The organism is Rhizobacter sp. P2_D12 (assembly GCF_056404395.1).
This window is the reverse complement of sequence record NZ_JBFUEB010000049.1, coordinates 1-45181: the sequence shown is the minus strand read 5'-3', so window position 1 is coordinate 45181 and position 45181 is coordinate 1. Positions and strand designations below refer to the sequence as shown.

Genomic DNA, 45181 nt, shown 5'->3' with positions numbered 1-45181 from the left:
GGGCTACCCAGTGTTCGTAGCCCGGATGCCAATCCGGGGCCCGGCTGCCGGCCCGTGCAGGGTCGTCAGTCGCGGCCCCGCCCCAACAGCTGCAACACTGCCACCTTGGCCACCTGCTTGGCGGCCAGCATCGACGGCACGTAGCGCCACGACTCGACGGCCCGCGCCCGCGCTTCCGGCAGCCGCCGGGCCACCGTCAGGTCGAGTGCGTAGCTGTACGCCGCCGTCGCCCTCGCGATGCGCAGCTCGGCCGCATGGCGCGCCGCCAGCGCCGGGTGCAGCTTCTCGAACTTGTCGAACACGCGCAGCCGGTTGCCGGTGTTGATGCGCCCGCTCAGCGAATCGGGCGTCTTGGTGACCAGGATCAGCGGTTCGGCGACCAGGCGCACGCCGGCGACCGCCGCCACGCGCAAGGTCATGTCCACGTCTTCGCCGGTTGCCAGGGACTCGTCGTAGCCGCCCACCACGTCGATCACCTTGCGCCGGATGCACAGGTTCGGGCCGAGGTAGTGGGTGAACAGCACGGGCAGCGGCAGCAGCCCGCCGGAGGCCACCGCCTGCATGTTGGAGACGCCGAGCCGCCGCCCGGCCGGATCGACGCTGCGGCGCTCGGCCGTGACCGCACCACAGGCCGGATCGTCGGCCAGCGCCCGCACCGCCCGCTCGAGCCACTCGGGCTCCCACTGGTCATCGGAGTCGAGCAGCGCGACGACCTCGCCGCGCGCCTCGCGCAAGCCGAGGTTGCGCGCACTGGAGACGCCGCCATTGGGCTTGCGCAGGTAGCGAACCGGTGCCGGCAGGGCCTGCACCACCTCGGCCGTGTTGTCGGTGGACCCATCGTCCACGACCAGGATCTCAAACGCGGGCAGCGTCTGCGCCAACACGCTGCCGACGGCGCGCAGCACGTCGGCCGAGCGGTTGTAGGTCGGGATGACGACGGACACGGTCAAGCGGCCGGTGCGGGGATCTTCTTGCATGGTGTGTCCGCGCGATCGCGCTGCTGCCCTGGGAAATCGATTCTGGTCGTTGCCGGCCCGCCGTCCCATCCCATGCTTCGGGGGGCTACGGACACGGCGCCCGCGCGCCCACCACCGGCCGCGGCGGGCAGCCGGCCCGCGCCGGTTCGGCCACCAGCCGCAGGTCCCATGCCGCGCCACCGGGCTTCGGCACCAGCGACGCGGTGTCGACGAACAAGCCCTCGGCCGACGGCAGCACCACGCTGTGCCGGTCCAGGCCCGTCGCCTCGCGCCAGCGCTCCAGCCCGACGTTCTCGACCCGCTTGTCGTGCCATGCGAACAGGCCCGGCGCCGCGCTGCGCATCGCATACACGTTGCGGTCGATCACCAGCGTGCGCGGATCGCTCATCGCGTCCGACGTGATGCGGATGAACGGCAGCTTCGATCCGCCGACGATCAGGTTGTTGGTGATCGCCACGTCGGTCCCGCCCTGGTGGATCTCCGACTCGTTCGACACCAGCACCGACCCGTGCGTCAGCAGCCCGGTGTTCCAGCAGGTGTTGTTGTGGATGCGCGCCCGCCACGACGACGACGTCGCCAGGCACGCCCACCCCACCTCGCTGATCACGTTGTCGCGGATCACGCCGTCGTAGGTCTCGTAGGGCCCGTCCACCAGCCGGTCCTCATCGGTCTCCTGCCCCAGCATGATCGCGTTCGACCAGGTGCGCTCGACGCGGTTGAACTCGAACACCGTGTTCCTCGCGTTGCCCTTCGCATAGAGGCCGATCGACGGGATGTCGTGCACGTGGTTGAAAGCCACCCGCGTGCGGTCCGCGCCGACGATGTCGACGCCTTGCGCGTTGTCGCCGATCTTCGCGTTCGGATGGTGGATGCGGTTGTGCAGGATCTCGACGTCGTCCGCCGTGCGCACCAGCTTCACCACGTCGACACGCGAGCAGCACAGGTCGTTGTTGACCAGGCGCACGCGCGGCGTGTCGATCTTGACCGCATAGCCGTCTTCCTGCCCCTCGGCGCTGCCGCGCACCTCCAGCCCCTGCACCTCCCAGTACATCGCCTGGCACAGCGTACCCTTCGGCGCGTCTTCGTCGCAGGTGCGGTGGTAGAAGTAGATCGCCGGGCCGCGGCCCGTGCCCTGGATCACCGCATGCTCCTTCGCGTACGGACGCAGCGTGATCCATGCGTCGGCGCTGCCCGGGTTGCGGATGATCGCGCCGTCGTAGGTGCCGGCCCGCAGCTCGATGACGTCGCCGGGTTTCACGCGCTGCACCGCGGCGTCCAGTGTGCGCAGCGGCGCCTGCAGCGTGCCGACCGCGCGGTCGGTGCCGTCGGGCGACACGACGAAGCTGCGCGGCTGCCCCTGCGCCTGCACGACCGCCGCGCCGGCGACCAGCGCGCTACAACCAACCGCGAAGCGAATACATCGCCAGGCCGAGCCACTCATGCAGCACCTCCTCGAGCGCACCGGGCGCCTCGTTGCTGGGCACGAAATGCTGCCACTTCAGCGCCGTGTCGGCGCGGAAATCGCAGGGATACGGCAGCACGTCCAACCCGACGCCGCGCGCCGCGGCCACCGAACGCGGCATGTGGATGGCGCTCGTCAACAGCAGCACCCGGCCCTGCGCACGCAGGCCGAACTGGCGCTCGCTGAACAGCATGTTCTCGTGGGTGTTGACCGATCCCGCCTCGACGCCGATGCGCTCGGCCGGCACGCCCAGCCGCCGCGCCGCCGAGGCCATGTGCTGCGCCACCGAGTCCGATCCGTCCGGCAAGGGTGCCCCGGTGAACATCAGCCGCCCGCCGAAGCGCTGGAACAGCTCGACGGCAGTCTCGGTGCGCTCCCAGCTCGGTGCGCCCATCACCACGGTGTAGCCGCTTCCGGTCTTGCGGAACCAGCCGGCCGTCAGCACCAGCATGCGCGGCCCGTCCGCGCCCGGCAAGGCCTTGATCTGCGCGTCGGTCGGCACCGGCCACCAGGCCTCCAACCGCGCGAGCAATGCGTTGGCGGTGGCCGGGATCGACACCAGGTAGACGCCGACGAACAGGACCGCGAGCGCATGCCGCCAGCGGTGCAGGCGCCCTTCGCGTGCGCGGTACGCCCGCACGCCGGCCCAGGCCAGCCCGACCAGCACATACAGCGGCATCGCCAGCAGCAGATGCACCAGATCGGTCAGGACGGAACGCATCGCATCCTTCGTAGCCCGGATGCCAATCCGGGTTCGTGCCTCAGCGCGAGATGTTGAACACGCGATCCATCCGCCCCCAGCGGAAATCCCCCAGCAACCGTGCCAGCCGGTCCTCGGTGCGGTGCAGGTTCACGTAGTGCCGGAAGCGCGTCTTCAGGCCCGGCCCCGGCACGCGCGGCTGCTGCGGGTCGATTTCCCACGGGTGCATGTAGAAGATCGCCGGCGCCTGCTCGTCGCGGTTGAAGCGGTCGATGGCCCAGCGCGACACGCCGTACGGCGCGAAGCGGAAGTACCCGCCCCCGCCCGCCGGCAGGTTGCGCCCGAGCGCGCGCACCGTCGTGATCGGCAGCTCGGTCAGCCCGTCGCGCACCGCGTACGGGAAACGCGGCGCGTCCGGCATCCCGTAGTGGTCGTGCTGCACCGGGTAGACGCTGGAGCTGTAGGCATAGCCCGCTTCCTTCAGCACGTCGAAGGCCCACAGGTTGTCCTTGCCGATCGAGAAGCTCGGCGCCCGGTAGCCGATCACCGGCAGGCCGGCGATGTCTTCCAGGATCTTCTTCGCGCTGACCACGTCGTGCGAGAACGCCTCGCGCGACAGCTCGCTCGCGCGCTGGTGCCCGTAGCCGTGGCTCGCCAGCTCGTGCCCCGCGTCGACGATGCGGCGCACCACCTGCGGGTGGCGCTCGGCGATCCAGCCGAGCGTGAAGAACGTGGCCTTCGCGCCGCTGTCGGCGAAGCGCTGCAGCAGCCGGTCGACATTCGCCTCGACGCGGCAGGGGATCGAATCCCAGCGGTCGCGCGCGATGAAGGGCGCCAGCGCCGAGACCTGGAAGTAGTCCTCGACGTCGACGGTCAGGGCGTTGGTGATGGTCTTGGGGTCAGGGGTCATGGCTTCAGCGCACCGATTCGGCGGCGCGCGCGGTGGACACGCGCATCGACGCCGGCAGCCAGCTGCGCAGGTGCTTGGCGATGCGGCTGGCGGTGCCGCCGTCCCAGTACTCGGGCACGTCGACGCGTGCCGAATCGGTCAGCAGGATCTCGCGCACCGCCTTCAGCGCCTGCTCGACGCTGCGGCCGACGACGATGCTCGACGCATCGGCCGTCGGCGCGATGCTCTGGTCGTTGCCGAGCGTGATGCTGCGCACGCCCAGCGTGACGGCCTCCTCGACCAGCTCGCCCTCGCTGCCGGCGATCAGGCAGCGCGCCTGCTGCAACAGCCCGATCTCTTCCAGGTAGCCCTGGGCCGGCATCACGACCACGCCCGAATCGGCCAGCCGCGCTTCCTGCCCGGTGGACTTCAGCGCCACCAGCGCGTCCTCGCGCAGCGGCCACACCAGCGGCAGCTCGCGGCCCAGCGTGCACAGCATCGGCAGCAGCTCGTCCAGCGCCTTCGGCTGCAGCGCGAGGCTCACCAACCCGAAGCCGCGCGGGTCGTTCAGCACCACCGGCGACAGCTTGGCGCGCGCAAAGGATTCGAGCGGCGGCACCGCGTGCGGCAGCCCGAAATGCAGCAGGTTGGCGGCCAGGCTGCCCACGCAGTGCACCCGGTCCGACGGGATGCCCTCGCGGTACAGCGTGTAGTAGGTCAGCAGCTTGTTCGTGTACAGCGCATCGGCCACGCGGTCGATCAGCACGCCGTTCATCTCGGCGCTGGGGCTGCCGCCGCCGTTGCGCTGGCCGGCGTCGAGCCGCAGGACCGGCACGCCGCGCTTGTGCGCGAGCAGCGTGCACATCAGCACCGCATCCGACTTGCCGACCGCCAGCACCGCGCTCGGCATGAACTCGGCCAGCACCTCGTCGAAGCGCGTCAGCGCCGCGGCCGAGCCGTGTGCCACGCTGACCGCACCGTTCGTTCCGATCCCCAGGTGGATCTCCATCTTCGGCAGCGGCAGCACCGCGGCACCGGCCGGGCCGATCGCCAGGCCTTCTTCGGTGCCGGGCTGCACCGCCATCACCGGCGGCAGGTCGCCGTACTCTTCGAGCACGCGCGACAGCGCGCCCACCTTCAGGAAATCGGTGCGCGTGTCGACCACGCACAGCAGCGGGCGCTGCAGCTTGCCGCCGCTGCGCGAGCGCTGCACCACGCCCATGCCGCCCAGGCCGACCTCGGCGCCGATGTCCAGCACCGGCACGTTCGGGTTGGGCGGGATGCTCACGTCCGGCCGCGCGCCGGCGCCGGGCTGCGCCACCGCCGACACCAGCATCGGCACGTCGGCCAGCTCGCCGATCTCGCTGCGCAGCTCGCCGGCGGTCTGCTCCACCGTCTCGGCCGCGATCGCATCCTTGCCCGACAGGAAGGCCGCCAGGAAGAGGCGGTTGCACAAGCGGTTGATGCGGCGCGGCACGCCGCCGGTCCAGCGGTGGATCGCGTCGAACGAATCGTCGCTGAACGACGGCGAATCCTGCCAGCCCACGCGGTGCAGCCGGTGCTCGATGTAGGCGCGCGTCTCGGTCTGGTCGAGCGGGCCCAGGTGGCACGACGCGATCACGCGCTGGCGCAGCTGCTCCATCGACTTCGATTGCAGCAGCGTGCGCAGCTCGGGCTGGCCGATCAGGAAGCTCTGCAGCAGGGCATGGTTGCCGAGCTGGAAGTTCGACAGCATGCGCAGCTCTTCGACCGCCTCGTGCTTCAGGTTCTGCGCCTCGTCGACGATCAGCAGCGCGCGCCGGCCCTTGGCCGCCAGCGCGGTCAGGAAGCCTTCCAGGCTCGCGATCAGGTGCGCCTTCGACGCGCCGCCGGTCGGCACGCCGTAGGCGGTCAGGATGGCGCGCAGCAGGTCGCCCGATTCGAGCTGGGTGCTGACCACCTGCGCGGCCACCACCTTCTCGGCATCCAGCCCTTCGAGCAGCGTGCGCACGAGCGTGGTCTTGCCGGCACCGATCTCGCCGGTGACGACGATGAAGCCCTCGCCCTGGTGCACGCCGAACTTGAGGTAAGCCAGCGCATTGCTGTGGCCGCGGCTGTCGAAATAGAACGCCGGGTCCGGGTTCAGCTGGAAGGGCGGGCCACTGAGGCCGAAGTGCGACTCGTACATGATCAGAATTTGTAGCGCAGGCCGGCGTAGATCGCCGTCTCGCCTTCGAGGTCGATCGACGTCAGCGTGGTGCTGTTGGATTTGACGGTCAGCCGGCGCGCGCCGATGGTGGCCGTGGTGTGCGGCGACAGCGTGCGCGAGCCCTCGACGCGCAGCGAATACTGCGTGGTGTAGCGGCCCAGGTTGGCGCCGCCCAGGCCTTCGATGCGCGAGCCGTCACCGATGAGGCTCAGCATGGTCAGCGGTCCCAGCCGGTAGTCCCAGCCCAGCGAGGCTGACTTCTGCTGCGTGTCGTAGGCCGGGTCGGGCGGGATGGCCTGGCCGTCCATCTGCAGCGCCTGCTGCTTCAGGTAGCCGAGCTGCATGTAGATGCGGTTGCGCCGGCCCTGCAGCGCGGCCTGGAAGCCCACGCTCTCGCGCAACTGCGCCACCACCGAGTACAGCGCTGCCGGATTGATGCCGCCGCCCACCGGCACCGGCGAGGCACTGCCGGGCGGCAGCGCGCCGTTGTTGTCGGGAATGCCCTGGCTCGAGACCGTGCGGCTGGCCTGCAGCCCGATCGTCGTGACCGCCGAACTGTGGGCATAGACCACGTCCCAGCCGGTGCCGAAATAGCGGTGCTCCACCGTCACGCGCAGGTTGGTCCGCTCGTCGGGCCGCCAGGTCACGCGCCCGCCGTACAGCGTTTCGGTCGGCGTGTCGGCCAGCAGCGAGGTCTGCTCGCCGCCACCTTCCACGCCCAGCACCACCTGCGGGTCGGGCTGCCAGTTCAGCCACAGCCGCGCTTCGCGCGTGCTCAGCGTCTGGCCTTCGATGAGGTCGTCGCTCTCGTCGTGCGCCCGCACCTCCAGCTGCATCCCCAGGCTGCGCGGCTGCCGCTCGAACGTCAGCACCTTGTCCAGGCCCTTGGTGGTGTGCTTCTGCTTGGTCAGGTAGTCGGTGATGCGCGCCTCGGTGTAGTCGACCCGGGCCAGCATCGAATCGAGCTCTTTGAAGCGGTGCAGGATGTAGGGGCTCAGCCCGAAGCGGCGGCGCGGCTCCAGCTTGTACGAGGTGGCCGCTTCCGGCCGCGTGGCGTACGGGTCGTCGAAGGTCGGATCGACCCGGTACCAGGCGTCGAAGTAGGCCCAGTTCTCGACCACCTTCGAGGCCATGTCGACGCGGGCCCGCGGCAGCAGGCGCGACGCCTGGCTGTTCTCCAGGTAGGCCAGGCCGCTGACGGACGCATTGCCGCTCAGCGTGATGCGCGGGCCGCGGCGCTCGAAGAGGATCGACGGCTGCACCTCGAGCACGGTATCGCTCTGCTTGATGCCGAGGTCGGGCGTCGCGTTGTTGGTGTGCACCAGGCGCGAATCGACGGCCAGCTGGATGCGGGTGGCCGGCGGCGGACCGAGCGGGGCCGACGCGGCGGCGGCGGCCGGCGGCGCCGAGATGCTGCCGAAGGGACCGGTGCCGGCGGGCGCCGGCATGCCGGCCGGCGGCGGTGCGGTGTACTGTGCAAAGGCGCTGGCGACCAGGCAGCCGAGCATCGGCATGGCAAGCAGCGCCCGTGCCGGGCCGCTGTGGCGAAGGGTCCGTCGGCTGGCGTGCACGTCGTTCAGGTCCGGCGGTATTGCGGGTAGCGCTCGTAGCCGGCCGTAGCGCGCTGGCCGGCCGCCTTGTTCAGCACGCACCACACGGTCTCGCAGGCCTCGATGTCGGCGAAGGCGCGCGCCACCGAGCTCTGCGCGGTCTTCTGCGCCTGCACCACCATCAGCACCTGGCCCATGCGGGCGGCCAGCACGCGCGATTCGCTGGTGGCCAGCAGCGGCGGGCCGTCGAAGATCACGATGCGGTCGGGATAGCGCTCGGCCAGGTCGGCCAGCAGCCGTTCCATCGCGGCACTGGCCAGCAGCTCGGTCGACTTGTCGGTCGGCCGGCCGGCCGGCAGCAGCGACAGCTTCGGCACGTTGGTGCGCATCAGCACCTCGGACAGGTCGAGCGACGGCTTGGTCAGCACGTCCAGCATGCCCAGTTCGGCCTCGACGCCCAGGCGCGACATCACCGACGGCCGCACCACGTCGGCGTCGACCAGCAGCACCGAGTGGTCGACCTCCATCGCGATGCTCATCGCCAGGTTGATCGCGTTGTAGGTCTTGCCTTCGCCCGGCAGCGCGCTGGTCACGAAGATCAGGTTGCCGCCGGTCTTGCCGGCCTCGCGCGCGGCCTGCGCATGCTCGATGATCGGGCGCTTGACGGCGCGCAGTTCCTCGGCCAGGCCCATGCGCGGGTCGATCGGCGACAGGTAGCCTTCGGACGCGAGGCGCACCAGGTCGATCTGCACCTCGCGCGAACGCTGGTGGCTCGGCGCGCGCGGCGCCTTCGGCGGCGCGACGGTGCGCGGTGCGAGCTCGATGCCCTCGGGCGTGGCGGGTGCCGGCGTCGCCGGGCCGACCGGCATGCGGCCCAGCGGCAGCGTGGCGCCGCCCAGTGCGGCGTCGCTGCCCGGCGCGGGGTTCCAGCCCGGCACGTCGATGCCGGCGCGTCGCAGTTCCTCGAGGCGGCGGGTGGCTTGTTCGATGATGCTCATGGTGGGGCTGCGGCCTGCTTGTTCAGTGGGGTTGGATGCCGCCGGCCAGCAACGCGATCCAGGTCGCGTTGATCGCCAGGAAGACCGCCATCGCGCCGGTGAGCCGCATCAGGTCGAAGYGTTGCGCGCGCTCGGCGGCGCGCGACAGGTGACGCGACACGCTGCCCAGCACCGGGCGCTTGGCGAAGGCCTGCAGCGCTTCCTGCGTGTCGAAGGTCGGGTAGAGCTTGCCCATGGCGAAGGCGGCGGCGCCGCCGGCGGCCAGCGCCGCGAGCATCGCGACGATGGCCAGCGCGGTGCGGTCCGGGAAGGCGGCCCGGCCGGGCACGCGCGGCGGCTCGACCAGGCGGTACTCGGCCATGCTCTTCGACTGGTCGATCTTCAGGCCCAGCGACGCGGCTTCGCGGCGCGAGACCAGCATGTCGTACTGCTTGCGCATGATGTCGTAGTCGCGGTTCAGCTGGGCCAGCTCGGCCTCGGTCTGCGGCACGCGGCTGGCGGTGGACTTGATCTGGTCCAGGCGCTCCTGCTGGCCGCCGAGCTGGCTGCGCAGCGACGCCACGTTGGCCTCGGCCTCGGCCAGCGCGATGCGCAGGCGCTGGTACACCGGGTTGGTGGACGACGTCACGCGGCCGCCGCTCTTGGCCGCGGCCTTCGCGCGCTCGGCCTCCTGCTGGCGCTTCTGGCCTTCCAGCTGGGCGATCATGCGGCGCGCCGCGACCACGTCGGGGTGCTCGTCGGTGTAGCGGCGCAGCAGGTCGTCGAGCGAGCGGCGCTGCGCATCCAGGCGCGAATCGATCTCGGTCTGCATCGCCATCGGCACCGCCGGCGCCGGGGCGTCGGCGGCAATGTTGGGTTCTTCGCTCGACAGCTCGCGCTTCAGCGCGTCGCGCGACTGCTCGGCCGCGGCCAGCGACATGCGCAGCTTGCCGACCTCGTCGCTCAGCACCGACATGCGGGCGAAGTAGTCCTGGCCCGACACGCCGGAGACGCCGAAGTTGCGCAGCTTGAAGTCCTTGACGCGGTTCTCGGCCTCGACCAGCTTGACCTCGTAGCCCTTGATCTGCTCGTCGATGAAGCGGCTCGCATCCTGCGAATCGCGCTGCTTGGAGTCGTTGCCGGAGTCGATGAACAGGTTCACCAGCCCGTCGACGACGGCCTTGGCGCGGTTCGGGTCGCCGTCGCGGTAGCTGATCAGGTAGAGGTTGCCGCCGCTGTGCTCGATCTTGATGCGCGAGCTCAGGCGGTCGATGGCCTGCTCGCGCTTGACGTCGGTCAGCGTGCCCAGGCCGACGCCGGGGTCGCCCATCAGGCGCTCGATGTTGGGGCGCGACAGCAGGGTCTTGGCGAGCATGCGCACCTGCTGGTCGAGGTCGGGCTGGAAAGCCAGGCCGGCCATCAGCGGCTTCAGCACCGACTGGGTGTCGACGAACAGCTTGGCGGTGGCTTCGTAGCGATTGGGGATCACCCACACCATCAGCGCCAGCACGACGGCGGTGGCCCAGGCGACGGCCACGGCCAACCAGCGGCGCTGCCAGATCGTGCGCAGCACGATCGAGATCTGACGGGTCAACTCATTCATCTTGAAGCTTCTGGATGGGTCGACGCCTACAGGTCGACCGGCTCAACAGGGACCGCCGCCTCGCCACATCACTGCATCGCGTGGGGTCGGCGGCAGCGGGCTGGCACCGGGTTCAGAACCAGCTCTGCGGAACGATGATCACGTCGCCGGGCTTGACGTCGACGTTGGCCGAGATGTCGCCGCGCTTGATCAGGTCCTTCAGCCGCACGCTGTACTGCTTGCCCTGCTCGGTGCCGCGCACCAGCACGGCGGCATTGCCGTCGGCGAACTCGGTCAGGCCGCCGGCCTGGATCATCACGTCCAGCAGCGTCATGTTCTGGCGGTACGGCACCGACTGCGGGCGGGTGGCCTCGCCGATGATGCGGATCTGCTCGGAGAACGAACCCTGGAAGTTGTTGACGACCACGGTGACGACCGGATCGCGGATGTACTTGCCGAGCTTGGCCTCGATGTCGCGTGCCAGGTCGGCCGGGCTGCGGCCGGCGGCCAGCACGTCCTCGACCAGCGGGGTCGAGATGCGGCCGTCCGGGCGCACGGTGACGGTGGACGACAGGTCGGCATTGCGCCAGACGACGATGTTGACGGTGTCCAGCGCACCGATCAGGTAGCGGTGGTCCGGCGTCTCGGCGACCTTCGGGGCCGGCGGCAGGCCGCTCAGGCTGCCGCAGGCCGACACAACGAGGGCCGTCACGACCGGCCCGATCCATCCCAACACACGCTTGACGTTCATTCTGGATTTCCCTTTTGTTTGGACAGGCCGCAAGCTCAGTGTGCGCCTTCGCGGAAGAGCACGACGCTGACGGTCTCGATGAGGACCAGCATGTCCAGCATCAGCGAGTTGTTCTTGACGTAGTACAGGTCGAACTGGTGCTTGCGGCGCGCGTCGTCGACCGAGGCGCCGTAGCTGTAGCGCACCTGGGCCCAGCCGGTGACGCCCGGCTTGATGCTGTGGCGCACGTCGTAGAACGGAATCTGTTCCTTCAGCTGCTTGACGAAGCTCGGGCGCTCGGGGCGCGGGCCGACCATGCTCATCTCGCCGCGCAGCACCGACAGCAGCTGCGGCAGCTCGTCGATGCGGGTCTTGCGCATGAAGGCGCCGACGCGGGTGACGCGCGAGTCGTTCTTGGTGGCCCAGACGGCCACGCCGTCCTTCTCGGCATCGGTGCGCATGCTGCGGAACTTCATGCACATGAAGATCTTGCCGCCCAGGCCGACGCGTTCCTGCTTGTAGATGATCGGGCCGCGGCCTTCGAGGCGGATGGCCAGCACGGCCAGCAGCATCACCGGCGAGGCGATCAGCAGCAGGAAGGCGGAGCTCGCGACGTCGAACGCGCGCTTGAGCACCTTGCGAACGCGGCCTTGCACGAAGCCCTGGCCATAGACCAGCCAGCTGGCCTTCAGGCTGTCGATCGGCACCTCGGACTTGGCGCGCTCGTAGAAGCCGGCCAGGTCGACGATGGGCACGCCGCGGATGCGGCAGGCGAGCAGCTGGTCCATCGGGACGCTGCCGCCGCGCTGTTCGCGCACGGCGACGATGACTTCGTCGATGTGGTGGTCGCGCACGATGTCCTCGATGGACAGGTCGCGCGAGAAGACGCGGTGGCCCCGCAGGCTCTCAGCCTGTGCGGAATCCGCCTCGGTCGGGAAGAAGCCGACCACGTTGCGCTGCAGGCGCTTCATCGTCAGCAGGTCGCTCGCGACGCCCTGGGCATCGGCGCCGTTGCCGACGATCAGCACCTTGGGCACGGTGGCCATGCGGCTCATCAGGTACATGGCGCTGCGCACCAGCACCAGGCCGACCACCAGGTACAGCACGGCCGAGGTCATGATCTGCACGGCATAGCCGCCGTTGGCGATGCTGTCGAGGACCAGGTAGGTGACGTAGGCGCCGACGGCCAGCACGCACAGCGTGCGGCGCAGCATCGCGGCGAAGCCGATCGGGGTCGGGCGGTACAGGCCGGCGAAGGCGTACAGCAGCGACATCACGCCGGCGAAGCCGCTGGCGAACAGGAACAGGTGCGGCACCGTCAGGCCGGCCTGGGTGCCCGAGGTGCCGGGCAGGATGTGGACCGACGAGGCGGCCAGCACGATGGCGAAGAAGCACAGCAGACCGTCCGCGATCATCCCGAAGAGGGTTGCCACGGAAACATGTAACTGGAACACCTTCAGCATGTTGCTCATCCTTCAGAACTGCATCCCGGAAAGGCCGCCGATCGCTTCGGCGTGCTGCGTCGGGACATCAGCAGATGGCGCGGATTGTTAATTTTTGTCGTCGTCTCCCCCATCCTCTAAACGGGGGCCTACCCCCGTGGTTGAGGGGGTGGATGTGATCCGGGCACCGGGGGCGCGCGCAAMGGCGCGKGCGGGSAGGCTGGGGCGCGCCGGATGGGRCGGTCGCCGCGCCGGGGGCGCGTCGAYTSCCCTGCGCTGGCTGCTTTCAGGGCCCGTCGCCGAAACTCCCGCCGCTCGCTGCGCTCGCTGTGGTCAAACAGTCGGCGACAAGTCAGTCCACGAAGCGTGCTGGCGCACGCGGTCCCTGAAATCAGCCAGCTCCGGCGCCCCATCCTGATCGGCGCACCCCAGCCTCCCCGCCCACGCCGTTGCCGAACCGGCGGTGCCCTGCGGAAAGCTTCGTAGCCCGGATGCCAATCCGGGATTCCATGGCCTGTTCTCCGGGACAGTCCCCGGATTGGCATCCGGGCTACGGCTCCCCGGCGCTGTCGATGAGATCTGCGGCGAGGCCCCAACCGCGCGGATACACGCCGCGATCGACGTAGCGCGGGAACGACGAGTGGGCCCAGTCGGCGGCCTGCTGGACCAGCCCGTGCTTCACCGGGTTGAAGTGGATGTAGTCGATGTGCCGTGCAACGTCACCGTCATCGCGCAGCGTGTGTTCCCAGTAGCGTGGTTGCCACAGTGCGCAATTGCCCCTTGCATCCCGGGCCACTGGTTCCCCGGCGTGTCGCACCGCCCGGCTGAACCGCGCCTTGATCGCCTGCCATCGCGCGGGGTACCCGGCATCGTCTGCCGGCAAGGTCCAGATGCAATGCAGGTGCTCGGGCAGGACGACGATGGCGTCGATCGTGAACGGGCGCTCGCGGCGCACCTGGCGCAGCGCGTTCTTGAGCAGGTCGATGTGGCGGACGAGGGCGTCCGAGCGGCGATCGCGCAGCGTCAGGGTGAAGAAGTAGCTGGCACCCGGGACCCGGTTGCGGCGGTAAAGAACCATGGCGTGTGTTCGATCCCGGATTGGCATCCGGGCTACGCATGAGTAGCCCGGATGCCAATCCGGGTTCCACCGCCACTTCAATCCGCGGACAGCTTGCGCTCCTTGATCAAGGCATGCCAGAACTTCGTCTCCTGCTGCACGAAGCTCGCCAGCGCCGGGCCGTCCGTCGGCGCCACATCCAGCCCGAACTCCTCCAGCCGCGCCTTCACCTCCGGCGTCGTGATCGCCTTGTGCATCTCCTGCGTCAGCCGCGCCACGATCTCCGGCGGCGTGCCGTGCGGCACGAACAGCCCCTGCCACGCGGTGACCTCGAAGCCCTTGATCCCCAGCTCGTCCAGCGTCGGCACGTCCGGCAGCGACGCGATGCGCTTCTTCGACATCACCGCCAGCGCGCGCACCTTGCCGCCGCGGATCTGCGGCAGCCCGGCCGCCGTGTCCAGCACCATCATCGGCACCTGGCCCGAAATGACGTCCTGCACCGCCAGCGCCGTGCCGCGGTAGGGCACGTGCACGACGAAGCTGCCGGTGCGGTCCTTCAGCAGCTCCATCGCCAGGTGGTGCGGGCTGCCGATGCCGGGCGACGCGTAGCTGTACTTGCCGGGGCTCTTCTTGACGGTGTCCAGCAACTGCTGCGCGCTCGTGAAGCCCGACGCCGGGTTCACCGCCAGGATCAGCGGGAAGCGCGCCATGAAGCCCACCGGCGCCAGGTCCTTCGGGTCGTACGGTACCTTCTTGTACATCGCCGAGTTGAAGACCATCGCGCCGTTGTCGCCGGTGACGATGGTGTAGCCGTCGGGCGGCGACTTGGCCGCGTTGTCGGTGCCGATCATCCCGGCCGCGCCCGGGCGGTTGTCGATGATGATGGTCTGCCCCAGCTGCTTGCCCAGCTGCGGCGCCAGCTGCCGGGCCAGGAAATCCGAGCCGCCGCCGGCCGGGTAGGCCACCACCCAGCGGATCGGCTTCGAAGGCCAGGTCTCGGCGCGGGCCGGGCCGAAGGCGGCAAGGGCGCCGGCGGCAAGTGCAAGGTTGACGTGGCGGCGCGTGGGGTGGCGGGTCATGGCGGCAAGTCCTGTGCGGATGAAGCCGCCGATGTTATCGACGCCGCCGATAATGCGCGGATGCCCCTGGCCTTCCACCCCCCCGAGATCCCCGTCCCCGGCTGCGAGCTGTGCCGCGAGGCCGGCGGCACGCTGGTCTGGCAGGACGCGGCCTGGCGCGTGATCCGCGTCGCCGACGCCGCCTTTCCGGGTTTCTACCGGGTCGTCTCGCGCCGGCACGTGGCCGAACTGTCCGACCTCGACGACGCCGCCCGGGCCCGCGCGATGACCCTGGTCGCCGGCGTCGAGCGCGTGCTGCGCGATGCGCTGGCACCCACCAAGATCAACCTCGCGGCGCTCGGCAACATGGTGCCGCACCTGCACTGGCACGTGATCGCCCGCTTCGACTGGGACAGCCACTTCCCGCAGCCGATCTGGGGCACGCGCCAGCGCGACGTGCATCCGGCACCGGCCGAGCGCCTGGCCGCCGGCCTGGCCGGGCTCGACGAACGCGTCGCGGCCGCGTTGTCGCGCCTCGGCTGAACCCCTCTGACACACGGAAACCCCATGGCCGGCCTCACTGCCCAGACCCCGCAACCCACCGCGATCACGGTGCACCAGCAATCGCGCATGCTCGAGATCGCATTCGCCGATGGCCGCGAGTTCCGCATCCCGTTCGAGCTGATGCGCATCTACTCGCCATCGGCCGAGGTGCAGGGCCATGGCCCCGGCCAGGAGATCCTGCAGACCGGCAAGCGCGAGGTCGAGCTGACCGCGCTCGAGCCGGTCGGCAACTATGCCGTCAAGCCCACCTTCTCCGACGGCCACGACACCGGGCTGTTCTCGTGGGACTACCTCTACTTCCTCGGTTCGCAGCAGGCCCAGCTGTGGCAGCAGTACGAAGAGCGCCTGAAGGCTGCCGGCATCGAGCGCGATGCGCCGATGCAAGCCCCCGGCGGATCCGCCTGCGGCCACACCCACCATTGACGGAGACGACCTCCCCATGAGCAACACCCATTTCGGCTTCGAGACCGTCGATGAAACCCAGAAGGCGCAGCGCGTGCGCGGCGTGTTCGATTCGGTCGCCGGCAAGTACGACCTGATGAACGACCTGATGTCGATGGGCCTGCACCGGGCGTGGAAGGCTTACGCGGTGGCGGTGGCCAACCTGCGCGACGGCGACAAGGTGCTCGACATCGCCGGCGGCACCGGCGACCTGGCCGGCGCCTTCGCGAAGAAGGTCGGCGAGCGCGGCATGGTGGTGCACACCGACATCAACGAGGCCATGCTGCGCCAGGGCCGCGACCGCATGCTCGACCACGGGCTGGTGCTGCCGACGGCGATCTGCGATGCCGAATCGCTGCCCTTCCCGAGCGAGCGCTTCGACCTCGTCAGCGTCGCGTTCGGGCTGCGCAACATGACCCACAAGGACCGCGCGCTGGCCGAGATGTGCCGCGTGCTGCGCCCGGGCGGGCGGCTGCTGGTGCTCGAGTTCTCCAAGGTCGCCAAGCCGCTGGAGAAGGTCTACGACTGGTATTCGTTCAAGGCGCTGCCGCGCATCGGGCAGCTGGTGGCGGGGGATGCGGACAGCTACCGCTACCTCGCCGAATCGATCCGCATGCACCCGGACCAGCAGACGCTGAAGTCGATGATGAAGACGGCGGGGTTCGGGCACGTGGACGTGCACAACCTGAGCGCGGGCGTGGTCGCGCTGCACGTCGGGATCAAGTGCTGAAGTGATCGACGATCCCCGGATTGGCATCCGGGCTACATGCTTCGTAGCCCGGATGAAGCGCAGCGGAATCCGGGACCGTCAGACGAGCACCCGCTCGATCCCGCCGTCGTTCGCCCGCTCCACGTACTCGGGCATCCAGTCCGCCCCGAGGATCTTGTTGGCCATCTCGACCACGATGTAGTCGGCCTCCAGCAGCCCGTTGTCCAGGTCATTGCCGTAGCGCGACAGCCCCTGCAGGCAGCTCGGGCACGACGTCAGGATCTTCACCGGCCCCTCGGCCGCGACCGAACCCGTGGCCCGCAGCTTGGCCTCGTCGCGCCGCAGCTCCTCTTCCTTGCGGAAGCGCACCTGCGTCGAGATGTCCGGCCGCGTCACGCCCAGCGTGCCGCTCTCGCCGCAGCAGCGTTCGCTCTTCAGCACGTTGGCCCCCACCAGCGCCTTCACCGTCTTCATCGGCTCCTGCAGCTTCATCGGCGTGTGGCACGGGTCGTGGTACAGGTACCCGGCCCCCTGCGTCGCATCGAGCGTGATGCCCTTCTCGAGCAGGTACTCGTGGATGTCGATGATCCGGCAGCCCGGGAAGATCTTGTCGAACTGGTAGCCCTGCAGCTGGTCGTAGCAGGTGCCGCAGCTCACCACCACCGTCTTGATGTCGAGGTAGTTCAGCGTGTTGGCGACACGGTGGAACAGCACCCGGTTGTCGGTGATGATCTTGTCCGCCTTGTCGAACTGCCCCGAGCCGCGCTGCGGATACCCGCAGCACAGGTAGCCCGGCGGCAGCACCGTCTGCACGCCGGCATGCCACAGCATCGCCTGCGTCGCCAGGCCCACCTGCGAGAACAGCCGCTCCGAGCCGCAGCCCGGGAAATAGAACACCGCCTCGGTCTCGGACGTCGTCGACTTCGGGTTGCGGATGATCGGGACGTAGTTCTTGTCCTCGATGTCCAGCAGCGCCCGCGCCGTCTTCTTCGGCAGGCCGCCCGGCAGCTTCTTGTTGATGAAGTGGATCACCTGCTCCTTGAGGGGCGCGGTGCCCACCGTCGAGCGCGGCGCCGCCGTCTGCTTCTTCGCCAGCCCRCGCAGCAGGTTGTTGGCCGCGCGCTGCGCCTTGAAGCCCACGTCGACCATCGCGCCGCGCAGCAGCTTGATCGTCTCCGGGTTGGTGGCGTTGAGCATCATCATCGCCATCTTGTTGCCGGGGCGGAAGCTCTTCCTGCCCATCTTGCGCAGCAGGTTGCGCATGTTCATCGACACGTCGCCGAAGTCGATCTTCACCGGGCACGGGCTCAGGCACTTGTGGCACACCGTGCAGTGATCGGCCACGTCCTCGAACTCCTCCCAGTGCTTGATCGACACGCCGCGGCGCGTCTGCTCCTCGTACAGGAAGGCCTCGACCAGCAGCGAGGTGGCCAGGATCTTGTTGCGCGGGCTGTACAGCAGGTTGGCGCGCGGCACGTGCGTCGCGCACACCGGCTTGCACTTGCCGCAGCGCAGGCAGTCCTTGACCGAATCGGCGATCGCGCCGATGTCGCTCTGCTGCATGATCAGCGACTCGTGCCCCATCAGCCCGAAGCTCGGCGTGTAGGCATTGGTCAGGTCGGCCTTCAGCTTGACGCCGCCGAAGCTCGCGTCGCGCAGCAGCTTGCCCTTGTTGAAGCGCCCTTCCGGRTCGACGCGCTGCTTGTAGGCGGTGAAGCCGGCCAGCTCGTCGTCGGTCAGGAACTCGAGCTTGGTGATGCCTATGCCGTGCTCGCCCGAGATCACGCCGTCCAGCGARCGCGCCAGCTTCATGATGCGCGCCACGGCCTCGTGCGCCGTCTGCAGCATCTCGTAGTTGTCGCTGTTGACCGGGATGTTGGTGTGCACGTTGCCGTCGCCGGCATGCATGTGCAGCGCCACCCACACGCGCCCGCGCAGCACCTCCTTGTGGATTGCCTGGCAGGCATCGACGATGGGCGACAGCGTCGCGCCGGCGAAGATGCCCTGCAGCGGCGTGCGGACCTGCGACTTCCACGACGCGCGCAGCGTGTGGTCCTGCAGGTCGGAAAAAATGCTCGTGCCGCGGTCCGCCTGCACCAGGTCGAGGTTCTGCAGCCAATGCGACCACAGCCCGCGCACCTCGCGCAGCAGGGCCAGCGCCTGCTGCACGCGGTCTTCCAGCAGCTCGGCGCTCGCGATCTGGCCGGCGTCGTCGCTCTTGCCCAGCGGCAACTGGCCGGCGACGAAGAAGTCTTCCAGCGCGTCGACCAGCGCCAGCTTGTTGCGCAGGCTCAGCTCGATGTTGATGCGTTCGATGCCGTTGGTGTACTCGCCCATGCGCGGCAGCGGGATCACCACGTCTTCGTTCACCTTGAAGGCGTTGGTGTGCCGGCTGATCGCCGCGGTGCGCTTGCGGTCGAGCCAGAACTTCTTGCGCGCCTCGGCGCTCACCGCGACGAAGCCCTCGCCGGCGCGGCCGTTGGCCAGCCGCACCACCTCGCTGGTGGCACGCGCCACCACGTCGGCATCGTCGCCGGCGATGTCGCCCACCAGCACCATCTTGGGCAGGCCGCCGCGCTTGCTCTTGGTCGCGTAGCCCACCGCCTTCAGGTAGCGGTCGTCCAGGTGCTCCAGCCCGGCCAGGATCGCGCCGCCGGGCTTCTTCTGCTCGGCGAACATGAAATCCTTGATCTCGACGATCGACGGCACCGCATCCTTGGCGTTGCCGAAGAACTCGAGGCACACGGTGCGCGTGTGCGCCGGCATCTTGTGCACCACCCAGCGCGCACTGGTGATCAGCCCGTCGCAGCCTTCCTTCTGGATGCCGGGCAGCCCGGCCAGGAACTTGTCGGTGACGTCCTTGCCCAGGCCTTCCTTGCGGAAGGTGCGGCCCGGCACCTCGAGGATCTCGGTGCGCTCCAGCACCTTGCCCGTCGCGTCGAAGTACTTCAGCTCGAAGCGCGCGACGTCCACGTCATGGATCTTGCCCATGTTGTGGTCCAGCCGCGCCACCTCCAGCCACTTGGCGTCGGGCGTCACCATGCGCCACGAGGCCAGGTTGTCGAGCGCGGTGCCCCACAGCACGGCCTTCTTGCCGCCGGCGTTCATCGCCACGTTGCCGCCGACGCACGAGGCCTCGGCCGAGGTCGGGTCGACCGCGAACACGAAGCCGGCGCGCTCGGCCGCATCGGCCACGCGCTGCGTGACGACGCCGGCCTCGGTCCAGATGGTCGCGACGTCGCGGTCCATGCCCGGCAGCCGCATCACCTCGACCTCGGTCATCGCCTCGAGCTTCTCGGTGTTGATGACGGCGCTGTTCCAGGTCAGCGGCACGGCACCGCCGGTGTAGCCGGTGCCGCCGCCGCGCGGGATGATGGTGAGGCCGAGCTCGATGCAGTCCTTCACCAGCGCGGCCATCTCGGCCTCGGTGTCGGGCGTCAGCACGACGAACGGGTATTCGACGCGCCAGTCGGTGGCGTCGGTCACGTGCGACACGCGCGACAGCCCGTCGTACTTGATGTTGTCCTTGGCGGTGTGGCGGCCCAGCGTGCGCGTGGCCTTGCGGCGCAGCGCGTCCATCGCGTCGAACTGGTCGGAGAAGGACTGCACCGCCTTCTTCGCGGCATCGAGCAGCTCGCCCACCGAGGCGTCGCGCTGGCTGTCGGCCGGGTTGTCCACCGCCGGCGTGCGCCGCGCCTGCACCTCGTGCAGCCGGTGGTTCAGCGCCTCGATCAGCAGGCGGCGGCGGCGCGGGTTGTCGAGCAGGTCGTCCTGCAGGTAGGGGTTGCGCTGCACCACCCAGATGTCGCCCAGCACCTCGTACAGCATGCGCGCCGAGCGGCCGGTCTGGCGCTCTGCGCGCAGGCGGTCCAGCAGTTCCCAGGCCCGCGACCCGAGGATCCGGATGACGATCTCGCGGTCGGAAAACGAGGTGTAGTTGTACGGAATCTCGCGCAGCCGGGGCGCCTGGTGCGCGGCGCTGGCCGCGGCGATCTGGTTCAACGGGATGGGTGCGTTCATGGGGGCCAGGCAGCCTGCTCGCCTGTGGGGCACTTGGACGCAAATGGTACCTCAGGCCCCGTGGCGGCCCGGTGGGCGCGCTTCCTGCAGTCCAGCGGGGTTATCCACAGTTGCCGCGGGCGCCCGGGCACGACATAAACGCCTGTGTCACAAACTCGTCGCACACTGCGCGGCTGGTCAAAAACCAACCCCTACCCTTTCCGGAGAAGTACATGAAGCTCAAACTCGCCGCCCTCGCCGCCGGCCTCACCGCGCTGGCGATCGCCGGCCCGGCCCAGGCGCAAGTCGAAGTCCAGTGGTGGCACTCGATGACCGGCGGCCTGAACGAATGGGTCAACGACCTGGCCACGCAGTTCAACAACAGCCAGAAAGAGTACAAGGTCGTCCCGACCTTCAAGGGCAACTACGACGAGTCGATGACGGCCGCGGTGGCCGCCTTCCGTGCCGGCAATGCGCCGCACATCCTGCAGGTGTTCGAGGTAGGCACCGCGACGATGATGTCGGCCAAGGGCGCGATCAAGCCGGTCGGCGAAGTGATGAAGCAAAGCGGCGTCGGCTTCGATCCGAAGGCCTACGTGCCGGCGGTGTCGGGCTACTACACCGCGCCGAACGGCGAGATGCTGTCGTTCCCGTTCAACAGCTCGACGACGATCTTCTACTACAACAAGGACGCCTTCAAGGCGGCCGGCCTGGACCCGAACAAGCCGCCGACCACCTGGCCCGAGATGACGCTGGCCGCCGCCAAGCTGAAGGCCAGCGGCGTCAAGTGCCCGTACACCACCAGCTGGATGAGCTGGGTGCACCTGGAGAGCTTCTCGACCTGGCACAACACGCTGTTCGCGACGCAGAACAACGGCTTCGGCGGCCCGAGCGCCCGCCTGGCCTTCAACTCGCCGCTGCACCTGCGCCACTTCGAGAACCTGGCCAACATGTCCAAGCAGGGCCTGTTCGTCTACAAGGGCCGCGCGAGCGTCGCGGTGCCGTCGTTCGTGTCGGGCGAATGCGCGATGCTGACCGGCTCGTCCGGTTCGTACGCCGACGTCAGCAAGGGCGCCAAGTTCGCCTACGGCCTGGCCCCGCTGCCGTACTACCCGGACGTGCCGGGCGCGCCGCAGAACACCGCCATCGGCGGTGCCAGCCTGTGGGTGATGGCGGGCAAGAAGCCGGCCGAGTACAAGGGCGTCGCCGAGTTCTTCAAGTACCTGTCGAGCCCGGAAGTGCAGTCGGCCAGCCACAAGCGCACCGGCTACCTGCCGATCACGACCGCGGCCTACGAGCTGACCGAGAAGTCGGGCTTCTACAAGGAGAAGCCGGGCACCGACGTCGCCGTGACGCAGATGATCCGCAAGACCACCGACAAGTCGCGCGGCATCCGCCTGGGCAACTTCGTGCAGATCCGCACCATCATCGACGAGGAAACCGAGCAGATCTGGGCCGGCAAGAAAGACGCGAAGACCGCGCTGAATGACGCGGTGAAGCGCGGCAACGAGCAGCTCGAACGCTTCGAGAAGCAGAACAAGGCACCGCAGCCCTGATCCCGGTCCGGGACGATTCCCGGATCGGCATCCGGGCTACACGGGCCGTGGAATCGATCCACGGCCCGCTTACCATCGCGGGCTTATGGAAAAGCGCGTACGTTTCGATTCGCAGGTCTTGCCGTGGATGCTGGTGGCGCCCCAGCTGGCGATCTGCGCCGTCTTCTTCTTCTGGCCGGCCGCGCAGGCGCTGCTGCAATCCATGCAGGTGCAGGACAGCTTCGGGCTGTCGACCGAATGGGTGGGGCTGGAGAACTTCAAGACGCTGTTCACCGATTCCGCCTACCTCGAATCCTTCAAGGTCACCGCGGTCTTCTCGGTGCTGGTGGCGGTGCTGGGCATCGCGCTGTCGCTGATGCTGGCGATCTTCGCCGACCGCGTGGTGCGCGGCGCGCTGTTCTACAAGACCATGCTGATCGTGCCCTACGCGGTGGCGCCGGCGGTGGCGGGCGTGCTGTGGGTGTTCATGTTCTCGCCGTCGCTGGGCGTGGTCGCCTTCGGGCTCGACCGCTTCTTCGGCTTCCAGTGGAACCACCTGCTCAACAGCACGCATGCGATGACGCTGATCGTCACCGCGGCGATCTGGAAGCAGATCTCGTACAACTTCCTGTTCTTCCTGGCGGGGCTGCAGTCGATCCCGAAATCGCTGATCGAGGCCGCGGCCATCGACGGCGCGCGGCCGTGGCGCCGCTTCTGGACCATCCAGTTCCCGCTGCTGTCGCCGACCACCTTCTTCCTGCTGGTGATCAACATGGTGTACGCCTTCTTCGACACCTTCGCGATCATCGATGCCACCACGCACGGCGGGCCGGGGCGCGACACCGCGATCCTGGTCTACAAGGTGTACCAGGATGGCTTCAAGGGCGGCGACCTGGGCGGGTCGGCCGCGCAGTCGGTGGTGCTGATGCTGATCGTCGTCACCCTCACCGTCCTGCAATTCCGCTACGTCGAAAAGAAGGTGCAGTACTGATGTTGGCCCCCTCCTCCGTTCGGGCCGAGCCTGTCGAAGCCCCTCGCACCGCACCCGTTCGGAGCAAAAGCCCGTTCGGGCTGAGCCTGTCGAAGCCTCGGCTCGATGTACGCAGGCCCTTCGACAAGCTCAGGGCGAACGGCTCGCGGGTTCCAGTCCAGGGCGAACGAACGATCGGAAGCCACCATGGTTGAGCGCCGCGCCACCCTGGGCATCCTCGCCCACGCCGTGATGATCCTCGGCGTGCTGATCGTCGCCTTCCCGCTGTACCTCGCCTTCGTCGCGTCGACGCACACCTCGCAGGCCATCCTGCAGGCGCCGATGCCGCTGGTGCCCGGCGGGCACTTCTGGGAGAACTACGTCGCCGCCCTCACCGGCCACGGCGGCGGCGCCGGCTCGAACGCCCCGGTGGCCCGCATGATGTGGGTCAGCCTCGTCACCGCCCTCGTCATCACCTTCGGCAAGATCGCGATCTCGCTGCTGTCGGCCTTCGCGCTGGTCTACTTCCGCTTCCCGCTGCGCGGGCTGGTGTTCTGGGCCATCTTCGTCACGCTGATGCTGCCGGTCGAGGTGCGCATCAGCCCGACCTACAAGGTGGTCTCCGACCTCGGCCTGCTCAACACCTATGCGGGCCTGACGGTGCCGCTGATCGCGTCGGCCACCGCGACCTTCCTGTTCCGCCAGTTCTTCCTCACCGTCCCCGACGAACTCGTCGAAGCCGCGCGCATCGACGGCGCCGGCCCGATGCGCTTCTTCAAGGACATCCTGCTGCCGCTGTCGAAGACCTCGATCGCGGCGCTCTTCGTCATCCAGTTCATCTACGGCTGGAACCAGTACCTGTGGCCGCTGATCGCCACCACCGGCGAGCAGATGTACCCGGTCGTGGTCGGCATCCGCATGATGATCGCCGGCGGCGACTCGGGCAACGAATGGAACATCGTGATGGCCACCGCCATCATGGCCATGCTGCCGCCCGCCATCGTCGTGATCCTGATGCAGCGCTGGTTCGTCAAGGGCCTGGTCGATACCGAGAAGTAAACATCCATGGCAGCCATCTCCCTCAAGAACGTCGTCAAGCGCTACGGCATCGGCCCGAAGGCCAACCAGGTCATCCACGGCGTCAATGCCGAGATCGCCGACGGCGAGTTCATCGTCATCGTCGGCCCGTCCGGCTGCGGCAAGAGCACGCTGCTGCGCATGGTGGCCGGGCTCGAAGAAGTGTCCGGCGGCGAGATCTGCATCGGCGGGCGCGTCGTCAACGACGTCGAGCCGTCCGAGCGCGACATCGCGATGGTGTTCCAGAACTACGCGCTCTACCCGCACATGAGCGTGTTCGACAACATGGCCTACGGGCTGAAGATCGCCAAGGTGCCGGTGGCCGACATCAAGACACGCGTCGACAAGGCCGCGAAGATCCTCGAACTCGGCGCGCTGCTGCAGCGCAAGCCGCGCGAGCTGTCGGGCGGCCAGCGCCAGCGCGTCGCGATGGGCCGCGCCATCGTGCGCCAGCCGCAGGTGTTCCTGTTCGACGAGCCGCTGTCCAACCTGGACGCCAAGCTGCGCGGCCAGACCCGGCTCGAGATCCGCAAGCTGCATGCCGAACTGGGCGTCACCTCGCTGTTCGTCACCCACGACCAGGTCGAGGCGATGACGCTGGCGCAGCGCATGATCGTGATGAACGCCGGCCACATGGAACAGATCGGCACGCCGGAAGAGGTCTACGCGCGCCCGGCCACCACCTTCGTCGCGAGCTTCATCGGCTCGCCGCCGATGAACCTGTTGACCGGCCGCGCCCAGGGCACGCACTTCAGCTTCGGTGGCATCGACCTGCCGCTGCCCGCCCCCGCCCCGCGCGACGGCGACCTGATCCTCGGCGTGCGCCCCGAGCACCTGGGCCATGCCGAGATCGCGCACGACGGCGGCTGGCCGCTCGCGATCGAGATGGTCGAGATGCTGGGTGCCGAACGCCTGGTGCACGGCCGCGTCGCCGACCATGCCTTCACGCTGCGCATCGACGGCACGCTGACGCCGCCGGCCACCGGCAGCACGCTGCACCTGAAGCCGTCGCCGCAGCACCTGCACTGGTTCGACGCGGCCAGCGGCAAGCGGGTCACGGCATGAAGGCTTGGCCGTACCCGCTGTGGGTCGCTCATCGAGGGGCCGGCCTGCTGGCGCCCGAGAACACGCTGGCCGCCTTCCGCGTCGGCGCCGGCCACGGCTACCGCGCGTTCGAATGCGACGTCAAGCTCAGCGCCGACGGCGTGCCCTTCCTGCTCCACGACGCGACGCTGCAGCGCACCACGCCCGAACGCGGCCGCGCGTCGGACCGCTCCTGGGCCCAGCTGTCGCGCATCGACGCCGGCGGCTGGCACAGCCGCGGCTTTGCCGGCGAGCCGATCCCGAGCTTCGACGCGATCGCCCACTACTGCCTGCGCAACGGCTTCGCGCTGAACATCGAGATCAAGCCGACGCCCGGCGACGAGGCCGAGACCGGCCGCGTCGTCGCCCGCGAGGCGGCGCGCCTGTGGGCCGGCGAAGCGGTGTTGCCGCTGCTCAGCTCGTTCAAGCCGGATGCGCTGGCGGCGGCACGCGACGGCGCGCCTGAGCTGCCGCGGGCGTTGCTGCTCGACGGCCTGCGCAGCGGGTGGCTCGAGGAGGCGCAGGCGCTGGGGTGTGTCGCGGTGGTCACGCACTACGGGCTGATCGATGCGGCGGTGATCGGGCGGGTGCATGCCGCCGGGTTGCGGGCGCTGGTCTACACGGTGAACGACCCGGCCGAGGCGCGCCGCCTGGTCGGGCTCGGGATCGACGGCATCATCACCGACGCCGTCAACCGCTTCTCACCCGGCAGCGCCATCCACGACTGACGGGCCGGGCCGCACATCCGCCTCCGCCCCCATCCAGTCCTCGACGTTCTCCAGCTTCGGCAGCTCGCGCACGTTGCGGATCACCGGGTGCCGCCCCGCCACCGCCGCCACCAGCAGCGCCGCGCCCCCCGCAAAGACCAGCGCCGCGCGCAGCCCGATGTGCTCACCCAGCCAGCCGCCCAGCAGCGCCCCCGGGCCGGCCGGGATCAGGATCAGCCAGCGCATCGTGCTCGTCATGCGGCCCAGCAGCGGCTCGGGCGTCACCGCCTGGCGCAGCGCCAGGAAGTTGATGAAGATCAGCACCGCGCCGGCCGAGAAGCACAGCAGCATCGCCGCGAAGGCCGCCACGCCCCATGCATTGGCCGGCGCCGCCGCCAGCACCAGCCAGCCGACGCCGCAGATCAAGAAGCCCAGCACCAGGCACGGCCCGGGGCCGTAGCGCTTGCTGATGCGGTTGCCGTAGACGCTGGCCAGGATGGTGCCGGCGCCCATGCCCATGTAGCTCAGCCCCACCGCCTGCTCGCTCAGGCCCAGCGTGCGGGTCGCGAACAGGATCTGCACCACCAGCGCCGCGTGGTGGCACATCTGCCACAGGCCGACCGCGGTGGCCAGCGAGACCAGCAGGCGCTGGCTGGCGACGAAGCGCACGCCGGTCTTCAGATCGCGCCAGAAATGCGCGTCGGCGCGCGGCTTGCGCTGCTCGTGGATGCGGATGCCGCGCAGGATGCCGGCCGACAGCAGCAGCAGCACCGCGTCGACCAGCAGCGCGAGCGGCGCCCCCACCAGCTTGATCAGCGCCCCGGCCAAGCCAGGGCCGGCGACTTCGGCGCCCGAGGTGGCCAGCGCGTTCTTGGCATGCGCCTCGACCAGGCGCTCGCGCGCCACCACCTGGGTCAGCACGATCTGCGCCGCCGTGCCGGCGGTGGTGTAGACGGTGCCGATCACGAAGCCGACCACGTACATCCACTGCATCGTCAGCCAGCCCATCCACCACGCGAAGGGCACGCTCGCGACGACGAAGGCCAGGCTGGTCTCGCCCAGCACGTAGATCGGCAGCTTGCGCACCCGGTCGAGCCAGACCCCGGCCGGCAGCGAGAACAGCACGAAGGGCAGCGTCTCCATCATCGTCAGCAGGCCCATCTGCGTGGGCGACGCGTGCAGCAGCACCGCCGCCGTCAGCGGCAGCGCAAGCATCGTGACCTGGCCGCCGAACGAGCTGATCAGGATCGAGGTCCAGAGGCGGCGGTAGGTGGCGTCGTGCAGCAGGTCGCCGGCCGGCAGCGCGAAGCGCGCGCGCCAGGCGCGCAGCAGGCTGCCGAGCTGGCTGCCCAGCGGGCCTTGCAGCCAGCGGCTCATCGGATCTCCCTCGTTTCGTTCTTCATGCGGCAGGGCCGGGAGGCTACCAGCCGCCTGCCCGGAACTGCAACCCCCTGCTGCATCTGACGCACGCCATGTGGCAATTGCGGGAAAGCACCACGCGAAAGCTTGGCCCCGAATGGCGCAAGGCTTGCAGGGCTTCGCTAAGATGACCCGGTTACCAGGCCGTCATGCAGCGGCGAAACCGCGCAAATCCTGGGGCGAGCACACGGAGGTGCATTGATGCAGAGCTTGCAGATCCTTCACCTGGAGGACGACACGTTCGATGTCGTCCTGCTGCGCCGCGAATTCGCCAAGCTCGACCTGGCGCCCACCTGGGTCACCGCCAGCTCGAGCGAGCAGTTCTACGCCGCGATGGAGAACGCCCGCTTCGACGCCATCCTGTCCGACAACCAGGTGCCGGGCATCCAGGGCCTGAAGGCCCTCGAAGTCGCCCGCCAGCGCCGCCCCGGCGTGCCCTTCATCTTCGTCAGCGGCAATGCCGACCCGCGCTGGGCCGAGCACTGCCTGGAGGCCGGCGCCACCGACTACGTCCCGAAAGACCAGCTGTTCCGCCTGCCGAGCGCGCTGCGCCGGCTGCAGGACGCGCGCGAGGCCGAGCGCATGGCGGCGCTGACGCGCGGGCGCGCGCTGCTGGTCGAGCTGGTGAAGGAGCTGTCGCTCGCGCGCAGCGTCGACGCGATCCTGCGCATCGTGCGGCAAGGCGCCCGGCGGCTGAACAACGCCGACGGCGCCACCATCGTGATGCGCGAAGGCGAGCACTGCCACTACGTCGACGAGGACGCGATCGGCCCGCTGTGGAAGGGCAGCCGCTTCCCGCTGTCGTCGTGCATCAGCGGCTGGGCGATGTTGAACCGCGAGGCCACGGTCGTGCCCGACATCTACCAGGACCCGCGCATCCCGCACGATGCCTACCGGCCGACCTTCGTGAAGAGCCTGGTGATGGTGCCGATCCGCTCCAAGGCGCCGATCGGCGCGATCGGCAACTACTGGGCGACGCCGCACGAGGCCACGCTCGACGAGGTGGAGCTGATCCAGGCGCTGGCCGACTGCACCTCGCTGGCGCTGGAGAACGTCGCGCTGGTCGACAACCTGGAGCGCCGGGTGCTGCAGCGCACCGCCGAGTTGCAGGCGGCCAACAGCGAGCTCGAGGCCTTCACCTACTCGGTGTCGCACGACCTGCGGGCGCCGCTGCGCGCGGTGCAGGGCTATGGCGACATGCTGCTGGCCGACGTGCAGCCGGCGCTGCAGGGGCAGGCCCTGCTGTTCGCGCAGAACATCCGGGTCGCGGCGCTGCGCATGAACACGGTGATCGACGACATGCTGAGCCTGTCGAAGGTGACGCGCTCCGAGGTGCGGATGCAGCCGGTGCACATCGGCGCGATGGCGCGCGACATCCTCAACACGCTGCAGGCGACGGCGCCGCACCGCAAGGTGCAACCGGTCATCGACCAGGCGCTGATGGCGGTGGGCGATGTCGGGCTGCTGCGGCTGGCGCTGGAGAACCTGTTGTCGAACGCCTGGAAGTTCACCGGCCGGCGCGACGACGCGAAGATCGAGTTCGGTGTCGAACCGGAGGAGGATGGGCGCACCGTCTTCTTCGTGCGCGACAACGGCGCCGGCTTCGACATGGCCTATGTGCAGCAGCTGTTCGAACCGTTCCGGCGCCTGCACCGCGAGTCGGATTTCCCTGGCACGGGCGTCGGGCTGGCGATCGTGCGCCGGGTGATCCAGAAGCACGGCGGCGAAATCTGGGTGCAGGCGGCAAAGGACCAGGGGGCGACGTTCTTTTTCACGTTGCCGGAGCGCCGCAGCTGACGGGGATCCCGGATGCCAATCCGGGGATCAACTTCTGTAATCGGCGTTGATCTTGACGTAGTCGTAGCTGAGGTCGCAGGTCCAGACGGTGGCCGAGGCATTGCCGCGGTTCAACACCACCCGCACCGTGATCTCGCTCTGCTTCATCACGCGCGCCCCGTCTTCCTCGCGGTAGCTGGGGTTGCGCCCGCCCTGCTTCGCGACATGYACGTCGTCGAGGAACAGGTCGATCTTCGTCTGGTCGAGGTCGGCGATGCCGGCATAGCCCACCGCGGCCAGGATGCGGCCCAGGTTCGGGTCGCTCGCGAAGAACGCCGTCTTCACCAGCGGCGAATGCGCGATCGCATAGGCCACCTGCTGGCATTCGGCCAGGGTGCCGCCGGCATCCACCTGCACCGTGATGAACTTGGTCGCACCTTCGCCGTCGCGCACGATGGCCTGCGCCAGCTGCTGCGCCACCGCGACGATCGCCTCGCGCAGCGCCGCGCCGTCGCCGCTCGCGAAGCTCGTGATCGGCGCATGCCCGGCCTGGCCGGTGGCGACGACGACGAACGAGTCGTTGGTCGAGGTGTCGCCGTCGATCGTGATGCGGTTGAACGACAGGTCGGCCGCCTCGCGAGCCAGCGACTGCATCAGCGCCGGCGCGATCGCCGCATCGGTGGCCAGGAAGCTCAGCATCGTCGCCATGTTCGGGCGGATCATGCCGGCGCCCTTGCTGATGCCGGTCACCGTCACCGTCTTGCCGCCGATCCGCAGCTGGCGCGACGCCGCCTTCGGCAAGGTGTCGGTCGTCATGATGGCCTCGGCCGCGACGCCCCAGTTGTCTTCCTTCAGGTCGGCCAGCGCCGCCGGCAGGCCGGCCTCGATGCGCTCGACCGGCAGCGGCTCCATGATCACACCGGTCGAGAACGGCAGTACCTGCTCGGGTGCCAGCTCGAGGTGGCGCGCCAGCGCGACGCAGGTGGAGAACGCGCGCACCAGGCCGTCTTCGCCGGTGCCGGCATTCGCATTGCCGGTGTTGATCACCAGCGCGCGCGGCCCGGTGTTGCTGGCCAGGTGCTTGCGGCACAGCTGCACCGGCGCCGCGCAGAAGCGGTTGCTGGTGAAGACGCCCGCCACCTGCGAGCCTTCGGCCAGCGTGATGACCGTCAGGTCGCGCCGGTTGGCCTTGCGCACGCCGGCCATCGCGATGCCCAGCTTGACGCCGGGAACGGGGTGCAGGGCCTGGGGATCGGGGGCGTTCAGGTTGACGGGCATGGCGGTCTCGCAGCAAGGGGATGGGGCCGCATTGTAGGAACCCGCGGGCCCCTCGATTGCCCGTTTTCCGGGCAGGCCGCGGCTTCCGGCGGCCCCCGATGAAGAAAGGAAACTCCGCCATGGGCAAGTCACCCGGACATCAACAGCATCCCGAGCACCACGTGCGCGAATCGCGGGTGCCGAACAAGGTGCGCGCCACGCTGGACGGCGAAGTGATCGCCGAATCGGCCGACGTGATCCGCGTCGACGAGGACGGCATGCCGCCGCGCTATTACTTTCCACGCAACGACGTCTGCGTCGCCAAGCTCGACCGCACCGAAAGCAGCTCGCGCTGCCCGTTCAAGGGCGTGGCCACGTACTACAGCATCACCCAGGGCAAGCGCCAGCTGGAGGACGCGGTGTGGTCGTACGAGGATCCGTACGACGAGCATGCTGCGCTGAAGGGCCGACTGGCCTTCTATGACGACAGGCACCCGGTGATCCACGTGCACGAGCTGTCGACCGCGGCGGCGTAACGGGAGGGCACGGATCGGGAGACGGACCGCGCCGACGAGACCCCTGGCACGCCGGATGGTTGAGGGTTTACCCTGAGTTGAGTCGAGCCCCAACTGCATTCATCCAGGAATTTTTTCCAACCGACGTGCATGAACGACTGATCGACCTGTCGACACCCGACCCGATGCACGTGCCCCTGCGGGGCCTGGACAAGGCGGCGCGCTCGTCTATACTGTACATTCATACAGTATCGAGACGACCGATGAACGCGCCGCTGCTCCCCGAGATTCTCCGTTTGCGGGAAGACTCGCCCCAGGTGGCGCTGCCGCTGGCCACCGCAGGCGTGCTGCGCTACGTTTGGGAAAGCCGGTTCGGCTCGATGCTCATCGAAGTGGTCGACGACGTCGCCTATGTGAATGGCGAGCGGGTCGACCACGCACCGCCAGGAGCCTCGACACCATGAACCCCATGCGCCAGAACTACTGCCCGCCGCGTCGCACGATGCCTTCCTGGCTGCGCAAGGTGTGGGCCTGGCTCTAGCCGTCAGCGCGCCGGGCCGGACACCTCGAACTCGGTCACGTTCATCATGATCTTGCGGCTGTGCCATGCCGTGTGGCCATGGAACAGCGTCCCGCGGACCACCGCGCCGCGCGACTTGAGCGAGACCAGCTTCTTGTCGAGTTGGGGGTTCGATGCAAACAGCTGCACCTCGAAGATGCAGGTCTCGGGCACGTTGACAGGGTTCTTCGGGCCGACCTCGCCCGCCACGGCGATGGGCTGGTGCAAGCGCAGCACCGGGTAGGTAAGCCGGGTGCCATTCGGATGCCGGGAACGGGCGACGAACACGCGACCGGCCAGTTCGACACGCGTGGGCTCGTACTCGACCGACCGGCTGGACGTGCACCCGCTTTCCGTCGCCGGCGCGGCGAAGCAGCCGGCTGCCGTCCAGAGGATGAGCGAGGCGGCGCCTTTCAGCATGGCGGGGCGACGCTTTCCCTGGGCGCCTGGCCTGGATCGCTGACCGCCCGCCTCCATCCGCGCTTCTCGACCGCGCGGACATTGGGCACTTCCGCCAGGTGGTCGAGGTAGCGCATGAGCGCGAGCAACTCGTCGTCGCTTTCGTCACCCGTGAATTCGCTGACGGTGACGAGGTTCCCGAAGCTGCGCGCGTACTTTGCAGGCGTGTCATCGACCGCGACGATGGATTCGAGCCGGTAGCCCTTGGCCTTGAGCTTCTCCAGCTTCTTGATCGTCTGGTAGCCCCCGCTGATCCAGTCGCGGGTGGTGGTGCAGCGCTGGCTTGTCCAGACGAACTCCAACGCATCCTTCGGGAACAGGTGGTCGACCACCTGGGCGGCGTATTGCGCGCCGGACGACGTCCAGACGCCGACGCGGAATCTCTGCCGCACGTGCGCGATGAACGCATGGACGTGAGGCCGCTCGTAGACGTGGTACGGGCCGACCCTGAAATGCGCCTGCCGCGGCAGCTCGAACTCGCTGGCGTGCACGAGGGTTTCGTCGAGATCGAGGACGAGCAGCTTCCGCTCATCGCCGAGCGGCCGGGGCGGGGGCTGAAGCCCGTGAGGTCTCGTCATTGCGGCCTGCCGGCGACGCGCGCCAGCGCCGTCCAGATCAGCGCGAACGCCAGCAACTCGGCAGGAATTTCCAGAAACTCCACGGCTCTCGCTCCCGATGTGATTCCACGTGTCCGCGCCATTGTCGGCCGGCCCCCCCCGGGCGTCCACGCCATCGCATTGCCTACAATGCGCGCCCTCTTGCATCACCCCGGATCCCGTGCCCATGGACGTCGTCGTCAACGAAGAACTCAAGGCCTACATCGACCCGTTGACCGCGGATGAACACGACGCGCTGGAGCGCAGCATCCTGGCCGAAGGCTGCCGCGATGCACTGGTGCTGTGGGGCGACGTGCTGGTCGACGGCCACAACCGCTACGGCATCTGCCGCAAGCACGGCCTGCCGTTCCAGACGGTGCAGAACACGCGCTTCCAGTCCATCGAGGACGTGCACCTGTGGATGATCGACCAGCACCTGGGCCGGCGCAGCATCTCCGACTACCAGCGCGGCGTGCTGGCGCTGCGCAAGCGCGAGATCGTCGCCGAGCGGCGCACCCGGGCCGCCACGGTCCCGGCCCCTGCAGCGGCCGAGGCCCAAGCCACGCCCGTCGCCGCGCCGGCCCCGCTGGACACGCGCGAAGCCGTTGCCAAGGCGGCGCGCCTGAGCAGCAGCCAGGTGGTGCTGATCGAGAAGATCCAGAAGCAGGCGGCGCCGGAGCTGGTCGCGGCCGTCAAGGCCGGCACGATCTCGATCAACGCCGCGGCGGCGGTGGCCAGCCTGCCGGCCGAGGAGCAGGCCGCTGCCGCGTCGGCCGGCAAGGACGAACTGAAGCAGGCCGCCAAGCGCGCACGCGAGGCGAAGCGCAGGCCGGCGGCACCGGAGGCCACCGACGCATCACCGGCATCGGCCGGGACCGAAGACACCGTCGAGTCGCTGCGCGAGCGCGTGGCTGCCCTCAGCGCGGACAACGCGGCCCTGCGCCGGCAGGTCGCGCAGCTGCAGGAGCAACTGATGGCGCTCGACGGTGGCGCGCAACAGGCCGAGGATCTGTCGGCGCCGTTCTAGGCAGAACGCTTGGCGAACAAGGCCCACACGCCGGCCACCGAGAGCAGCGAGCCGCCCGCCAGGTTGAAGCGGCGCTGTGCCGCCGCCGACGAGACGAAGTCGCGTGCGGCCGACGCGAACAGCGTGTACACCGTGGCCGTCGTCGCCGACAACGTGACGAAGGTGGCGGCCAGCATCCACATCTGCGGGTGCGCCGGCAGGTCGGGGCTGATGAACTGCGGCAGGAAGGCCACGAAGAAGACGATGCCCTTCGGATTAAGCGCAGTCACCAGGTAGGTGTTGGCGAAGATGCGCCAGCGCGACACCGGCCCGTTGACCGCGGCCAGTTCGGCCGGCGACACCCCGGCGCGCAGCATCCGGACGCCGAGGTAGATCAGGTACAGCCCGCCCGCCCACTTGACGGCCGTGAACCAGAAGGCGGATGCCGCAAGCAGCGCCCCCAGGCCGAGCAGCGAGACGCCCAGCCCCGTCGAATCGCCCAGCGCGATGGCCGCCATCAGCGGCAGCTTGGCGCGCCGGCCGTTGGCCACCGAGTAGCTGATGATGGCCAGCGTGGTCGGGCCCGGCATGACGAGCAGGATGACGGTTGCCGCCACGAAGGCGAGCCAGACGTCGAGGTGCATCGGGAAGCTCCAGGGTGGGGAAGGAAGCGAGTATGCCGTGGCCCCGCGCTGCCTACGACTGGGGCTTGTGCTCGAGCCGCCACCAGCGCCGGCCGTCGGGCAGGAGGTCGGGCGTCGGCACCACCGCGAACCTGGCGGCCGATCGCGCGACAGGCTGCGGGTGGCCGTGGAAGTCGCCGTTCAAGCGCGCATGCCGCTCGGTTCGCTGCACGCGCCCGGCGAGCCTGAACACCAGCACGTGCTCGCCTTCCGACACCTGCGCCGGCATCGTCAGCCTGCATTCGAGCCCGCCCAGGCCGAGGGTGCGGCAGGACTGCTCGCGGATCGAGTAGGGACCGAAGATGAACAGCTCGTCCCACGCGGCGGTGGGCTGGACGGTCGCGAGATCGACTTCGAGCGGATGGTTCTTGTGCAGGTGTTCTCCGAGCGCGGCACTGAACTCGCCGGATTGCGAGCAACCGATGCAGGCAGCGGCCAGTGCGACGAGCGCGGCGACGGCCGCGGTGCGAGCAAAGGTGGAACTCATGTCGACAGGCTCAGCGAGCCCTGGTGTAGATGCTGGGATCGTAGCGTTCCATCAGGCTCAGCGGCCTGGCGGGGGCCGTGAACCCGAACCGCTCGTACAGCCCGTGCGCGTCGCTGGTGGCCAGCGTGAAGCGGCGCAGCCCTTGCAGCTGGGGGTGCGCTGCGATGGCTTGCATCAGCCCTCGCGCGAAGCCGTGGCCGCGGTGCTCGGGCAACACGAAGACGTCGACCAGGTTGGCGAAGGTCGCGTAGTCAGAGATGACCCGTGCGAAGGCGACCTGGCTCGCGCCGACAAAGCCGCCGAAGCACAGCGAGTTCTCGATGCCGCGGCGCAGCGTCTCCATCGGAATGCCCCTGGCCCAGGTGGATTGCTCGCTCAGGAAGCGGTGGATCAGCGGCAGGTCCAGCTCGGTGCGGTCGGTGGAGATGCGAAGGTGAGTGGTTGGCGAGGGGATGGCGTGCATGGGGCGCGAGTCGTCACTTGGTCCCCGAAGCATAGGCCTTGCTGATCCACGGCAGCATCTGCGCCGCATCGAGCACGCGGTTCAGGAAGCGCAGCCGCCAGGTGTTGATTTCGTCACCCGACAGAGGATCCTTGCTCGTGATCTGTCGCCGGTAGGCGGCCAGCACCTCTCGCATCGCATCGGGCGGTGTGTTCGACAGGTTCACCACCAGCATCGGCTGCCCCACGGCAGCGTCCAGCGGCAAGCGCGTGGTCACGAGCAGCGGCCCCTCGGACGCGGCCGAACCACAGACCTTCATGACCGCCGCCCCCCGCTCGGGGCGGCACACGCTGGCCGTCAGCCGCGCCGCCTGCCCGAAATCGTAGAAGCGCTGCATCAGCGCATTGGCGGTGGCCTCGGCCTGGTTGCGCGCCGGCGCCAGCGCACGCGCCGCCTCGGCCCGGCCCTTCACCGGGATCATGATCAGGTTCAGGTTCTCGCGCGGCATCGCCGCCTCGCCCGCCGCATCGGTGGTGACGAACAGGTCGGACAGCAGGCGCAGCGTCGAGCGGTTCGCGGTGCGCGTCAGCAGCACGGTGTACAGGCCGTAGTCGGCGGGCGGCGGGGTCGTGCGGTCCACCGGCAGGTACACGCTTTCGCGCACCTCGGGGGTGGTCGGGAAGCCCTTGCTGGGCGGCTCGGTGCCGGGCTTGACGGGTTCCGATTGGCAGGCGCCGAGCGCCAGGGCCAGCGCGAGGCACGCCGCACGCCACCGCATCATTTGTCGGCCCCTGCATCGGCCGGCGGCGCCGGCTTGCGCCGCAGCGACCACAGCTTGCCCACCACCAGCTTCAGCACCAGCGCCACGAAGACGAACAGGCCGGCCAGCTCGCCGGTCAGGTCGACGAGCGGGTAGAGCCAGTGGAACGCCAGGCCGAAGCACAGCGCCATGGCCAGCACGCCGACGATGGACAGCGTCAGGTCTTTCATCCCGCGGACTGTAGCGGCCCGGCATCGGTGCCGCTACCCCAAGAGTGATGCAGCGCCAACGCTGTTCAGCGCGCGATCCTTCGACTATGTTGAACCGAGCAAGACTCGACGGAGGACGGGAATGAACAAGCATTGGTTCGTCGCGCTGGCCCTGTGCCAGGGGGGTGCGRTGCTGGCACAGGACTCGGGCGTCAGCGTCTCGGTCGGCGTGCGCGCCTGGTACACCGAATGGACGACGTTCAACTACATCACCGAGCCGGACGGCGCAGGCGGCACAAGGAACACCGGACTGAGGCAGGTCTCGGCCACCAACAAGCTGGTGTCGATCGCCATCCTCAGCGTGCGCTACGGCGACTTCTCGGGGTCCATCAGCGCCTTCCCGTCGACGCAGTACTCGTTCTCCGACGACAGCAACGGCCCGCGCAAGGAGTACGACCTCAACCTCGGCTATGCCGTGCTGCCCGGCCTGTCGCTGACGCTGGGCTACAAGCAGGTCACGCAGTTCGGCGGCGAGAACCGCTACCGCCCCTCCGGCCCGCTGGTCGGCGCCACCGGCACCGCCGCGCTCAGCGGCGCGTGGTCCTTGTACGGCACCGTGGGCGTGGGACGCCTGAAGACGCCGGCCGGGGACACGGTCTCCTACAAGGCGAACTACCGGCTGACCGAAGCGGGCCTGGCGTATGCGTTGGACAGCGACGGGCTGCTGGCCAAGCGCTGGACCTTCACCGGCGGCTACCGCATGCAGGTCATGAGTTCGAAGGATGCTTTCCAGGGGCAGGACGGCCAGGACACGACCCAGGGCTTCACGCTGGGCGTCATCGCGACGTTCTGATCGCGCATCGCTCGTCAGTTGACGGGCGGCAGGATGGGCCCCGGGGGTGGGCGCGACTCGGGACAGGTGACGAAGCAGAACTCGCCGCTGAACGACGAATACGAGTAGGGCCTCTGGAGTTTGCCCAGGCGCTCGGTCTCGTCGACGACGCCGGCGGTCACCTGCTTCATGAACTGTTCGACCGTCACGCCGGGGGCACCGATGTTGCGGACGATGTGCTTGGTGAACGCCCCATTGCGCCCGGCACCGTCGGAGGCGGCTTCCCTCGAGGCGGTGGCGTAGAACACCGTCGTGCGAGGCGGCGCATCCTGGATCGCCGCGAGGCCATAGCTCGCCCGGGCCACGGTCTCGAGCGAGCGAACGAGAGTCGAGGGCGCGGACGTCCGCGGGCTCGAAGCGAACAGGTCGGTGCGGCAGGCGTCGAGGATGATCAACTGGAACCTGGCCGGCTTCTGCCCCAGGCTCTTGACGAGGTTGTCGATGCTGTAGAGCACCCCCCGCGGGTCCTCGGTTGCTGCCTTGACCGTCGCCTGGGTCGGGACCAGGAAGTTGGCACCGTTCGCCTGCACGCCATGGCCGGAGTAGAAGAACACGCCCACGGTATTCGGCCCCAGTTGGTCGACATAGCCCTTGACCAGGGCCTCGAACTCGTCGTGGTTGCGCACGTTGGTGTGGCACAGCGTCCTGAAGCCGAGCTTGCCCAGCGAAGCGCACATGTCGCTGGCGTCGTTGATGGGGTTGCGCAGGACCGGTGCGTTCTCGTAGGCGGCATTGCCGATCACGAGCGCCAGCTTCGGGGTGCCGGGCGCGGCGGGCTTGGACGCGCAGGCAGACAGCAGCAGCGCGCAGGCCAAGAGCACGGCGCGGCGAAGGAAGGCACCGGAAGTTGTCACGGGCAGGCGGGTCGAGGGAGCAACTTGCCGATGATGCGCGCAATGGCGCGCGGCTTCAACGCGCCGTAGCGTGCGCGTCATCAATCTTGATCATTGAAACCCGGATTGGCATCCGGGGTTACTGCCCCCACGAGAAGCGCCCCGCCATCGACTTGCCGTCGATCTGCAGCACGCCGTCGTCGCCTCGCACGGTGAGGGCAAAACCTGCAGGCAGCGCCGGGTCGCCCGGGTTCACGAAGCGAAGCAGCAGCGTCTTCTGCGCCGTGTCGAAGGCCTCGACCTTGAGATGGCGCATCGGGATCGCGATGCTGCGCGCACTGCTTGGCGTGGCGATGCCGAGGCTGGCGATGGCGGGCCGGCTGTCGCCGCCGACGACGATGTCCACCACATAGCCTTGTGCCTCGAACGAGACCGAGCTCGTTGCCACGGCGCTGCCGCACAGGGCCACCGCGACGACAGCCGCACACAACTTGTTTCGCATTGACCTCGCCCCTCGATCCGTTCGATGTCGTGCAGAACATCTTTACACACGCGCGGTCAACACGCGGGCTGCAAGGCCCGTTGGGGATGCGTCAACGACTTCAGGTTCCCCCATGCTGCATGCCCTCCGAAGCCTGCCGCGGCTTGCCGCCGCCGCCTGCCTTGCCCTCGTGCTGACCGCCTGCGGCGGCGGCGGTGACGACGGCTACGTCACCTTCGACATCGGCATCGAGGTGTCGGGCCAACCGATCAGCGGCGGGCACGTGCACCCCGGCCAATCGCAGGCCATCTCGATCTACGCCGGCGACACGCTGAAGCTCGATGCCAACGAGCCCGTCGTGTGGTCGCTCAGCGTCGGCGGCACCGAGGTCAGCGGCAGCGGCACCACGGTCTACTACGGCGGCATCGGCGTGACGCTCGATTCGCTCAGCTCGTCGCGCATCCTCGTCGACACCTTCTCCACCAGCGCCTTCAGTTCACCGGTGCCGCTGGTCTTCACCGCCACGTCCACGTACGACGCCGCCGTCGTCGCGACGGTGACGGTGTGGGTGTACTACTGAGGCCGGATCACGCGCGCTGCGTTACGCTGCACCGCCGGTCGCCCACCGACGACCGCCGCGGAGAAGGCATGGATATCACCTTGGATGTGCGCGCCCTGCTGGCGGCATTCAGTGCGACCGGCGTGCTCAGCGTCGCCGCCGCGCAATACCTCACCAAGCGGCTGCTCGACCATCGGCTCTCCAAGGACCTCAAAGACTACGACGCCGGCATCAACGAGAAGCTGGCCGTCCACAAGGCGGGGCTCGACCAGATGCTCAGCGACGCCAAGCTCGCGAGCGAAGCGCGCTGGAAGAAGGAACTCGACGACTACCTGGGCGAGCGCTCTGCCGAGCGCGACTACCGCGCCGAAGCGAAGAAGCGCCTGTACCTGGCCGTGGGCCCGCTGCGCTTCCAGCTGTTCGTGGCCGCCGCCGAGTTTGCCAACCGCGTCTCGCGCATCGGCGACGGCAAGTACAGCTACGACATGTCGCTGGGCGGCTACTTCGGCCAGAGCACCGTGTACCGGCTGGTCCGCGTGCTGGCGGTGGGCGAGCTCATCGAGCGGCAGATCGCGTTCGCCGATTTCGCGGTCGACCCGGAGATGCGCGTGCTGCTGAAGTTCAAGCGCCAGGCCTTCCTGGCCTTGTCCAGCCACCGCGTGTCGTTGGGTCATCCGCAGGAAGACTGGGGCCAGCAGACGCAGCACATCTTCTACGACGTGCTGGCCATCATCGCCTCGGCCCTGATCGTGCAGGACACGCCCACCTCGCCTTCGCGCGTGCTGAGGTTCGACGAGTTCGCCAGCATGGTCGCGGCCGGCAAGGGCCTGTCCGCGCTCGACCCCTTGCCGCGGCTCATCACCGGCTTCTCCATCGACAGCAAACCCATCCTGTGGCTGCGCCTGGTGGCGCTGGCGCAGCTGTGCGAGGGGCTGCTGGCACGGCTGGGCACCGACGTCGGGCTCGAGAGCGATGCCATCGACGTCGACGCCATGCTGCAAGCGACGCGCGACCCGCACGTGCTCGGCCACATGGAGGCCTACCGCGATGCGCTGGGAGGCTTTCGCAGCGCCGTGGACGATGCGCTCGTCGTCAGCGCCGCCGCACCACCAGCTCCTTGAAGCCGGTCGCGGCATCGAGCTCGCGCGACAGCAGCCAATCGAGCAGGAAGGCCACGAGGATCTCGGCCGTGGTGCGCACCACGTTGCCGTAGCCGGCATGGCCGCCATGGACCCGGCCCGAGGCATCGGAGACGGCCATGTGCAGGTGCGCGCCCGAGGGCGTGAGGCTGCCGGACAGGCTCAGCACCTCCAGCGGCCCGGCGATCGTGGCCTCGGTGGTCTCGCCCGCGAAGCGCAGCCTGGCCTCGACCAGGCTGCCGATGCCGGCCACGACGAAGGCCGAGCCCACGGCCTGGCCTTGCACGGCCTCTTCGAGGGCGCGGCGCAGGTCGGTGCCGGGGGAGAGCCGGATCGGCTGGAGTTGCATCGCGGGATTGTGCGTGACGGCAGCCGGGGCCCGCACCTGGGGGGTGGGCTCGGCCGGCGGGGTGGCAGGCAGTAAAATCCGCGGTTTTTCCGATTGGTACCTTGACTGGCAGCCTGGCGCGAACACCGCGCCGCACCCCCCTCACCGGCTCGGCGTTGATTCGCCTGCTTGCTGCGCTGGACGACGTCCACGCCCCCGCATCGAACGACAACTTTGCGGACGGCCTGTGTCGATGGTTCGACTGGACGGACGCGATCTCCCTGTCTGCGGCACTCGATGGCCCGGCGGCAACGCCCCAGGCCGGCTTGCCTGCGGCCGCGTCTGCGGGCAACGCGGCCAGCGCCGAAGACCGCGACTACCGCCGCGTGCGCGCCGCGCTGGCCAAGCTGGCCGCATCGCCGGCGCTGGACGCGGCGGACGACTTTGCGCCGCACCGCCAGCGCTACGCCGCCTGGCAGCAGGCGATGGAGGCGGCCATCCCGGCGCTGCGCCGCCGAGTGCGCGCGACGCTGGCCGGCGCCTCGCCCGCGATGGCGCGGCTGGCCTCGCTGGACACGGTGATGGACCAGGTGGTGGGTGCGCGCGAACGCGTGCTGCTGTCGACGGTGCCTTCGTGGCTGGAGCAGCGCTTCGAGCGGCTGCGCCGGGCCGCCCCCGATGGCTGGCTTGCCAGCTTCAGCCAGGACATGCGCGAGGTGCTGCTCGCCGAACTGGACCTCAGATTGCAACCGGTCGAAGGGCTGCTCGAAGCCCTTCGCGGGCCGACACCCTCTTGACCATGAACAGATTCCTTCATCACGCTGCCTTTGCCTGCGGCCTGGCCGCCCTGGGATGGGTGGGCGCCGGCTACATCGGCCACAACCCGCTGGCCCTGGCCATCACGGCGCTCATCGCCGCCTTCTACCTGATGGGGGCGCTGGAGCTGCACCGCTTCCGCCAGGCCACGGCCACGCTGGCGCAGGCGCTGGCCGACATCCCCGAGCCGCTGCCCGGCCTGCGCCCGTGGCTGGATCGGCTGCACCCTTCGCTGCAGAACACCGTGCGCCGGCGCATCGAGGGCGAGCCCGCCGGCCTGCCCGGCCCGGCCATGGCGCCCTACCTGGCGGGGCTGCTGGTGATCCTGGGGATGCTGGGCACCTTTTTGGGCATGGTGCTGACGCTGCGCGGCACCGGCACGGCGCTGCAGAGCGCGACCGACCTGCAGGCGGTGCGCATGTCGCTCGTGGCGCCGGTGCAGGGGCTGGGGTTGGCGTTCGGCACCTCGGTGGCCGGGGTGGCCACGTCGGCGGCCCTGGGGCTGCTGTCGGCGCTGAGCCGGCGCGAGCGCCTGCAGGTGGCACAGGCGCTGGACACGAAGATCGCAACCACGCTGCGCGTGTTCTCGCTCACGCACCAGCGCGAAGAATCCTTGAAGCTGCTGCAGCGCCAGGCCGAGCTGATGCCCGCGCTGGTGGATGGCCTGCAGGCCATGATGCAGGCGATGGAGAAGCAGGCCGAGGCCTCGAACGCGCGGCTGCTGGCGAGCCAGGAGACGTTCCACGGACGGGCCGAGGCGGCMTTCGTTGCGCTGGCCTCGTCGGTCGACCGCACGCTCAAGCAGAGCCTGACCGACAGCGCCCGCATCGCCGGCGCCACCATCGCCCCGGCGGTGGAAGCCACGATGGCCGGCATCACGCGCGAAACGGCCGCGCTGCATGCGGCGCTGGGCGACACGGTGCAGCGGCAGCTGGCCGAGCTGTCCACGCGCTTCGAGGGCAGCGCCACGCGCGTGGCAGACACCTTCGGGCAGCAATCGACGGCGCTGCTGCGTACGGTGGAGCAGGCGCATGCCGACCTGCATGCCGCATCGACTGCCCGCGAGCAGCAGCGCCTGGCGGCGATGACGCAGGCGATGGAGGCGATGGCCGGCACGCTGCAGCGCGAATGGCAGCAGGCCGGCGCGCAGACGCTGGCGCARCAACTGCAGATCGGCGAGACGATGGAGCGCACCGCGCGCGACATCACCGCGCAGGCCGAAGCGCAGGCCAAGGCGACGGCCGGCGAGATCGCCCGCGTGCTGCAGGTGGCGGCCGAGGCCCCGCGCGCGGCGGCCGATGTGATCGTGGAGCTGCGGCAGAAGCTGTCGGACAGCATGGCGCGCGACAACACGCTGCTGGACGAACGCGCCCGCATGCTGGAGACGCTGGGCACGCTGCTGGATGCGGTGCACCAGGCCAGCACCGAGCAGCGCGGCGCGATCGATGCGATGGTGGGCCAATCGGCCGCGCTGCTGGACCGCGTGGGCGAGCGCTTCAGCGAACAGGTGGACATGCAGGCGGACAAGCTGGCCACGGTGGCGGCGCAGGTGACGGGCAGCGCGGTGGAGGTGGCCAGCCTGGGCGATGCCTTCGGCGTGGCGGTGCAGCTGTTCAGCACATCGAACGACAAGCTGGTGGCGCAGCTGGAGCGCATCGACGGGGCGCTGGCCAAGTCGATGGCGCGCAGCGACGAGCAGCTGGCGTACTACGTGGCGCAGGCGCGCGAGGTGATCGACCTGAGCATCCTGTCGCAGAAGCAGATCATCGAAGACCTGCAGCGGCATTCGGGCAAGGCGGCAGCGGCCCCGGTGGCCGTGGCGGCGGCGGCAGCGGCGACGGCGCGGTGATGGACGACATCGACGTGGGCGTGGAGGCGAGCACGCCGGTGTGGGCGGTGTTCGGCGATTTGATGTCGGGGCTGCTGGGCGCCTTCGTGCTGATCCTGCTGTGCGCGATTGCGGGGCAGCTGGAGCTGGCGACGAAGCTGGACGACGAGGTGCGCAAGCACCAGCAGGAAGAGCAGCGCCGGCAGGCCCTGGAGCGTGCGCTGGCGGTGCCGCTGGCCGCGGGGCGCGTGACGCTGGACCACGGGCGCATCGGCATCAGCGGCAGCGTGCTGTTTGCGTTCAACTCGGCCGAGCTGCAGCCGGAGGGGCGGCAGTTGCTGAAGAGCCTGGCGGCGCCGCTGGGCGCGTACCTGCAGGCGCGGGACGAGATCCTGATGATCAGCGGGTTCACCGACGACCGGCAGGTGCGCGGCGGGAACCGGGAGTTTGCGGACAACTGGGAGTTGTCTGCACAGCGCGCGCTGACGGTGACGCGGGCGCTGATCGAGGAAGGGCTGCCGTCTTCGTCGGTGTTTGCGGCGGCGTTCGGATCCGAACAGCCGGTGGCGGCGAATTCGGATGCGGAGGGGCGGGCGAAGAATCGGCGGGTGGAGATGGCGCCTGCGCCGCGGCCTGCGCGGGGGAACGCCGCTGCGGCGGTTGCGCGGTGATGCGCGAGGGGATCGAATCGGCCATTGAAGCGCTGCGGGAGCGTGGGGCGGAGCGTGCGGATCCGGTGCGGTTTGCGGTCATCGAATCGATGGCGCGGCGGGCTGCGCAGCACGAGGGCGAGGTGCGGCGGGTGCTGGACGAGCGGCTGGCGGAGTTGCTGGCGGCCTTTGGCGATGGCACCGGCAGCGCGCAGTTGCCATCGATGGACGACCGCGAGGAAGGCGCCGCACCGCGCGGCGCGCTGGGCGTGCTGGTGGATCGCATCGGGCGCAAGACCGAGGTGGTCTCCACCACGAAGGCAAAGAGCGCCCCACAGGCTGTCGACACGCCGGCGGCGCTGGAAGTCTTGCCCTACCTGCGGCGCACCTGGTCGAAGCTGAGCGCCGAGCAACGGCTGGCGCAATCCCAATCGGCATTGCCGGAGAACGCCGGACCGCTCAACTCTCATCACCTGGTGCATCGCTCGCTGACCTTGATGCGCGATCTGTCGCCCGAATACTTCGAGCGGTTTGTCTCGCATGTCGATACATTGCTGTGGATCGACATCGCCAAGGGAGGCGGTGGCGTGGAAATGAAAGCCACGGCCTCGCCCACGCGACGCCCCACCCCTCGCTCGCCCTGACAATGACCGACAACAATCCGTACGCACCACCAAAGTCGCACGTGGCCGACATCGCAGTCGGCCCCACCCAGCCCACCCATGGCTTCAAGCTGGGCGCTTCCCTGTTCTGGCGGGTGTTGGTGCTGCAGACGCTTGTCGGCATGCCGTTGGTCCTTTGGATGTCTGTCTCGGATTTCGGCCAGGAGCTCAGGCTTGTGACGTTGAAGCCGACCATCGTCTACACGCTTCTGGCAGGCACCATGGCGGCTTCGCTTCAGATCTTCCGGCCTGGCCTGCTGTATTTCATCTGGGGCCATCGACTTGACCTGCTGCCCAGCGAGTGGCGCCGCTTCAGTTGGGCTTACTGCTGCGTCTACCTGGCATTGGCGGTGGCCAATGTCGCCATCGCGCTGCTGGCCCCGATGGCGGCGTGGGTCCAATTCAAACTGTTCGTCCCACTTCCGAGCATCCTGGCTCTGTGCTTGATCTTTCCTCGCTTTCTCGCAGAGTCGCCGCGCAGCCTGTGAGAGACACCACGGGTCAGTTGTGCTCGACTGCGTTCGCGGGAAGCGTTGCAATGGCTCGCTGCACAGGGTGAAGAACAGGCAGAGTGGACGAAGGCGGTCAGGAATGGGCTGGCCTCTCTCCGCCAGATTGAAGGGTCGCCCTGCCCGCTCGCCCTGAGCAGGGACTGAGCTTGTCGAAGGCCCGTGTCGAAGGGTGCAGCCGCAGCGCTCAATCCCAACACCCACCACAAACCACCCTCAACCGTGAGGATTGCTCGCACGGCCAACCCATGCAATGGTCAACCTTGGCGACGCCGGCAATGCATCGTCTTAAGTTGAGAAGCGACAACAGGGGGATCGCATGAATCGACGGCTGTTCTCATTGGGCGCAATCAGCGCGCTCGGCCTATTCTGTTGAGTTCCACGGAGAGCTGACCCGGGTTTTCCATCCAATGTTGACCCACCCGTTTTCGAGCCAAGCTGGCTCACGTTGTGGATAACTTCTTGGCTTTGGACTCCTTCTTGGGCAGTGTGGGTTGAGCGGAGCTGTTCTTGAAGCGGTAGCTGTCGTTGCCGGTCTCCAGGATGTGGCAATGATGCGTGAGCCGGTCCAGCAGCGCAGTGGTCATCTTCGCATCGCCGAACACGGTGGCCCACTCGC

46 protein-coding genes are annotated in these 45181 nt (G+C 68.9%); 20 read left to right on the top strand and 26 right to left on the bottom strand.

Annotation, left to right across the window (positions count from 1 at the left end):
• Positions 1–65: 65 nt before the first annotated feature.
• The 12 genes from AC1DYN_RS17350 to AC1DYN_RS17295 all read right to left on the bottom strand — a co-directional run bounded on the left by AC1DYN_RS17350 (position 66) and on the right by AC1DYN_RS17295 (position 14633).
• On the bottom strand, positions 66–977 hold the full coding sequence (locus AC1DYN_RS17350) for a glycosyltransferase family 2 protein (protein ID WP_477961729.1): 912 nt from the start codon (positions 975–977) through the stop codon (positions 66–68).
• Between the two features lie 85 nt (positions 978–1062).
• A complete protein-coding gene (locus tag AC1DYN_RS17345) occupies positions 1063–2418 on the bottom strand; it encodes a right-handed parallel beta-helix repeat-containing protein (RefSeq protein WP_477961727.1) in 1356 nt (451 codons plus the stop codon).
• Positions 2372–3160: a YdcF family protein gene (locus AC1DYN_RS17340; RefSeq protein ID WP_477961725.1), complete on the bottom strand. Its 789-nt coding sequence runs from the start codon at positions 3158–3160 to the stop codon at positions 2372–2374. The genes AC1DYN_RS17345 and AC1DYN_RS17340 overlap by 47 nt, the downstream gene beginning before the upstream one ends.
• Positions 3161–3200: 40 nt before the next feature.
• Positions 3201–4049 (bottom strand): XrtA system polysaccharide deacetylase, encoded by an 849-nt coding sequence (locus AC1DYN_RS17335; protein WP_477961723.1) that lies wholly within the window; start codon positions 4047–4049, stop codon positions 3201–3203.
• Positions 4050–4053: 4 nt separating this feature from the next.
• The gene (locus tag AC1DYN_RS17330; protein ID WP_477961721.1) at positions 4054–6195 is read right to left on the bottom strand and encodes an XrtA/PEP-CTERM system-associated ATPase; all 2142 of its coding nucleotides are present in this window, start codon (positions 6193–6195) and stop codon (positions 4054–4056) included.
• Between the two features lie 2 nt (positions 6196–6197).
• Positions 6198–7787, bottom strand: a complete 1590-nt coding sequence (locus AC1DYN_RS17325; protein ID WP_477961719.1) for a TIGR03016 family PEP-CTERM system-associated outer membrane protein — start codon at positions 7785–7787, stop codon at positions 6198–6200.
• A 5-nt stretch (positions 7788–7792) separates the two neighbouring features.
• Positions 7793–8764 (bottom strand): XrtA-associated tyrosine autokinase, encoded by a 972-nt coding sequence (locus tag AC1DYN_RS17320; protein WP_477961717.1) that lies wholly within the window; start codon positions 8762–8764, stop codon positions 7793–7795.
• A 22-nt stretch (positions 8765–8786) separates the two neighbouring features.
• Positions 8787–10346 carry an XrtA system polysaccharide chain length determinant gene (locus tag AC1DYN_RS17315; protein ID WP_477961715.1) on the bottom strand — a complete coding sequence of 520 codons (1560 nt, stop codon included), beginning with the start codon at positions 10344–10346 and terminating at the stop codon, positions 8787–8789.
• Between the two features lie 112 nt (positions 10347–10458).
• Positions 10459–11076, bottom strand: a complete 618-nt coding sequence (locus AC1DYN_RS17310) for an XrtA/PEP-CTERM system exopolysaccharide export protein (protein WP_477961713.1) — start codon at positions 11074–11076, stop codon at positions 10459–10461.
• A gap of 35 nt (positions 11077–11111) precedes the next feature.
• Positions 11112–12488, bottom strand: coding sequence for a TIGR03013 family XrtA/PEP-CTERM system glycosyltransferase (locus AC1DYN_RS17305; protein ID WP_477961711.1), 1377 nt, complete (start codon positions 12486–12488; stop codon positions 11112–11114).
• A gap of 559 nt (positions 12489–13047) precedes the next feature.
• Entirely contained in the window at positions 13048–13575 is a 528-nt protein-coding gene (locus AC1DYN_RS17300) for an REP-associated tyrosine transposase (protein WP_477961709.1), read from the bottom strand.
• Between the two features lie 77 nt (positions 13576–13652).
• Entirely contained in the window at positions 13653–14633 is a 981-nt protein-coding gene (locus AC1DYN_RS17295; protein ID WP_477961707.1) for a Bug family tripartite tricarboxylate transporter substrate binding protein, read from the bottom strand.
• 60 nt (positions 14634–14693) lie between these two features.
• Here AC1DYN_RS17295 and AC1DYN_RS17290 point away from each other — a divergent pair, with 60 nt between their 5' ends.
• From AC1DYN_RS17290 to ubiE, 3 genes are read left to right on the top strand one after another with little or no spacing between them, the layout of a single operon-like run.
• Positions 14694–15155 carry an HIT family protein gene (locus AC1DYN_RS17290; RefSeq protein WP_477961705.1) on the top strand — a complete coding sequence of 154 codons (462 nt, stop codon included), beginning with the start codon at positions 14694–14696 and terminating at the stop codon, positions 15153–15155.
• Between the two features lie 24 nt (positions 15156–15179).
• Positions 15180–15599: a gamma-butyrobetaine hydroxylase family protein gene (locus AC1DYN_RS17285; RefSeq protein ID WP_477961703.1), complete on the top strand. Its 420-nt coding sequence runs from the start codon at positions 15180–15182 to the stop codon at positions 15597–15599.
• Between the two features lie 16 nt (positions 15600–15615).
• Positions 15616–16347, top strand: coding sequence for a bifunctional demethylmenaquinone methyltransferase/2-methoxy-6-polyprenyl-1,4-benzoquinol methylase UbiE (ubiE, locus tag AC1DYN_RS17280; protein WP_477961701.1), 732 nt, complete (start codon positions 15616–15618; stop codon positions 16345–16347).
• Positions 16348–16425: 78 nt separating this feature from the next.
• Here ubiE and AC1DYN_RS17275 read toward each other — a convergent pair whose 3' ends face one another.
• Positions 16426–20346, bottom strand: coding sequence for a DUF3683 domain-containing protein (locus AC1DYN_RS17275; RefSeq protein WP_477961699.1), 3921 nt, complete (start codon positions 20344–20346; stop codon positions 16426–16428).
• 212 nt (positions 20347–20558) lie between these two features.
• On the opposite strand from AC1DYN_RS17275, the gene ugpB reads away from it, so the two are divergent.
• The 5 genes from ugpB (at position 20559) to ugpQ (ending at position 25718) form a co-directional block, all read left to right on the top strand.
• Positions 20559–21881, top strand: coding sequence for a sn-glycerol-3-phosphate ABC transporter substrate-binding protein UgpB (ugpB, locus tag AC1DYN_RS17270; RefSeq protein ID WP_477961697.1), 1323 nt, complete (start codon positions 20559–20561; stop codon positions 21879–21881).
• Between the two features lie 85 nt (positions 21882–21966).
• Complete coding sequence (gene ugpA / locus AC1DYN_RS17265; protein ID WP_477961694.1) at positions 21967–22851, top strand: sn-glycerol-3-phosphate ABC transporter permease UgpA; 885 nt, start codon at positions 21967–21969, stop codon at positions 22849–22851.
• Positions 22852–23037: 186 nt separating this feature from the next.
• Entirely contained in the window at positions 23038–23889 is an 852-nt protein-coding gene (gene ugpE, locus AC1DYN_RS17260; RefSeq protein ID WP_477961692.1) for a sn-glycerol-3-phosphate ABC transporter permease UgpE, read from the top strand.
• Positions 23890–23895: 6 nt separating this feature from the next.
• The gene (locus AC1DYN_RS17255; RefSeq protein WP_477961690.1) at positions 23896–24972 is read left to right on the top strand and encodes a sn-glycerol-3-phosphate import ATP-binding protein UgpC; all 1077 of its coding nucleotides are present in this window, start codon (positions 23896–23898) and stop codon (positions 24970–24972) included.
• Positions 24969–25718 (top strand): glycerophosphodiester phosphodiesterase, encoded by a 750-nt coding sequence (ugpQ, locus tag AC1DYN_RS17250; protein ID WP_477961688.1) that lies wholly within the window; start codon positions 24969–24971, stop codon positions 25716–25718. Before AC1DYN_RS17255 ends, ugpQ begins: the two co-directional genes overlap by 4 nt.
• On the opposite strand, the gene AC1DYN_RS17245 is transcribed toward ugpQ, so the two are convergent.
• Positions 25692–27074: an MFS transporter gene (locus AC1DYN_RS17245; RefSeq protein ID WP_477961685.1), complete on the bottom strand. Its 1383-nt coding sequence runs from the start codon at positions 27072–27074 to the stop codon at positions 25692–25694. The two genes, ugpQ and AC1DYN_RS17245, sit on opposite strands and share 27 nt — an antisense overlap.
• A 243-nt stretch (positions 27075–27317) precedes the next feature.
• Between AC1DYN_RS17245 and AC1DYN_RS17240 the strand changes: the two genes are divergently transcribed.
• Positions 27318–28913: a sensor histidine kinase gene (locus AC1DYN_RS17240; RefSeq protein WP_477961683.1), complete on the top strand. Its 1596-nt coding sequence runs from the start codon at positions 27318–27320 to the stop codon at positions 28911–28913.
• A 27-nt stretch (positions 28914–28940) separates the two neighbouring features.
• Here the strand turns inward: AC1DYN_RS17240 and argJ are convergent, their stop codons facing one another.
• Positions 28941–30170, bottom strand: a complete 1230-nt coding sequence (gene argJ, locus AC1DYN_RS17235) for a bifunctional glutamate N-acetyltransferase/amino-acid acetyltransferase ArgJ (protein ID WP_477961681.1) — start codon at positions 30168–30170, stop codon at positions 28941–28943.
• Positions 30171–30289: 119 nt separating this feature from the next.
• On the opposite strand from argJ, the gene AC1DYN_RS17230 reads away from it, so the two are divergent.
• Complete coding sequence (locus tag AC1DYN_RS17230) at positions 30290–30685, top strand: DUF427 domain-containing protein (protein WP_477961679.1); 396 nt, start codon at positions 30290–30292, stop codon at positions 30683–30685.
• 242 nt (positions 30686–30927) lie between these two features.
• Entirely contained in the window at positions 30928–31128 is a 201-nt protein-coding gene (locus AC1DYN_RS17225) for a hypothetical protein (RefSeq protein WP_477961677.1), read from the top strand.
• Positions 31129–31208: 80 nt separating this feature from the next.
• Here AC1DYN_RS17225 and AC1DYN_RS17220 read toward each other — a convergent pair whose 3' ends face one another.
• Together AC1DYN_RS17220 and AC1DYN_RS17215 are read right to left on the bottom strand one after the other, a co-directional pair.
• Positions 31209–31643: a DUF4431 domain-containing protein gene (locus AC1DYN_RS17220; RefSeq protein ID WP_477961676.1), complete on the bottom strand. Its 435-nt coding sequence runs from the start codon at positions 31641–31643 to the stop codon at positions 31209–31211.
• Positions 31637–32260, bottom strand: a complete 624-nt coding sequence (locus tag AC1DYN_RS17215) for an NIF family HAD-type phosphatase (protein WP_477961674.1) — start codon at positions 32258–32260, stop codon at positions 31637–31639. The genes AC1DYN_RS17220 and AC1DYN_RS17215 overlap by 7 nt, the downstream gene beginning before the upstream one ends.
• 205 nt (positions 32261–32465) lie before the next feature.
• On the opposite strand from AC1DYN_RS17215, the gene AC1DYN_RS17210 reads away from it, so the two are divergent.
• Positions 32466–33305 (top strand): ParB N-terminal domain-containing protein, encoded by an 840-nt coding sequence (locus AC1DYN_RS17210; RefSeq protein ID WP_477961672.1) that lies wholly within the window; start codon positions 32466–32468, stop codon positions 33303–33305.
• Here the strand turns inward: AC1DYN_RS17210 and AC1DYN_RS17205 are convergent.
• Genes AC1DYN_RS17205 through AC1DYN_RS17185 form a run of 5 tightly spaced genes read right to left on the bottom strand, consistent with a single transcriptional unit; the run spans position 33302 to position 35886 of the window.
• The gene (locus AC1DYN_RS17205) at positions 33302–33928 is read right to left on the bottom strand and encodes a LysE family translocator (RefSeq protein WP_477961670.1); all 627 of its coding nucleotides are present in this window, start codon (positions 33926–33928) and stop codon (positions 33302–33304) included. The genes AC1DYN_RS17210 and AC1DYN_RS17205 overlap by 4 nt on opposite strands.
• A gap of 52 nt (positions 33929–33980) precedes the next feature.
• Positions 33981–34454 carry a hypothetical protein gene (locus AC1DYN_RS17200; protein ID WP_477961668.1) on the bottom strand — a complete coding sequence of 158 codons (474 nt, stop codon included), beginning with the start codon at positions 34452–34454 and terminating at the stop codon, positions 33981–33983.
• 10 nt (positions 34455–34464) lie between these two features.
• The gene (locus AC1DYN_RS17195; protein WP_477961666.1) at positions 34465–34917 is read right to left on the bottom strand and encodes a GNAT family N-acetyltransferase; all 453 of its coding nucleotides are present in this window, start codon (positions 34915–34917) and stop codon (positions 34465–34467) included.
• Between the two features lie 13 nt (positions 34918–34930).
• Positions 34931–35677 (bottom strand): hypothetical protein, encoded by a 747-nt coding sequence (locus AC1DYN_RS17190; RefSeq protein WP_477961664.1) that lies wholly within the window; start codon positions 35675–35677, stop codon positions 34931–34933.
• On the bottom strand, positions 35674–35886 hold the full coding sequence (locus AC1DYN_RS17185) for a hypothetical protein (protein ID WP_477961662.1): 213 nt from the start codon (positions 35884–35886) through the stop codon (positions 35674–35676). The genes AC1DYN_RS17190 and AC1DYN_RS17185 overlap by 4 nt, the downstream gene beginning before the upstream one ends.
• 121 nt (positions 35887–36007) lie before the next feature.
• Between AC1DYN_RS17185 and AC1DYN_RS17180 the strand changes: the two genes are divergently transcribed.
• On the top strand, positions 36008–36718 hold the full coding sequence (locus AC1DYN_RS17180; RefSeq protein WP_477961660.1) for a hypothetical protein: 711 nt from the start codon (positions 36008–36010) through the stop codon (positions 36716–36718).
• A 14-nt stretch (positions 36719–36732) separates the two neighbouring features.
• Here the strand turns inward: AC1DYN_RS17180 and AC1DYN_RS17175 are convergent, their stop codons facing one another.
• Together AC1DYN_RS17175 and AC1DYN_RS17170 are read right to left on the bottom strand one after the other, a co-directional pair.
• Positions 36733–37692 (bottom strand): caspase family protein, encoded by a 960-nt coding sequence (locus AC1DYN_RS17175; RefSeq protein ID WP_477961659.1) that lies wholly within the window; start codon positions 37690–37692, stop codon positions 36733–36735.
• A gap of 37 nt (positions 37693–37729) precedes the next feature.
• The gene (locus AC1DYN_RS17170; RefSeq protein WP_477961658.1) at positions 37730–38092 is read right to left on the bottom strand and encodes a hypothetical protein; all 363 of its coding nucleotides are present in this window, start codon (positions 38090–38092) and stop codon (positions 37730–37732) included.
• 112 nt (positions 38093–38204) lie between these two features.
• Between AC1DYN_RS17170 and AC1DYN_RS17165 the strand changes: the two genes are divergently transcribed.
• Positions 38205–38651: a hypothetical protein gene (locus AC1DYN_RS17165; RefSeq protein WP_477961656.1), complete on the top strand. Its 447-nt coding sequence runs from the start codon at positions 38205–38207 to the stop codon at positions 38649–38651.
• 68 nt (positions 38652–38719) lie between these two features.
• Positions 38720–39751 carry a hypothetical protein gene (locus tag AC1DYN_RS17160; protein ID WP_477961654.1) on the top strand — a complete coding sequence of 344 codons (1032 nt, stop codon included), beginning with the start codon at positions 38720–38722 and terminating at the stop codon, positions 39749–39751.
• On the opposite strand, the gene AC1DYN_RS17155 is transcribed toward AC1DYN_RS17160, so the two are convergent.
• On the bottom strand, positions 39723–40118 hold the full coding sequence (locus tag AC1DYN_RS17155) for a PPC domain-containing DNA-binding protein (protein WP_477961652.1): 396 nt from the start codon (positions 40116–40118) through the stop codon (positions 39723–39725). The two genes, AC1DYN_RS17160 and AC1DYN_RS17155, sit on opposite strands and share 29 nt — an antisense overlap.
• A gap of 101 nt (positions 40119–40219) precedes the next feature.
• Between AC1DYN_RS17155 and AC1DYN_RS17150 the strand changes: the two genes are divergently transcribed.
• From AC1DYN_RS17150 to AC1DYN_RS17130, 5 genes are read left to right on the top strand one after another with little or no spacing between them, the layout of a single operon-like run.
• Entirely contained in the window at positions 40220–40894 is a 675-nt protein-coding gene (locus AC1DYN_RS17150; RefSeq protein WP_477961651.1) for a DUF3348 domain-containing protein, read from the top strand.
• A 2-nt stretch (positions 40895–40896) separates the two neighbouring features.
• Positions 40897–42762 carry a coiled-coil domain-containing protein gene (locus AC1DYN_RS17145; protein ID WP_477961649.1) on the top strand — a complete coding sequence of 622 codons (1866 nt, stop codon included), beginning with the start codon at positions 40897–40899 and terminating at the stop codon, positions 42760–42762.
• Positions 42762–43412 (top strand): OmpA family protein, encoded by a 651-nt coding sequence (locus tag AC1DYN_RS17140; RefSeq protein WP_477961647.1) that lies wholly within the window; start codon positions 42762–42764, stop codon positions 43410–43412. The genes AC1DYN_RS17145 and AC1DYN_RS17140 overlap by 1 nt, the downstream gene beginning before the upstream one ends.
• On the top strand, positions 43412–44035 hold the full coding sequence (locus tag AC1DYN_RS17135; RefSeq protein WP_477961645.1) for a DUF2894 domain-containing protein: 624 nt from the start codon (positions 43412–43414) through the stop codon (positions 44033–44035). The genes AC1DYN_RS17140 and AC1DYN_RS17135 overlap by 1 nt, the downstream gene beginning before the upstream one ends.
• Positions 44036–44037: 2 nt before the next feature.
• On the top strand, positions 44038–44541 hold the full coding sequence (locus AC1DYN_RS17130; RefSeq protein ID WP_477961643.1) for a septation protein IspZ: 504 nt from the start codon (positions 44038–44040) through the stop codon (positions 44539–44541).
• Between the two features lie 464 nt (positions 44542–45005).
• Here the strand turns inward: AC1DYN_RS17130 and AC1DYN_RS17125 are convergent.
• Positions 45006–45181, bottom strand: a 176-nt coding sequence (locus AC1DYN_RS17125) for an ATP-binding protein (RefSeq protein ID WP_477957883.1), incomplete at its 5' end; no start/stop codon positions are given.

Bases quoted from the DNA above. Each gene is read 5' to 3' on its own strand.
- AC1DYN_RS17350 (WP_477961729.1), bottom strand. From the start codon at position 977: ATGCAAGAAGATCCCCGCACCGGCCGCTTGACCGTGTCCGTCGTCATC.
- AC1DYN_RS17345 (WP_477961727.1), bottom strand. From the start codon at position 2,418: ATGAGTGGCTCGGCCTGGCGATGTATTCGCTTCGCGGTTGGTTGTAGC.
- AC1DYN_RS17340 (WP_477961725.1), bottom strand. From the start codon at position 3,160: ATGCGTTCCGTCCTGACCGATCTGGTGCATCTGCTGCTGGCGATGCCG.
- AC1DYN_RS17335 (WP_477961723.1), bottom strand. From the start codon at position 4,049: ATGACCCCTGACCCCAAGACCATCACCAACGCCCTGACCGTCGACGTC.
- AC1DYN_RS17330 (WP_477961721.1), bottom strand. From the start codon at position 6,195: ATGTACGAGTCGCACTTCGGCCTCAGTGGCCCGCCCTTCCAGCTGAAC.
- AC1DYN_RS17320 (WP_477961717.1), bottom strand. From the start codon at position 8,764: ATGAGCATCATCGAACAAGCCACCCGCCGCCTCGAGGAACTGCGACGC.
- AC1DYN_RS17310 (WP_477961713.1), bottom strand. From the start codon at position 11,076: ATGAACGTCAAGCGTGTGTTGGGATGGATCGGGCCGGTCGTGACGGCC.
- AC1DYN_RS17300 (WP_477961709.1), bottom strand. From the start codon at position 13,575: ATGGTTCTTTACCGCCGCAACCGGGTCCCGGGTGCCAGCTACTTCTTC.
- AC1DYN_RS17295 (WP_477961707.1), bottom strand. From the start codon at position 14,633: ATGACCCGCCACCCCACGCGCCGCCACGTCAACCTTGCACTTGCCGCC.
- AC1DYN_RS17290 (WP_477961705.1), top strand. From the start codon at position 14,694: ATGCCCCTGGCCTTCCACCCCCCCGAGATCCCCGTCCCCGGCTGCGAG.
- AC1DYN_RS17285 (WP_477961703.1), top strand. From the start codon at position 15,180: ATGGCCGGCCTCACTGCCCAGACCCCGCAACCCACCGCGATCACGGTG.
- ubiE (WP_477961701.1), top strand. From the start codon at position 15,616: ATGAGCAACACCCATTTCGGCTTCGAGACCGTCGATGAAACCCAGAAG.
- ugpB (WP_477961697.1), top strand. From the start codon at position 20,559: ATGAAGCTCAAACTCGCCGCCCTCGCCGCCGGCCTCACCGCGCTGGCG.
- ugpA (WP_477961694.1), top strand. From the start codon at position 21,967: ATGGAAAAGCGCGTACGTTTCGATTCGCAGGTCTTGCCGTGGATGCTG.
- ugpE (WP_477961692.1), top strand. From the start codon at position 23,038: ATGGTTGAGCGCCGCGCCACCCTGGGCATCCTCGCCCACGCCGTGATG.
- AC1DYN_RS17255 (WP_477961690.1), top strand. From the start codon at position 23,896: ATGGCAGCCATCTCCCTCAAGAACGTCGTCAAGCGCTACGGCATCGGC.
- ugpQ (WP_477961688.1), top strand. From the start codon at position 24,969: ATGAAGGCTTGGCCGTACCCGCTGTGGGTCGCTCATCGAGGGGCCGGC.
- AC1DYN_RS17245 (WP_477961685.1), bottom strand. From the start codon at position 27,074: ATGAGCCGCTGGCTGCAAGGCCCGCTGGGCAGCCAGCTCGGCAGCCTG.
- AC1DYN_RS17240 (WP_477961683.1), top strand. From the start codon at position 27,318: ATGCAGAGCTTGCAGATCCTTCACCTGGAGGACGACACGTTCGATGTC.
- AC1DYN_RS17230 (WP_477961679.1), top strand. From the start codon at position 30,290: ATGGGCAAGTCACCCGGACATCAACAGCATCCCGAGCACCACGTGCGC.
- AC1DYN_RS17225 (WP_477961677.1), top strand. From the start codon at position 30,928: ATGAACGCGCCGCTGCTCCCCGAGATTCTCCGTTTGCGGGAAGACTCG.
- AC1DYN_RS17220 (WP_477961676.1), bottom strand. From the start codon at position 31,643: ATGCTGAAAGGCGCCGCCTCGCTCATCCTCTGGACGGCAGCCGGCTGC.
- AC1DYN_RS17215 (WP_477961674.1), bottom strand. From the start codon at position 32,260: ATGACGAGACCTCACGGGCTTCAGCCCCCGCCCCGGCCGCTCGGCGAT.
- AC1DYN_RS17210 (WP_477961672.1), top strand. From the start codon at position 32,466: ATGGACGTCGTCGTCAACGAAGAACTCAAGGCCTACATCGACCCGTTG.
- AC1DYN_RS17205 (WP_477961670.1), bottom strand. From the start codon at position 33,928: ATGCACCTCGACGTCTGGCTCGCCTTCGTGGCGGCAACCGTCATCCTG.
- AC1DYN_RS17200 (WP_477961668.1), bottom strand. From the start codon at position 34,454: ATGAGTTCCACCTTTGCTCGCACCGCGGCCGTCGCCGCGCTCGTCGCA.
- AC1DYN_RS17195 (WP_477961666.1), bottom strand. From the start codon at position 34,917: ATGCACGCCATCCCCTCGCCAACCACTCACCTTCGCATCTCCACCGAC.
- AC1DYN_RS17190 (WP_477961664.1), bottom strand. From the start codon at position 35,677: ATGATGCGGTGGCGTGCGGCGTGCCTCGCGCTGGCCCTGGCGCTCGGC.
- AC1DYN_RS17185 (WP_477961662.1), bottom strand. From the start codon at position 35,886: ATGAAAGACCTGACGCTGTCCATCGTCGGCGTGCTGGCCATGGCGCTG.
- AC1DYN_RS17175 (WP_477961659.1), bottom strand. From the start codon at position 37,692: ATGACGCGCACGCTACGGCGCGTTGAAGCCGCGCGCCATTGCGCGCAT.
- AC1DYN_RS17170 (WP_477961658.1), bottom strand. From the start codon at position 38,092: ATGCGAAACAAGTTGTGTGCGGCTGTCGTCGCGGTGGCCCTGTGCGGC.
- AC1DYN_RS17165 (WP_477961656.1), top strand. From the start codon at position 38,205: ATGCTGCATGCCCTCCGAAGCCTGCCGCGGCTTGCCGCCGCCGCCTGC.
- AC1DYN_RS17160 (WP_477961654.1), top strand. From the start codon at position 38,720: ATGGATATCACCTTGGATGTGCGCGCCCTGCTGGCGGCATTCAGTGCG.
- AC1DYN_RS17155 (WP_477961652.1), bottom strand. From the start codon at position 40,118: ATGCAACTCCAGCCGATCCGGCTCTCCCCCGGCACCGACCTGCGCCGC.
- AC1DYN_RS17140 (WP_477961647.1), top strand. From the start codon at position 42,762: ATGGACGACATCGACGTGGGCGTGGAGGCGAGCACGCCGGTGTGGGCG.
- AC1DYN_RS17135 (WP_477961645.1), top strand. From the start codon at position 43,412: ATGCGCGAGGGGATCGAATCGGCCATTGAAGCGCTGCGGGAGCGTGGG.
- AC1DYN_RS17130 (WP_477961643.1), top strand. From the start codon at position 44,038: ATGACCGACAACAATCCGTACGCACCACCAAAGTCGCACGTGGCCGAC.